Here is a 57,671-nt window from a genome sequence, read left to right as displayed (position 1 = left end):
CGTCGCCAGGGCGGCGCCGATCAGCGGACCGTGCTCGGGACGCAGCCGATGCCGGTGGTGGACCCGGCCGAGTACCGCCAGCAGCGCCCACCGCTCGGCCCGGCCACCGCCGCCGCCGACCAGCCGGGCCAGGGCGGCGACGACGAGCGCCAGCTCCGATGCCGGTAGCGGGCAGTGCCCCGCCAGACTGGCCCGGAACTCGGCGGCGACCTCGTCGATCACCGCAGGGCCGCCGGTCGCGAGCGCTCCCGCCAGGTAGTCACCGGCCCGCCGCCGCGGTGCCTCCGGCAGCCCCGGCCACCCCTCCAACACCGGCCCGCCGCCCACGAGCTGCCGGATCAGGTGCGCGGCGAGCCGGTCCAGATCGACCCCGATGAGGTACGCGGACAGCTCCGTATCCGCCTGCACCAGCCGCAGCCACCGGGCGACCGCCGCCCGTGCCGCCGCCTCGGTCACCGGCGCTCCCCCACCGGGTGTGCGTGCCATGCCGGCCGGTTCCCGGTCCGCCGACTCCCGCTTTGCCGGTTCTCGCTTTGCCAGTTGTCGCCTTGCCGGTTCTCGGTCTGCCGGCTCACGCCTTGCCGGTTCTCGGTCTGCCGGGACTGCCACTGCCGCAACGCCTGCCGGACCCGCTCGGCCTCGGTGTTCGCCGTGACGAGCTGCCGTTGCAGGCGATCCAGTTCGTCGGCGACCCGGTCGAGGTAGTCGTACACCTGGGCCGGATCCAGTCCCCGCCAACGACGACCGAAGTCGACGGCCCGGACGTGGTGCGACTGGAGGCGTTCCCCGGTCACGTAGATCATCGCTGCGCTACCTCCTGCTCGGCGGTCACGTACGGCGGCCTCGGCACGCTCGTTTCGCTCATGTGATGCGGCACCGAGGCGGGCGGGGTCGGTACGCGTCGTTCGGGTCGACGCCACCGGAGCCCAGCACCCGCCCCGGGCCCTGCAAACAGCCTTGGCGAGAAGCGGATCGCGGACTACAGCACCGAAGGAGCCTGTATGAGGCAGAAATGAGGCGTCTGCGTGCCCGCACGGTCGACGCAGTGTTACTACAGTGGCGGAACAACGGAGGGAGAACGGCCGTGGCCCTGAAGCGACACCGGCTCTGCCAACGCCGCAAGGCGCTCGGGTACAGCCAGGAACGCCTCGCCGCACTTCTCGGGGTGGAACGATCCACTGTGGTGCGCTGGGAGAATGCGGAGACCGATCCGCAGCCGTGGCATCGAAACCGAATTGCCTCCGCGTTGGGCGTTACGCTCGAACAACTCGACGGGATGCTCGTCGACGTATCGGTGACAGCGCATCGAGGGCAGGTTGTGAAGGACATGGAGCGTGATCCCGTATCCCCCGCCGCCATGCCTGACCTCTTGGCCGGCCTCCGGAACTATCTGACCGGCTATCTCATCGACACCCCACCCCCGCCGCCTCTCGTCGAGGTCCGGCGCGCTGTGGGCAGGGTGCACAACCTTTACCAGCGGGCGAGCTACACCTCGGCGGCCCGCTTGATCCCGGAAGTCCTGACCCAGGCGACAGCCCTGAGCAGCAACGCCTCAGGCATTCACCGCAGCAGCGCCTTTCGACTGCTCGGTGCCGCCTACATCGCTGCATCGAAGCTCGCGGTCAAGGTGGGAGATGGTGATGTAGCCCTGTTGACTGCTGACCGGGCGTCCACCGCCGCCCGCCTCAGCGACGACCAGGCGTTGGCCGCTGTTGCGGCCTATCAGGCGGCGTGCGGGCTCATGCGACTTCCTGCCAGAGCGGAAGCGGCCGAACGGGTCGTGCGGACCAGCGTCGAAGCTCTGACTTCGGCTGGTCCAGTTTCCGATCCTGACCTGATCTCCGCTCACGGGGCACTGCTGCTCTTGGCTGCCATCATCGCTGCTGGACAAGGGAACCCGAAGAGAGCAAGCCAATTGCTGAAGCGCGCCGATGGGCTGGCGACGACACTGGGCTCTGACCGGAACCGGTTGTGGACAGGCTTCGGTCCGACGAACGTCGTCATTCACTCGGTGTCGGCGGCCGTCCGAGCAGGCAACGCGAACGAGGCCATGGAGATCGGGACACGGCTGGACACGTCCCGGATGCCCACAGTGCTGGTCGGCCGGAGAGCCCAAGTCCACGTCGACCTGGCCGCAGCCGCGTTGATGTCGTCCAGTGACAGGTCGGCTGCCGTGCTGCACCTGCTCGAAGCGGAGCGGGTAGCTGCCGAGACGGTGCACGCGAACGTACAAGCCCGCACGCTGCTGCTCGACCTACTGGCGAAGGAGCGTCGGGCCGCGACGCCAGGGCTGCGACCACTTGCGGAGCGTGCCGGACTGCTGGCATGACCCCACCACGAGTGCTCGCCCTGGTCGTCTGCGCGGCACCTCCGGCGCTGCGGATCGGTGAGCTGATCGAACTGCTGCTGGAGGACGGCTGGACCGTTTGCGTCACCGCTACGCCGACCGCTGCGACCTGGATCGACCGGGAGGCGCTTGCGGAGCAGACCGGCTACCCGGTGCGGGCGGAATGGCGAAAGCCCGGCGAGCCGGAGCCGCATCCGCCAGCTACGGCTGTGGCGGTCGTTCCGGCTACCTTCAACGTGATCAACAAATGGGCTCAAGGCATCAATGACACTCTCGCACTCGGCATTCTCAATGAAGCACTCGGTGCCGGCATCCCCGTCCACGCCTTTCCCACCGTAAAGCCTCAACTGGCCGCCCACCCAAGCTACGACCAGCACCTGCAGCTACTCCGTGATGCAGGCGTCGCAGCAGCACCCCTCAACGCCGAGTCGGGCTGGGGAACAGTTATCGAAATGCTCAATGCCACGCTATAGCGTGGCCATGGAGTGCCTGTCCAGCAGTCGTCAGGACGAGCTTCAGCCGACTGGACCGACCGACCACTTCGCGGACGCCGCCTCCGCCGAGGACGTACGCCACCGTTCGACGTTGCTCTCGATGCCGCCCGACAGCCGGGGGCAGGACTGTACCCGTGTTTGAACAGGTCTTCGAGTTGCAGTGGCAGGGCAGGCGTGAACTGTGAGCGAATATTCTGACTATCTGCCACTCGCGGTCGAGGCTACGCGGCGGGCGGCGAATGCGATGCAACGGCAGGCACCTGGAGCGCTCGCCAGCAAGGGTGACCGGGATGTAATCTCCGAACTGGACTATGCGATCGAACGCAACCTACGAGAATTTCTGAAAGCAGAGACGCCCGAGATCGGATTCCTCGGCGAAGAGGAAGGATCGAGCGGTTCGACAAGCAAGCGGTGGGTTCTCGATCCCATCGACGGCGCGTCGAACTTCGTGCGTGGCCTGCCGCTGTGCGCGGTGTCGCTCGCGCTCGTGCACGGCGACGAAGCAGTACTCGGCGTCATCGAACTGCCGTTCCGGGGCGATGAGCCCGTGCCACCGTGTGGTGAACGGCTGCACCTCGACCGGCGGGCAGGGCGTCAGCTCGCGAGCGAGGGTGGCCAACAGGTCGGCGACGGCATCCAGATCCGGGGAGCCGGGATCCAGCCTCGGGTAGCGGCCGGGCACGTGCTCGAAGCCGAGCAGAAGCCAGCCGTCGCGCTCGACGGTCCAGCGGAGGCGGGGTACGACGTCGGGAAGCCATCGGTTGATCCGGGCTTCCCTGCGATAGAGCCACGCAGTCCGGCCGTCGGCCTGCCCACCCTTGCAGAACACCCGCCCTGAGGGAGTCTCGAGCGTGACGGCGAGTTCACAGGAGGCCCCGTCCGACACGATCTCGGCCTGAACGGTCCCGCCGGTATGCCGCTCGACCTCTCGACGCAGCGAGCCGGGGAGGTCGTGCCAGTGGTGGCGGTGGTGCGGCATAGTAAAGATCATGCTCGATCCTGGATCGAGTGGTATCCGCCGGCGGCAATGACCACTCGATCCAGGATCGAGCGTGACCTTGCGGTGAAGTTGAGAGCCCAGGTCTGTCCAATAGACGTCCGGGATCAACGACACGCGGTGGGCATCACGACCTCGCTTCCGGCCGACCGTTCGTGTCGGGCCCTGCTGGTACAAAGGGTTCGAGGCGGGAGGAGGTGGGGTTGATGATCGCCTTGAGTCGTGGGGACCTGCTGAACGCCGACGTCGACGCGCTGGTCAACGCCGTGAACACGGTCGGAGTGATGGGCAAGGGCATCGCTCTCCAGTTCAAGCGCGCCTACCCGGCCAACTACGCCGCCTACCGAGCGGCATGCGCGAAGAACGAGGTCCACCTGGGTCGGATGTTCGTTCACGATGCGGCCCGTCCCGGCCCCCGCAGATACGTGATCAACTTCCCCACCAAGGGCCACTGGCGCGCCGCCTCTAAGCTCTCCGACGTCCACGCGGGCCTCGCTGACCTCGGTCGGGTGGTGCGCGAACGACAGATCACCTCGATCGCGGTGCCCGCGCTGGGCTGCGGCCACGGCGGACTTGCCTGGGCTGAGGTCCACCCGGCCATCGAGCGAGCCTTTGCCGAGCTTCCCGACGTGCGAGTGGTGCTCTTCGTCCCGGATGGAGAGCGAGAGACACCGGATGGAGAGCGAGAGACAACAGCCCCGAGAATTGGCAGGATCACCGGGTGACTGACCTTGAGCGGGGTGTCTACGAGCACGTCGTCACCCGTGAACTCGCCGACCGGCTCCGACGCGTCGATCCTGCACTGATCCAGCACGGGAAGCTCGACCCGGCTGACGCCCCGGATGCCCTGGCCCGCCACATCGCCACCCTGACGCACCGCGCCCTGCACGCCGTCGGCGGTGGTGACGACAAGCTTCACCGGCAGGTCGAGTTGGCGAACCGCATCGCGGACGCCATCGCCACCCTCAGCCCGCAGGCAGCCACCGTCGACGACCAGGTCACCGACGCGAAGCATCTGCTGCACGCCATCGCCGCGCCGCCGACCCCGCCGGCCGCGCCCGCCTTTCCGCAGCGGCCCACCACTCCGCTCTCCACCGGCGCGCTGCTGGTCAACGGTCGGCACCAGCCGCGTATCGGCCACGAGGTCACCCACGAGATGGCCTCGGCAGTGCAGGTGGACCTGCTCTGCGCGTTCATCAAGTGGCACGGTCTGCTCCAGGTCCAGGGGGCGATCCGTGAGCTGATCGGCCGTGGCGGTCGACTGCGGGTGATCACCACGACGTATCTCGGCGCGACCGACCAGCGTGCCCTGGACCGGCTCGCCGAGCTGGGTGCCGAGATCAAGGTGTCCTACGAGACCCGGACGACCCGCCTGCACGCCAAAGCGTGGCTGTTCCGTCGCCACAACCGCATGACCACCGCGTACGTCGGCTCCTCGAACCTGTCGAGGACCGCGCTGATGGACGGCGTGGAGTGGAACGTCCGGATCTCGAACGTCGAGCAGCCGTACGTCATCGACACGTTCACCGCGACGTTCGAGGACTACTGGCACGACCCCGCGTTCGAGGACTACGACCCGGGCCAGGATGCGGACCGGCTTCGCACCGCGCTGCGCGGGGAGCGTCGCGACGAGGCGCCGACCGAGATCGCCAATCTGGACGTGCGGCCGTACCCGTACCAGTCGGAGGTCCTGGCCGACCTGGACGCCGAGCGCAAGGTCCATGGTCGCTGGCGGAACCTGGTGGTGATGGCCACCGGCACGGGCAAGACGGTGGTCGCGGCGCTCGACTACCGCCGGCTGCACCGGGAGAAGGCCGTCGACTCGCTGCTCTTCGTCGCGCATCAGGAGCAGATCCTGCGACAGAGTGTGGCGACGTTCCGGCAGGTCATGGGGGACGGCAGCTTCGGCGAGACGCTCGTCGGGGGGCGGGAGCCGCAGAACTGGCGGTACGTCTTCGCCTCCATCCAGTCGCTGCACCGGCGGGAGATCGACCCCGAGGCGTACGACATGGTGATCGTCGACGAGTTCCATCACGCGGAGGCGCCGACGTACGCCCGGTTGTTGGAGCGGCTGCGTCCGCGCGTACTCCTGGGATTGACGGCGACGCCCGACCGCAGTGACGGCGGCGACGTGCGGCGGTGGTTCGATGGCCGCGCCGCCGTGGAGCTGCATCTGTGGGAGGCGCTGGAGCGGCAGTTGCTGGCGCCGTTCCAGTATTTCGGCCTGCACGACGATGTGGACCTGTCGCAGTTGGGGTGGAAGCGCGGGCAGGGGTACGACCCGAGGGAGTTGGACGGCGTCTACACCGGCAACCACGCGCGGGCGCGGATGGTGTTGCGGGCGGTACGCGACACCGTGGACGTCGAGCGGATGCGGGCGCTGGGGTTCTGCGTCAGCATCGGGCACGCCGAGTTCATGGCGGACTGGTGCACTCGGCACGGTGTGCCGTCGGCGGCGGTGACCTCCCGGACCAGCCCCACCGAGCGGCAGGCTCTGATCAAGAGCCTGCGGGATGGTGCGGTCAGGGTGCTGTTCACCGTCGACCTCTTCAACGAGGGCGTCGACCTGCCGATGGTCGACACGATCCTGATGCTGCGGCCCACCGAGAGCGCCACGATCTTCCTTCAGCAGCTCGGCCGTGGGCTGCGGCTGGACGACGACAAGCCCTGCCTGACCGTGCTCGACTTCATCGGCGGGCAACACGCCAACTTCCGCTTCGACCTGCGCTGGCGGGCGCTGACCGGGGTCAGCCGCCGCGCCATCACCGAAGCGGTACGCGACGACTTCCCGTCTCTGCCGAGCGGCTGCCACATCCAGCTCGACCGGGTGGCCAAGGACATCGTGCTGCGCAACCTGCGCTCGGCACTCCCCACGTCGAAACCCGGCCTGCTGGCCGAGCTGCGGCAGCTCGGGGACGTGTGCTTGGCCGAGTTCCTGCACGAGGCCGGCGTGGAAATCGAAGACGTCTACCGGTCGGCGAGCATCGGCGGGTGGACCGGGCTGCGACGGCTCGCCGGGCTGGAGACCTCGTCGGGCGGGCCGGACGACCGCGAGCTGGGCCGGGCGATCGGGCGGATGCTGCACCTGGACGATCCGGACCGGCTCGACCTGTTGGCCCGGGTCGCCGCCGGTGAGCGACCCGAGGCCGGACGGCTCTGGGACATGCTGCACTTCGACCTCTGGGGGCCGAACGCCCCGCTGACCGAGCGCGAGGAACGGCTGTCCCGCCTCTGGTCCGAGCCGACGCGCTGCGCCGAGCTACGCCAGGTCGCCGAGGTCCTGCGCGAACGCATCCACCGGGTCACCGAGCCGGTCGACGGGCTACCGCTGCGGGTACACGCCCGATACAGCCGCAACGAGGCGTGCGCCGCCTTCGGCATGCCGAACCCGGGCTCGCTGCGCGAAGGCGTGAAGTGGCTTCCGGACGCCCAGGCCGACCTCTTCTTCGTCACACTGATCAAGTCGGCGCAGCACTACTCCCCCACCACCATGTACGCCGACCGGGCCGTCACCGAGTCGCTGTTCCAGTGGGAGTCGCAGAGCACCACGTCGTCCGCCTCACCGACCGGGCAGCGCTACCTCCACCACGCCGCACGCGGCTCCACGGTGCACCTGTTCGTGCGGGAGACCCGGGTACCGGACCGCGACCTGGGTGCACCTGCCTACCTGTACGCCGGGCCGATGACCTACCAGCAGCACACCGGCGACCGCCCGATGCGCATCCTGTGGCAACTCCACCATCCGCTTCCCGCCGACGTGTACGCCTCAGCCCGCACCATCGCCGCCTGACCCATCGGCAAGAGCGTGGCAGTGTAGCTGTTCGACACGCCGAGCCCGCAGCAGCTGCACTGCCACGCTCCGGGCCGACGCCAGGCCGACGCCAGGCCGACGCACGCCGCTGGGCCGCCGCACGCCACCGCACAACGCTTGCCGCCCCGGAGACAAGCACGCTTGACATCCGCCAGCAGTGTCAAGCATCCTTGACGTGACAAGGTTGCTTGACATCGGAGGTGCTGGTTGCGGAACGATCTCCGTGAGCTTCGGCAGGCCGCCGGGCTGTCCCAGCGGGAGATGGCCGAGGCCCTGAACGTCTCCCGGCAGACGATCAACTCGATCGAGACGGGCCGTTACGACCCGTCCCTACCCCTGGCGATCGCCATCGCCCGTCACTTCCACCGCCCCGTAGAGGAGATCTTCCATGTCGACTGAGGGCCGCGGCACACCAAAGGACCACCGCACCACCGAGGGCCACCACACGACCGAGGACCACCGCACGACCGGAGGTCGCAGTGCCCTGCGGAAACTCTCGGTCGCCGTCATCCTGCTGGCAGTCGCTGCGCTGGTCGTCGCCGTGGGCTTGCTGCTGCGGGAGCACGCGCCCGGCAACATGGGTGTCGGGTTCCTCCAGGGAGCGGCGGTCGGCCTGCTCGTCTTCCTGGTGATGCTGTGGCGGCTGAGCAAGCGGCCGGACCGCGCCACCACGTTCGAGCGGGCCTGGTCGCAGACCGGGGACGAGCGCGACGACGCCGTTCTGACCCGTGCTCTGGCCGTGCTGGGCCTGGCCGCGTTCCCGCTCACGTCGGTGGCGGCCGTCGCCGTCGCTCTCGGTGCCGAGCCGAGCATGGTGTTCGCGCTGCTGCTCTTCGCCGAGATCGTCGTCGGCGGTGTCGCCTTCGTGGTGATCAACCGCCGGAACTGACCGGGCGGGAACGGGCAGCCCGGGAAGCGCCCGGGGAGACGGGCACCGGGTCGTGGGTACCGGGTGGAGTGTGTGCGGTGCAGCGTCGCAGCCGGTCCGCGGCCATCCGGCCACCGACCGCCAGGCCGTACCGTTCGACGGCCGCCAGGCCGTACGCGCTACAGGTGGGGGTGAAGCGGCACTTCCCCGGCCAGCGGTGGGACAGCCAGCGGCGGTAGCCGAGGATGGCCGCCCGTCCGGAGCCGTCGGCCACCGGTGCCGGGATCACCCGCGCGACTGCCGCGCCGACCGTCAACAGTATCGAGAACAGGGAACAGTCGCAGGCGGACAGGGCACCGCACCCCGGGTCGCTGCAGGTGTTTCCCTTCTTCTGCCGGCGCCCGGCGATCTTCGTCATGGCGACATCATGATCCCGCCGCGCCACCCGGCCACGTCCGGGATTCGAGGGGTACGGGCAGCGATCCACAGACGTATGTCGCGTCAAGGCTTGATTGATCGATGCACTTGTGCAAAGGATACGAGGGCGCTCGATCAGCGTGCGTAGATCCATCACCCCTGGTCACGCGGGGTTGAGTGGGTCTGTCGGCTATGAGGAGGTTCTGTGGCTCGACGCCGCTTTGCGGGGATAGCAGCCTGCGCCATCGTCCTACCGTTCTTCGTCGTCGCCCAGTCGGCGGCGGCCAGTCCGAGCACCGTGGCGGCCGAGTCCGCCCCGGCACCGGCAACCGGGATAGCGAGTGACGTCCGCGACCTCACCAGGAAGGACTTCACCTTCAACGGCAAGCCCGTCGAGGTGCCCCGGCAGTACCAGCCGCAGGCGCAGCGCAGGTCGGCGCAGGCCGCCGAGACGCCGGCGGTGGGCACGGTGCGGCAGTGGCTCGCGCTCGACGACTACCAGGGCGTGATCTACCTCAAGGACTACACGCTGCGGGGTGTGGGCGACAACATCGAGGTCTGGGTCGCCAACGACACCGAGTTCCCCGTGGGTGACTGCCGCCGGCAGATCGCGAACTCGACGGTGGTCACCGACGCGCAGGTGACGCGCCTGGTCGACGAGTTCGACAACAACATGTATCCGAAGTCGACGGCCGCGTTCAGCACGCCGCCGGAGCGCGACGGCAGCAACGCGCAGATCGACGGCGACTACAGCGGTGCCGGCAACCGTACGGTGACGCTCGTCGACAACGTCCGGGACGACAACTTCTACGACTTCCCGGCCGCGCCGACGTACATTGCCGGGTTCTTCTTCTCGCTCTTCAACGAGCTGCTCGACCGCAACATCATGACGATCGACGCGTTCGACTGGGCGCACCGGACGGGCGTCAGCCCGGCGAACGAGCCGACCGACGATCTGTGCACCAGCCGACCGGCGCGTCCCAACCTGTACGAGTCGACGTTCATCCACGAGTGGCAGCACCTGGCGCACTACTACACCGACCCGTTCGAGAGCATCCTGATCAACGAGGGGCTCTCCGACTTCGCCCAGACGCTCGGCGGCTATGCCGACGCCTCGGCCCGGGTCGACCAGCCGGGCGCGGACAGCCACATCTACTGCTTCCAGGGCTTCGGCACGGTCCAGACGGCCTACAACACGAATCCACGGGACTGCGGCGGGCCGGAGAACTCACTGAACCTGTGGGACGAGGGCGGCAACCCGAACGCGGTACTCGCCGACTACGGCAACGCGTACTCGTTGATGTTGTTCCTCTACGACCGGTACGGCCTGGACTTCATCTCCCGGCTGCACCGCGACGGTGAGTCGCAGGGCCTGGCCAGCATCAAGGCGGCACTCGCCGCCGAGGGGGTGAACGACCTCTACGGCGTGATCCACGACTACCAGACGATGAACCTGGTGGACCGGATCGTCGGCAACTCGAAGCTGGGTGTGATGCTCGGCCGTGACAAGCGCAAGGTCACCACGGCCAGCCTGAACGCCACGGTGAACCTGGCCAACCCGGCCACGCACGCGACGCCGGGTGCGGCACCGAACGGTGCCGACTACGTCCAGTTGCGCAAGGCGAACGGCAAGCCGTTGGGCCGGGGCGACCTGCGGTCGATCAGCTTCAAGGGTGCCAAGACCCTGCCGTCGGTGCCGCTGGCCTGGACGACGGTGACCGACGACCCGGACCGTCCGGGCAACCCGGTGATCTGGTCCGGCAACGGCAACAGCACCGACGCCGCCGCCGTGACGCCGGTGAGCGTGCCGGCCGGCAACCCGACGCTGACCTTCCTCGCCAAGTATGGCGCGGAGACCGGCTACGACTACGGCTACGTCAGCGTCTCGACCGACGGTGGCAGGAGTTACACCGCGATCGAGGGCGACAAGACCGTCGCCGGGCCGCTCGGGCCGTCGCTGAACGGCACCACCAACGGCTTCGAGCCGCACTCGTTCGACCTGTCGGCGTACGCGGGGCAGGACGTCCTGCTCAGCTTCCGCTACGTCAGTGACGGTGGGGTCAACGAGGGCGGTCTGCTGATCGACGACATCACGGTCGGCGGCACGCTGGTCAGCGACGGGTCGAACCTGGACGCGTTCGACTCGCCGTCACAGGTCTACCCGACGCCGGTGGCGAACTGGAACGTCCGCTTCGTCGGCTTCGACGAGAAGCTCCGGACGGCCGTGCAGTTCGAGGTCGACGGCAAGACCAACTTCACCCTGGGGGTGGTGCAGACGGCGCTGCTCACCGCCTTCCCCACGGTGGTCGCCATCGTCGCCTACGACGAGCCGACCGAGCAGGTCACGCAGTACGCGCCGTACCAGTTGACGGTGAACAAGGTCGTGCAGCCCGGCGGAGCCCCGCTGAGCTGACCGGCCGTTGACGAGGACTCCCGGTGCCGTGGTCGCGGCACCGGGAGTTCTGCGTTCCGTGGGACCTTCGGCAGGCGGCTAGGCGACCCGTGCCGGGTTAGATTGCCCGGATGGAACAGCGCCTCAGCCTGATCACCCTCGGCGTCACCGACCTGGCCCGATCCCGGGCCTTCTACGAACGGCTCGGCTGGCGGGGCCAGGAGGTGCAGCGGACGGTGTTCATCCAGGCCGGCGGGATCGCCGTGGTGCTCTGGGCCCGCGAGTCGCTGGCCGAGGACGCCGGTGTCGACGCGCGGGCCGCCGACGGATTCGGCGGGATCGGGTTGGCGCACAACGTACGCGAACGCGACGAGGTGGACCGGGTGCTGGCCGTCGCCGCCGAGGCGGGCGCGGTCGTCACCCGGCCGGCCCGCGAGACGTCCTACGGCGGGTACGCCGGCTACTTCGCCGACCCGGACGGCCACCTCTGGGAGATCGCCTGGAACCCGGGCTTCCCGATCGCCGAGGACGGCACGATCAGGGTGCCGGAATTCGGGCCACCACGATGACCATGCCCTGTGTCTGTTCCTCGGTCAGCATCTGGCGCCACCCGTGTTCGAGCTCGGTGTCGGTGAGCGGCGGCCGGTCCGCGGTGCCCTTGAGCGTCGGTGCGAAGACGTCGAGGATCTGATCCACCTCCGCTGGCACCGGATTGTCCCGGGCGTACCGCCGCAGTTCGAGGTATGTCCACATGCTGCTGTACTTCACGTGGTCGGTGATGTCGGTGACCTCGTCGAGCACGATGCCGGCCTGGGCGGCGATCTCCGGGTAGTCCTCCGCGCCGATCGGCGTCGCGGCGACCCGCCAGGAGTCGTACACCTTGACCAGGGTGTCGTCGTCGCGCCCGTGCGCCTGGACCGTGAAGTCGGTCAGCACGATGCGCCCGCCGGGGCGGACCACTCGGGCGATCTCCCGCAGTGCCCGCATCCGGTCGGGCACGTGCATGATCGACTCGAAGGCCATCGCGTGGTCGAAGGAGTCGTCGGGGAAAGGCAACTCGGCCATGTCGGCCTGCTCGAAGCGCACCCGGTCGGCCACCGACTCGGCGTGGGCCAGGTCGTTGGCCAGGCGTACGTCCTGTTCGCTGACCGAGACCCCGACGAGCCGGGCACCGGCGATCTTGGCCAGCCGTACGCCGGGGCGGCCCAGCCCGCAGCCGGCGTCCAGCACCCGTGCGCCCGGCCGGGCGGCGACCCGTTCGATCATCATGTCGGTCAACCGGACGCTGGCCGTGGCGAAGTCGCTGTCGTCGTCGGGCCCGGTCCAGTAGCCGTGGTGCATGGAGCCGCCCTGGACCCGGGCGACGATCGAGTTCACCTGGTCGTAGAAGGCTCCGACGGATTTCGGTGTCGGCCCTTCGAGGTCAGTGTGCACCGCTGTCACCGCTTCCTGCTCGTCGAGGAGTGCCGGGTCGGACAGACGCAGGCAGAATTGCCCGGCGAATTCGCGATCACCGACTCGTGGGAAATGCAGATTCCGAACCGTTGCAGACGTACCGGAATTCACCACTGTCCGATTCCTGATTGACGTCGCGAGTGGCGGGATCACCGCACCGTTCGCTCCGCCCCGAGCCGGAGCCGGTGGCTGGACATGCGGACTCACCTGCGGCAACAACGGGTGAGCGGCACCTCGCGCCCGGATCGCCGCCAGCGCGGCGAGGACGCGTCATCCCCTTTCCGGCGGGAGTCGAAGTGCGACTCCGGCCGCCGAAAGAGGAAGGGGGAACAACGTTCAGTAACGTCACTGTAACCGGGGCGTCTCAACCGGTCAAGCAAATGAATATAGCGGCAAATCCTGCCTTTGCTTCGCCTTTCCGAATCCGCTCTCCGATCATGGACTTGTGGTCAGCGAATCGCCCCTTGTCAGAGCGTTTCGTGATACCACAACTCCATGATCGACGGGACCGGTGGGGCTGCGGGGCGGCGGGGCGGCGGGTCAGGAAGGGCGGCGGGAGCGGGCCAGGGTGAGCACGACCAGCAGCGAGCCGGCCGCCGCGCCGGTGACCACGACGGCCATCGGCACCGCGCTGCCCTCGCCGCCGAGCCCGACCAGCGGCGCGGCACCGGCCGCGATCACCGCCTGGAGGCTGCCGAGCAGGGCGGCGGCCGTACCGGCGTGCGAGGAGTGGCGTTCGAGGGCGAGGGCGGTGCCGTTGGGCATCACCGTGCCCAACGAGCCGAGGAAGAGGAAGAGGGCGACGACGACCAGCGGCAGGGACCCGAGCAGGGCCCCGACGAGCAGGCCGAGCGCGGAGAACAGGCCGAGACCCAGACCCCAGATCAGCAGCGGTCGGGGGTCGTGGCGGTCCAGCAGCCGGGCGTTGACTTGACCGACGGCGACGAAGGCCACGGCGTTGACGCCGAAGAGCAGGCTGAACGCACCGGCGGAGAGGCCGAAGACGTCCTGGAGGACGAACGAGGAGCCGGAGAGGTAGGCGAACAGACCGGCGAAGGCGAGGCCCTGGGTCAACGCGTACCCGAGGAAGACGCGGTCGGCGAGCACCGCGCGCCCGGCGGCGGCGGTCGCGGACAGGCCGCCGGTGTTGCGGCGTGCGACGGGCAGCGTCTCCGGCAGCCGCCACGCGACGGCGGCGACGAGCAGCACGCCGACCAGGGCCAGGGCCAGGAAGATGGTCTCCCAGCCGCCGAAGCCCAGCACCAGGCTGCCGAGCGCGGGCGCGGCCATCGGGGCGATGCCGAAGATCAGGACGAGTCGGGAGAAGTACTTCGCGGCGGCGCGTCCGCTGTAGAGGTCGCGGACGACGGCGCGGGCGACGACGGTGCCCATGCCCCCGGCGAAGCCCTGGGCGAAGCGGAGCGCGGCGAGAGTCTCCGCCGACGGCGCGAAAGCGCAGGCCAACGACATCAGGACGTACGCGCCGACCCCGATCAGCACCGGCAGGCGTCGCCCCCAGCGGTCACTGAGCGGGCCGGTGACGAGTTGCCCGATGGCCATACCGACCAGGCAGGTGGTCAGCGAGAGCTGGATCTGCGCCTGGCTGGCGGACAGGTCACGGGCCATCTCCGGGAACGCCGGCAGGTAGGTGTCCAGCGACAGGGGCCCGATCGCGGTGAGCGCGCCGAGCAGCACCAGCAGACCGATGGCGGCCCGGCCGGTGGGTGCGACGGCCCGTTCCGGCTGCCCGACTGTCGGCGCGGCGGCGGTCTGCGGCATCGTGGCCCCCTCGGCGTCGGTTCGCCGGGCTACGATAGCTCTGCCTACAGAGTTATTGCCGTGGAGAGGGCCGTTCTGTGACGGAAGAGACGCTCGGGCAGCTCAGCGGCGCTCTGGGCGACCTGCAACGGGTGCTGCGCCGGACGGCCGCCCAACGGACCGGCCGCGTCGCCCTGCCGGACGCGCAGGTGGAGGTGCTGCGCCTGGTGCAGCGACAGCCGGGGGTCAGCGTCCGGGAGGCCGCCCAGCGGCTCGGCACCGCTCCGAACACGGTGAGCACCCTGGTCGGCGAGTTGACCACCGCCGGCCTGCTGAGCCGCGACCGTGATCCGGTCGACCGGCGGAGCGTCCGGCTGACGTTGACCACCACGGCGCGGGAACGGATCGCCGTCCACGAGCAGCACCGGCGTGACCTGCTCACCGCCGCGCTTTCCGGGCTCGACACCGCCGACCGGGAACGACTGCTCGCCGCCGCGCCGGCCCTGTCCCGTCTGGCCGACCTCGCCGCCGAGCAGCGCTGAGCCGCCGGGGAGACCGGCGAGTCGTGGGCGGACCCGCGCCCACGTCCCGCCGGAGGTCTCAGCCCCAGACGGTGCGGCGGACACCGCCGTGCGTGCCGCACGCGCGCGGGCTCCCGCCGGCCAGGCTGACCTTGCCGTCCTCGCACTGCACCAGGTAACCCCGACCGTTCCAGAACCCGGGTACGCAGTCGAAGTGCTCGCACACGTCACGGGCCGGCTCACGGATCCGCTCGCCGCCGCAGAAGTCGTACCCCATCGGGTTGACCGGGGCGCCGCACCGCCGCTCCGGTGTCGGCGCGTCCCGCCGCGGCGCGGACGAGCCGCTGGCGCCGGCCGCCGTGGACGTGCCGGTGGCGGCGACCGGCGCCGGGGTGGCCGCGACCGCCGTGTCCGTGCCGGCCGGGTCCGCGCCGGAGTTCGCCAGCGCCACCGGCACCATCACGGCCAGCGCGGCGGCGACCACGGCGGTCCGCCGACCACCGGGGATCAGCGCCGACAACCGGGCCTGACCGGGGGTGGCGATGCCCGGCCGGGACGGACGCAGCCGGGCGTGCTCGGCGATCAGCTCGTCGAGCTGCGCGATCACCGTGGCACGCTGCTCGATCGCGTCGGCGAACGCCAGCGTGAGCACGAACCGGAAATCGGGTGCCGCGTCGGGAGGCAGCAGCACGCCGGAGCCGCGTCGGCGGTCCAGCACCTGGATCAGCGTGACCGGCGCGTGCGGGTCGTGGGCGAGCCCGGTCATCCGCGCGTACGCCCAGTCGCGGCGACCCCGCCCGCCGAGCAGCACCAGTCGACGGCTGGTGATCACCGCCATTCCGGCGTCGGTGGCCCGTACCCCTTCGGGGAGGCGCGGGCGCAGCCGGCCGATCGGCGGGGCCACGGTCAGGTCCGGAGCGGGCAGGACGGCGTTGTGCCGCACCTCCACCAGTTGGGCGGCGGGCACCACCCGCAGCACCACCTCGTCGGCGTCCAGTTCGAGCGGGAGGCCGCACCCCGCCGTGGCGGACCCCTGGCACTGCTCCGCCAGCGTCCGCAGGCGACGCAGGTCGTCGTCGCGTCGTCGCCAGTCCCCCTCGGCGCTGCGGAACGTCCGCAGCCGGCGCTCGTTCTGCCGGCGCGCCCACCGGTACCGCCATGTCGAACCCGTCGAATCAGTCCTTGCCACGCCGACTCCTTCGCCGCGCAGGCCACCAACCGCAGGCCACCTAAGTGGGGTGTCACAGTGTTAACGACCTCGGGAACCGCCATGGACACGGCCAAGAGTGGGTCAAATACCCGATCGGTGGACTAATAAGGACAAGATGGTGGTTTCGCTGCGTGGCCGGACGGCGACGTGCGGGTGACTGTGACGCCACCGGCGACGGTGACGCCAATCAATCGAGCGGGTGTGCCGGACGCCCGCCCGCGACCGATGCGGCGACGCCGAGATCCGGGACTACGCCAGGGAACGCGAGATGAGCCACGCACCACCGCGCCGCCGAGACCGACACCTCGTCGACCGGCTGCTCGACGGCGACCCGGTCGCCCTGCGCCGGGCCGGCCGGATCGCCGCGCCCCTGCGCGCGGCCCGCGCCCCCGCCCGGCGCGACGAACTGGCGGGAGAGCAGGCGGCGGTGGCGGCCTTCCGTGCCGCCGCCCGCCGCCCGACCACCCCCACGCTCAGGGCGACTCGACGGAGTTGATCCGGAACTTGTGCACCTCGGCACCGACGATGGCGACCTGCTGCTCCGGCTCCGGACCGGCACCGCGGAAGTCCAGCAACTGCTCGTCGGACTCCCACCGCTCGTAGACGTTGATCCGCCCCGGCTCGACCACGTCCGGGCTGATCGAGAAGTCGACGCAGCCGGGCGCCGAGCGGGCCGCCCGCACGATCTCGGCGCAGGTGGCAAGGTAGTCGTCCCGCTCGGCCGGATCGACGTAGAGCGTGCCGGCGACGATCAGCAAGGGGGCCTCCGGAAGATCGTGGAGTCGACGATGTCAGTCATACTCCCCCGCTCCGACGGTTTCCGCCCGCCGATCGCCACCCCGGGTCAGGCCCGATTGATCGCGTTCGCGTGGATGGCCTCGGCCAGGTACGCGGTCAGCCCCGGGGCGATCGCCTCGTAGTGGGCGGTGAACCGCTCGTCGGCCAGGTACATGTCGGCCAAGCAGGTGTGCATCTCGTACGAGCACTCGTAGAACGACTGGCTGATCTGGCGGCGGTGCTCCTCGGCCAACTCCCGCGCGTCCGGTCCGTCCGCCGGGGCACCGGACTCCATCAGCGCGACGGTCCGCCGCCCCCAGTCCTCGCTCTCGGCCTTGATCCGCGCCCAGTCTTCCTTCGTGTAGCGCGACACGCGCCGGTTCGACTCCCGGTACGCCTCAGTGCCACCCCAGCGCTGCTCCGCCTCCTCGGCGTGCGCCTCCGGATCGAAGTCCCCGAACACCTCGAACCGTTCCTGCGGGGTCAATCGGATGTCCAACTTACTCGCCTCCATCGCGAACTCGATCGCCGCGACCATCTCCTGCAGGCGCTTGATCCGTACGGTCAGCAGCTCGTGCTGACGCCGCAGGTGCGCCTCCGGGTCGCTCGCCGGGTCGTCGAGGATCGCGGCGATCTCTTCCAACGGGAACCCCAGCTCGCGGTAGTAGCGGATCACCTGCAACCGCTCCAGATCGGCCTCGGAGTAGCTCCGGTAGCCCGCGCCGCTGCGCCCGCTGGGCGACAACAGCCCGATCTCGTCGTAGTGGTGCAACGTCCGGACCGTCACCCCGGCCAGCCGGGCCACCTCGCCCACGCGGTACGCCATGGTTCCCTCCCTTCCTGGGAACCACGCTCCCGCCTGCCGTTACGTGAGGGTCAAGTCCGATTCTGCGACACCGCTCAGACGGGGCGGACCGGACCGGCCAGGACGGTCCGCAACTCGGCCAGCGCCGCCGGGCGGCCGTAGCGGTAACCCTGCCCCTGGACACAACCGATGGCGGCCACCGCGTCGTGCTGCCGCTCGGTCTCCACCCCCTCGGCCACCACGCCGAGGTCGAAGGCGTGGGCCAGCCGGGTGACCATCTCCACGGTCGCGTACGCCCGCGCGTCGTCGGAGATCCGGGACACGAACGAGCGGTCGATCTTCAACTCGGTGGCCGGGATGCGGTGCAGGTAGCTCAGCGAGGAGTACCCGGTGCCGAAGTCGTCGATGGCGATCCGGATGCCGAGTTCGCGCAGTTGCCCCAGCCGGTCGAGCACCGCGTCGCTGCCCTCGATCAGCGCCGACTCGGTCAGCTCCAGGGTCAGCGCCCGGGGCGCCAGGCCCGCCCCGGCGGTGGCCTCGGTGACGGTGGCGATCAGATCCGGGCGGCGCAGGTGCGCGGCGGCGATGTTCACCGCCACCGTCGCGCTGGGCACCCGCCCCTGCCAGGTGGCCGCCGCCCGGCACGCCTCCTTGATGACCCACCTGTCGATCGGCAGGATCAGCCCGGTCTCCTCGGCCAACGGCAGGAACCGGGCCGGACTGAGCATGCCCAGTCTCGGGTGCCGCCAACGCACCAGCGCCTCGGCGCTGCGGACCGCCCCGGTGGCCAGGTCGACGATCGGCTGGAACTCCAGGTGCAGTTGCTCCTCGTCGACGGCCCGCCGCAGGTCGGCGATCAGTTCGGCCCGGCTCACCGCCGACTCCCGCAACGCCGGAGTGCTCCGCCGGTACGCCGACTTGCCCGCTGCCTTGGCCGCGTACATCGCGATGTCGGCGTCGCGCAGCAGGTCGGTGTAGGAGATGTGCTGCGGCCCGTACTCGGCGATGCCGATGCTGGCCGACGGGTGCACCCCGACCAGCTCCTCGCCGGGCGAGGGTTGCAGCGCGGCCAGCAGCCGTTCCGCCAGGCGTTCCGGCTCGGCGGGCGGACTGCCGGTGACCAGTACGGCGAACTCGTCGCCGCCGATCCGGGCGATCATCCCGTCGTCGCCGACCGCGCGCCGCATCCGCCGGGACAGCCCGGTCAGCAGCGTGTCGCCGGTGGTGTGCCCGAACCTGTCGTTGACCTGCTTGAACCCGTCCAGGTCCAACAAGAGCACGGCGACCCGGTTCGTGCCGAGCAGGGCCGCACGCAGCCGGCGGGTGAACGCCAACCGGTTGGGCAGCCCGGTGAGCTGGTCCATGTAGGCGAGCTGCCGCAGCCGGCCGACCAGTCGCAGGTTCTCGTTGGCGGCCAGTCCCTGCCGCAGTGCGAGCGTCGCCAGAAGTGCCAGCAGCGCGATGAAGATCGGTTGCGGGATGTAGCCGTCGGGCTGGCTGGCCCACACCACCGCCACGATCGCCCCACCCACCGGCAGGTACGGCAGCGCCACCCGCCACCAGGGCGGCAACGGCGACTCGGCCGCCTCGTCGGGATCGGCCCGGTAGCGGGGTGGCCCGAGCCGGGTGGCCGCCGCGATCAACAGGTAGCTCAGCGGCCAGAGCACGTCGACCAGTCGACCCGGCTGATAGGTGCCGGCGGCCACCAGCGACACGTACGCGGCGTCGCCCACCCCGCGGACGGTGAGGCTCGCGCCGAGCACCGTCAGCACCGGCCAGACCGGTCGGCTCGGACCGATCACCGCGACCAGGATGGTCAACTGCATCAGGTCGAACATGGGATAGAGCAGACCGGCGGTGCGCAGCGGCTCGTCGAGATCCGCCATCGCGACGTTGCGGAAGATCAGCATCCAGCCGACCGGGATCAGCGCCAGCCCGACGATCACCCCGTCGAGCAGCGTGCGTACCCGGCCCACCGTGGTCCGCGGGGCGGTCACCGAGGACAGCAGGGCCGTGGTGCCGGTGACCAGACCGGCCACGAACAGCAGCCCGACCGGCAGCGTGTGCGGCAGGTCCTCGCCGACCAGCCGCAGCACCGTCCAGAGTGCTCGGCCGGCCATCGCCAGAGCCATGGTCGCCGCCAGCAGCAGCCAGAACCGCCGCACCGGCGGTTGCCGGCGGGCGGCACCCACGCAGGCCGCCCCGGCCAGACCCGCGACGACGAGCGCGCCGAGGTCGCTGACCAGCGCACCGGCGGGCAGTTTCAGCAGCAGCCAGATCGCCTCGACGACCACCACCAGACCGGCGGCGGACAGCCCCGCCCAGCCGACCCGGTCCCGCCCGGGCCACCGCGCGGCAGCCCGCCCGACGTCCTCTCGCGACACAGCGCTCGCTCCGGCCCTCTCTCGTACGTGCACGTGCACCCTCGACGGCGAGGACCGGTCCCGGCAAACCCCGAAAGCCTAGCCACGCGAGCGAGGGCCCCGCCAGAGCCGCCCGGACGCCAGTCGGCAACCCGACGGCCCATCCGTCCATCCACAAACATCTTCACGTACACCGGGGGCGGCATGTAAGGAAGGGACCCTTTCTAACGCCTGGTGTATAGGAAGGGTCCCTTCCTTACATCTCGGCGGCCGAGGCGGCGGGTGGGTCGGACGTGGGCGGACCGCCGTGGGTCCACGGGGTCTCCGCCACGGTCGGGAACGTCCCGCTGGGCACGAACGCCTCGCTGAGCGTGGTGTAGCAGAGCCGCTGCCCCACCTCGGGCACGCTGCCGGGGCTCGCGGTCAGCCCGCGCCCCATCCCGCCGGAGAGCTCCAGCACCACCTCGGTCTTGCCGTCGGCGGTCGGGGTCACGAAGACCACCCGGGCCTTCTGCGCCGGTCGGGCCGGGTTGAACAAGCTCGCGCCGACCGGCACCAGCACCGGTTCGGTGGTCACCAGTTGGATGCGCGGACGCAGCACCGGTCGGCGTCCGGTGTCGTCCACCCGTGCCGGGTCGGCCAGCACCACCTCACCGACGAACGCCTCACCGGTCAGCCGGTACTCCGCCATCACCAGCGGGTCGTCGTAGGCGCGCTGCACGGTGTAGCTCGCGGCGGCCCGCTCCAGACGGTGCAGCCGGGTGGCGGCCGCCACCGCGCCGTCGCGGCTGGGCTGCGGCACGCCGCCCTCGTCGACGTGCGTGGCGTGCGCGGTGAAGGCGTCCCGGTCGCCGGTCCACCGGCCCGCCACCCGGGCGCCGGGCGGCAGCGCGCGCAGCAACCCCAGGCCGCGCCACATCAGGTCCCAGGTGGGCGTGAGCTGGTCACGCAGCAGCCTCTCCAGCTCCGCGTACGCCTCGGCGCGCGCCGAGGAGTCCGCGTCGGCCCCGGCGTACGCCTCGATCGCCGGGGCGAGCTGCCGGTTGTCGAAGTCGGGATCGGTGGCCGGTCCGGCGGGCGGGCACACGGTCGGGTCCTCGGCCCGCGCCGCCGCCTCGGCACCGGTCAGCCCGGACGGCGGGGCGATCCAGCCGAGCAGCGCCGGCAGGTGCAGGTCCTCCACCGCGCTCTGCCCGGTCGCCCAGTGCATGCTCAGGGCCTGGGTCAATGCCAGCAGCGTCGACGAGCCCGGATGTTCCGCACGTTCGGCCAGGAAGGTCAGCCAGCGGCCAAGCAGCGGCACCGACGGGGGCACCGGGTAGTCGCCGTCGATGCGACGGAACCGGGTGGCACGGCCCAGCAGCCGCAGGAACGTGACGCCCGCCGGGTTCGGCACCACCAGTTGCGGGGCGTCGAGGTACCGCTGCCGGACGTCCTTGCCCCGGTCGACCGCGACCGTCTCGGAGCCGAGCCGATGCGTGTCGATGTAGGGCAGCAGGATGTCGGCGAGCGCGGCGGCGAACCCGAACCGCTGGTCCCGGTTACGCGGCTGCGGCACGACGAGCAGGTGGCCCCGGCCCGGCGCGGTGCCGACCATCGCCGCCAGCGGGGCGTTCGCCTCACCCGCCATGGCCAGCGGCACCAGCACCAACGGCCGGGCCGACAGGTGCACGTGCCGGACGGTCGCCACCGGCTGGGCTATCCCGGCGGCCACCGCCTGCGCCGCCGCGAGCGCGCGCAGCGTACTCATGCCGGTGCTCTGCCGGGCGTGGTCGGGCCGCCCGCCGGACGCCTCACGCCGACCCGGCCAGGGCGTCGGCGCGCAGGCGGGCGGCGGTCCGCAGCAGCGCGGCGGCCTGCTCCTGCTCCGGATCGGCGGCGGGTTCACCACCGGCGAGCGCCAGCACCCGGTCGACGTCCTCGATGCCGCCGAGCGCCTCCCGCACCGGGCGGCCCAGCGCACCGGTGTTCCCGCCCGCCTCGTGCCGGCAGAAGTACGCCAGCTCGCAGGTCGCCAGGCAGTCGGGGGCGTAGCGGGCCGGCACCGTGCCCAGCGAGGCGAGCAGCGCCGACGGGTCGGCACCCGGGTCGGCGGTGAAGTCGACCGGCACGTCGTCGAGCAGCGTGTCCAGCCGGTCCATCCGGCCCAGTTGCCGGCGTACCACCAACAGTTGTTTGCGCACGTCGAGCAGGTGCGCCACCGGCTGGTTGGTGAAGTCGCGCGGACAGACCAGCACCACCTCGTGCGACACCGACTCCGGCGGTCGGCCGGCGGCGACGAGCAGGTCCCGCAGGGCCAACACGTACACCGCCGACTGGATCGCGGCGGCGGCCAGCTTTGTCGGGTCGGCCTGACCGTCGATCACCGGGAAGGACTTGACCTCGACCACGTGGAACCGGCCGCCGAGCCGGGCGGCCACCAGGTCCGGCTCCAGGTGCACCCGCTGCCCGGCGACGTCCAGGGCGAGCATCGGGTGGTCGAACAACGCGGCCGAGTCGTCGGGGCCGTCCGGCGCGGTGGTCAGGAGCGCGGCCGAGCGGCGCTGGCGGGCCGCCATGTCGTCGCCGACGCCGAGCGCCGTCCACCGCGCCGAGGCCGGCACCGGTACGCCCAGCCGCTCGGCGACCAGCCGCAGCAACTCGGCACCGTCGTCGGCCTTCACCTGCGCCTCGAACGCGTTGCCCCGGGTGATGGCGAACCGGGACTGCCCGAACCGGGCGGGAAAACCGATCCGCTCGGCCAGCAGTGGCTTGTCCACCCCGGCACCGTCCAGCACCGCCCGGCGGGTGCAGCCCGGGTTGCCGGTCAGCGCGGCGATCGTCCGGGCGTTGTGCCGACGCGGGGGGATTCCGCCCCGGATCGCGGCCAGTCGCTGCTCGCTGCTCGTCACGACAGGCCACGATAGCCGCGCGGACCCACCGACCCGGCCGACCCGCCACGACCACACGGGACCATCGCGCTACGTGGTGTTTGCGACACTGTGTGCGGCATCGAGGTGTCACGATCCGAGGAGCCCCACGTCGTGTTCTCCGATCTGTACGCAACTTCCGCGCAGGTACTTCCGGTATTGATGCTCGCCTTGCTCTGGGAGTCCCGATTCCTGGAGCGAATTCAGACGCAACCGCGACGGCCACGGAGTGAGGACCCGGTGCACGGCGTACGGTTCTGGACCAGACGCCGAGTCGGTCTCTACGCCGGTTTCGTGGCGACCACGAGTGTGCTCGGCACCGCCCTCGCAGTCCTGGTGCTGGCCGGCGCACTGCCGGACGTCCCGGCGCTGCGGATGCTCGTCTGCGGGTGCATCCTGTTGGCACTGGCCACCTTACTGACCCGTACGCTGATCGACATCGCGCAGGCCACCGCCCCGACGGCGCATCCGTCGGCGGCCGTCCCGGAACCCCGTCCAGCGCGCGATGTCGGAAAGGAGACAGCCGAGCAGTCGCGGGGATAAGGTCCACTTCGGACATCGGTGATCTATCGCCTGCATTATCGGCTCCACGCCGAAAACAAAGGACAACTCGGCCCTTGCCTCGGCCGGTAACCTGGCCATTACAGAACCGTCGGAAACGTTCGACAGACCGGATGGTCCATGACCCATCTTCCACTGCCGGGCGATAATCAGCGCCGCCGCATCGAGAGGGAGCTGGTCGACATGCTCGCCGCGATGCCGCTGATGGGGCATGCGGACAGTCGCCGGCAAATGGTGCAGCGTCTGCGCCGGGAACTGCACCACGGCGACCGGCTCGACGACGTGGCCAATCCTCGGGGCCAGAGCCTGGAGATCGCGAACGCCTGCCTCGGCGAGCCGCCCGAGGTGGACACGCTGGTCGAGCTGGTGCGGTTGTTCGATCCCGCCGCCGACGAGCTGCCCGACCTGGAACGGCTGCGCTACGAGGCGGACGCGATCGGCGTCCTTGCCGACAGCGACTGGGCCGAGCTGCGGACCGCTCTGCTGGCCGTCCGGCTGGCTCCGCTGACGCGACTGTTGCAGCGCGCCAGCGAACACAAGCTCGCCAGCCTGCCCCCGTGGTGCGCCAACGCGTGGGACGTCTTCGTCTATCTCACCGGGCAGAACGCCCCGCCGCGCGGACTGCCGCCGGGCATGCTGTTCCTCGCCCTGCTCGAGAACGAGGTGGACTCCGGGACCGCGACGCTGATCCGTCGGCGCAACCGGCAGGAGGCCACCTCACTCGGCCTCACCGAGGAGCTGGACCGACGCCGGGTCCTGGTCAACGCCGGGGGCGAGGCGACGACGCGGTACGCGTACCTGGTCATCCAGATCGAGAACGACCTGGAGCCGGGCAGCGAGCGGTACACGGTGTCGCACTACCGGCAGTGGCACGGCGGCGGCGAGTGGAACTCGAAGCTGCGCGGACGCATCCCCGAGGTCGGCTACGACGACCTGGAGTCCACCGTGGAGCAGATCGTCCACCAGATGGAGGTCGAGTGGGCGGACCGCCCGGCCGAGGTGGCGGTGGAGCTGGTGCTCCCCATCGAGCTGCTCAACGAGGACGTGCCCTGGTGGCGCAAGGAGCGCGCCAGTCAGTACCTCGACCAGAAGGTGCTGGCGATGGACTACCCGGTCGTGGTGCGCAGCCTGGACCGGTTGCGCACCACCTCCTGGCGTCGGGCGTGGCTGCTGCGCTGGGACCGGCTCCAGGCCGAGCCGTGGAACAGCGGGCTCTATCGCAGCGCGCCGGACGGCCCCGGCTACCTGACCCGGATGGAGGCGGACCTGAACTCCGACCAGAGCCTGGCCACGGTGGTGCTCAGCGCACCGCCCACGACCGATGCCGAGGCGACCGTCAAGGAGATCATGACCGCGCTCCGGGCCGGCCTGCCGGTGGTCGTCTGGCACCGCACCGCGCCCACCGACACGGACTTCTGGGACGAGATCCGGTCGATGACCGCCCGCGCCGGTGTGGTGCGCCTGCCGGAGCTGGCCAAACGGTCCCGCCTGTCGGCGTTACAGGCCCCGCCGCCCGAGCAGGAGCGGCACCACGGCCGGCACCTCGTCGTCCTCTGGGACGACCCGTACCGCACACCGGAACTGGACACGCACCACGGCACCCCGGAGGTGACCGGATGACGGACCCGACCAGGGCGCCGATCGGCTGGCGCATCTACACCGGCCTCGGACACGCCGTCGACGCCGCCGAACGCGACCGACGGTGGCCGGCACCGCCGCGCTGGCGGGCCTTCGACGGCGGTCCGGACGAGCCACCACCGCCCCAGGAGGACCCGGAGCTGGGCCGCCGGCTGGGCGAGCCGATCGTCTCGCACCCGGCAGACGAGTACGAGGTCGACGTCGTCAACGCCGCGCTGCACCTGCGGCGGCCCCTGCTGGTGACCGGGCGCCCGGGGACCGGTCGGTCCAGCCTGGCCTATCGGATCGCCCGGGAGCTGCGGCTCGGCCGGGTGCTGCGCTGGCCGGTGACCACCCAGGTGAGCCTGCGCCACGGGTTGTACGACTACGACGCCGTCGGGTTGGTCCAGGCCACCGGCCGGGCGGCGGCACAGGGCCCGGACGCTCCGCCGCCCCAGGTCGGCGACTACGTCCGCCTCGGACCGCTCGGGACCGCGCTGCTGCCGTACGGGCTGCCCCGGGTGTTGCTCATCGACGAGCTGGACCAGAGTGACATCGACCTGCCGCAGCAGTTGCGCAGTGTCTTCGAGGACGGTGGGTTCGAGATCCCGGAGCTGGTCCGGGTCGCCGGTCGCACGCCGGAGGCGACGGTGCACACCGCCGACCCGGGGCGGACCGCCACCGTACGCGGCGGACGGGTGGCCTGCCACGAGTTCCCGCTGGTGGTGATGACGTGCAGCGAGGACCGCGACTTCCCGGCGGCGTTCCTGCGGCACTGCCTGCGCCTGCGCCTGCCCGAGGCGGGCGAGGCGGGGCTCGCCTCGATGGTCGCCGCGCACTTCCCGGACGGCGCGGAGGGATCCACCGAACTCATCCAGGAGTACCTCTCCCGGCGTGGCGAGTGGGATCCCCCGGCGGTGGACCAACTGCTCGACGCCGTCCACCTGCGCACCTCCGGCGCCTTCACCCCACAGGACCGGGGTGAGTGGCGGCGGCTGATCGAGGCACTGTGGCGTCGGCTGCCGCCGGACGGCACCGAGTGACCGGTTCCGGCGGTGGGCTCACCCGCGCCGAACTGGCCGACTCGATCTGGCTGGCCGCCCGCCTCGGGCCCGGTGCCGGGCTCGCCGGACCACCCGGCACCGCGCTCACCGCCGACCCGTCCCGCCCGGACGGCGGCCCGCCGCTGTCGGAGGTCCTGCACCCGTTCCGACAGTTGGTGCCCGGGCGCGAACGCTACGAGTTCGACGAGGACGCCACCGCCGAACACCTCGCGGCGGGAGTGGCCTGGCCGGTCCTGCGGCGCACGCCCCGCGCCGGCTGGGACGCCGTGGTGGTCGTCGACGACCACCTGTCGATGGCCGTCTGGTCCGGCCGGATCCGCAGCTTCGTCAAACTGCTGCGCCGGCACGTCGCCTTCCACGACGTACGCGTCTGCCGGCTGGTTACCGACACCACGGACCCGGCCGGGGTGGTGCTGCGCGGCCGACGCGGCGGCCCGGTCGCCGGTCCGTCGACGGCGTTGCCGCCGGTCGGCCGCCGCCGCCTGGTGCTGGTGCTCAGCGACGGGGCCGGACCGGCCTGGCACTCCGGTGCGGTCCTTCCGCACCTGCACGAGTGGGCGAGCCGGCAACCCGTGGCGATGGTGCACCTGCTACCCCAACAGATGTGGCACCGCACCGGCGTGCAGCCGCTGCGGCTGCGCCTGCGGGCCGCCGCGCCGGCGACGGCCAACTCGCGGTGGGAGTGGCGTCACCACAACACGCTCCAGGCGCTGCTCGCCGAGGAGCCCCGACCTGCCGGCGGGCCGGTGCCGGTGCCGGTGGTGGAGCTGCGCCCGCGCTGGCTGGCGGCCTGGGTGGAGCTGCTCGCCTGCCGGGCACCACGCTGGATCGACATGCCCGCCCTGCTCACCACCGACCGACCGGCCCCGGACCGGACGCCCCGGCCCACCGTCGGGCCGGACGCCGCCCGACGGGTGCGCGAGTTCATCTCGTGGGCCTCGCCGGAGGCGCTGCGCCTGGCCACCCACCTGGCCGCCGCGCCACTGGACCGGTCGGCCGTCCGGGTGGTGCAGCGGACGCTGCTGCCCCGGTCCACCACCCTGCACCTGGCCGAGGTGCTGACCAGCCCGCTGGTGCGGACCGTCGGCACCGGTGACGACCGCACCTTCGAGTTCCTCCCCGGCGTACGGGCCGAGTTGCTGGCGGCCGGTCGCCGCGCCGACACCGTACGGGTCTGGCAGCTCCTCTCGGCCCGGCTCGGACGGGTCCGTCCCGCGATCGCGCACTGGGGACGGGTGCTCGACGACCCGGCGGGTGTCGAGATTCCGACGGTGGCCCCGGCCGACGTCGCGCTGGTCCGGATCGAGCAGGACGTGATGCGGGCGCTCTCCGGGCGGTACCTTCCCCGGGCGCGGCTGCTCGGCGAGGCGCTGGCAGCGGTCGACCAGGAGGGCGGCACCGACCCGGTCGTCAGGACTCCCGCACCTGCCGGTCGGGATGCGATGATAGCTGTCGGCGCTGATGCCGACGCAGACCGTAGCGTAGGTACCGAAGGAGCCGGCTTGTCGTCCAGCACTCCCGCAGACGCCACCGCCCCAGCCCGCACCCCGGCCGTCTGGGGCAACATCCCGCCGCGGAACCCGAACTTCACCGGCCGCAAGGAGCCACTCGCCCTGCTGCACCGGCAGGTGCGCGGCGGCACCACGGCAGTCCTGCCGCACGCCCTGCACGGGATGGGCGGCGTCGGCAAGTCCCATCTGGCCGTCGAGTACGTCTACCAGCACCAGGGCGAGTACGACCTGGTCTGGTGGATCCCGGCCGAGCGGCCCACCCAGATCAACGCCTCCATCGTGGAGCTCGCGGCGCGGATGAACCTCGCCTCCGGGCCCGACATCGGCAGCGCCCGCGTCGCCGTCCAGGAGGCCCTACGGCTCGGTCGGCCGCACCCTCGCTGGCTCCTCGTCTTCGACAACGCCGAGAGCCCCGAGGCGTTGGTGCCGTACCTCCCCACCGGCGGTTCCGGCGACATCATCATCACGTCCCGGAACCCGGGCTGGGCCAACGTCGCCCGCACGTTGGAGGTCGACGTCTTCCCCCGGGAGGAGAGCATCGAGCTGTTGCGCCGCCGGGGTCCGGAGCTGACCATCGAACAGGCGGACCGGCTGGCCGAGGCGCTCGGTGACCTGCCGCTCGCGTTGGAGCAGGCGGCGGCCTGGCGGGCCGAGACCGGCATGCCGGCCGAGGAGTACCTGCGACTGTTCGAGGAGAAGCGCATCGAGCTTCTCGAACAGGCCCCGCCGATGGACTATCAACTGCCCGTCGCCGCCGCGTGGAACGTCTCGCTGGACCGACTCGTCGTCTCCAATCCGGCCGCCTTCCGGCTCCTACAGGTCTGCTCGTTCCTCGCCCCGGAGCCCATCCCGCGCACCCTGTTCAGCGGCGCGCAGAACGACGACATCCACCCGGAACTGAACGCCGCGCTGCGCGACCCGATGCGGCTCAACCGCGCGATCCGCGACATCAACCGGTACGCGCTCGCCCGGGTCATCCACCGGACCAACTCGATCCAGATGCACCGGCTGATCCAGGCCGTCCTCATCGACCGGATGGCCCGGCCGGACCGGGAGACCGTCCGCAACAGCGCGCACCTGCTGCTCGCCTCCGGCGACCGCAACGACCCCGACTCGCCGGCCAACTGGGCCAGTTACGCCGAGCTGTACCCGCACGTGATGGCCTCCGACGCGGTGCACTCCCACCAGCCGTGGGTGCAGCAACTGGTCTTCAACGAGGCGCGGTATCTCTACTGGTGGGGCGACTTCACCGCGTCGCTGGAACTGGCCGAACAGGCGTGGCGGGCCTGGAGCAGCAGCCTGGGCGAGGACGCACCGATGACGCTCACCATCGGCCACTGGCTCGGCTTCATGCTCTACCGCCTGGGCCGGCACCGCGAGGCGGCCCAGCACAACGCCCGCATCCTGGAGCTCTACCAACGCAGCACCGTCGAGGACACCGAGGAGCTGTTGCGGGCCATCGGCCAGGTGGCGGCCGACCTGCGGGCGTCCGGGGACTTCCGTCGCGCCCTGGAGATGGACGAGGACCTCTACCAGCGGCACATCCAGGCGCTCGGCGAGGACGACCCGAACACGCTCAACGCGGCGCACAACCTGGCGGTCAGCCTCCGCCTGACCGGTGACATCCGGCGCGCCTACGAGGTCGACCGGGCGACGTACGACCACCGGGTGCTGCTCTTCGGCGAGGACCACGCGCAGACGCTGGAATCCCACCTCAACCTCATCATCGACCGCCGGGAACTCGGCGAGTACCTCCCCGCCCGGGCCGAGATGCAGAACGTCGTGGACCGGCTGCCCCGGGTCTGGGGCTCGGCGCAGACGCAGACGTTGACCGCGCGACGGCGACTGGCCTCCGCGATCCGCAAGGCCGGTGACCACCGCGCGGCCCTGGCGCTCTCCCAGGAGGTACGCGACGGCTTCGCGGCCCGCTTCGGCGAACACCACCCGGACACCCTGCTGGCCGCCTTCGGTCTGGCCGTCGACCTGCGTGCCACGGGTGACCTGGAGGCCGCCGCCACGCTCACCGCCGAACTCGTCGGCTGGTATCGGGAACTCTTCGACTCCGACCATCCCTACACGGTGGCGACTCAGCTCAACGGCGCGATCGTGGACCGGTTGCGCGGCGACGTGGCGCGCGCCCGCAGCACCAACGAGAAGGGGTCGGCGGTGCTGACCCGGCGGCTCGGGCCGGACCATCCGCTGACCCTGGCCGCAATGATCAACCTCGGCAGCGATCTCTACGCGCTCGGGGAGCACGCCGCCGCGTACGACCTCGACCGGCGCACCGCCGACCGCTGCGCCGAGGTCTTCGGGCCGGACCATCCCACCACGCTGATCTGCCTCGGCAATCTCGCCCAGGATCTCGTCTCGCTCGATCGGGAGGAGGAGGCGAACAGCCTGCACGTCGCGATCAGCGAGAAGTTCGCCCGGGTGCTCGGCGAGGAGCACCCGGCCACCGTGGCCGGCACCGACCTGACCATCCGGGGCGACTGCGACCTGGACCCGATGCCGTTGTAGCGGCCTCCGGAGAGCCGGGGTGGCGGCCTCCACCCCGGCATCCGGCTCTCAGCTCAGTGCTTGCCGGCGCCGATCCAGGCGGCCAGCTCCAACGGCTCCGGCACCGGCGTGCCCTGGTCACGCAGCCCGAGGTAGACCGCACGGACCAGTTCCGGCCGGTCGCGAAGCGCCTCGGCGGCCGGTCCCGGGTAGATGTCCCCGGCGGTCTGGCCGAGACCGGCCCAGGCGGCCGGCGAACCCGGTTCGGTCGACAGCGCCCTCAGGTAACCTGCCTGGGCCTGCGCCACCTCGCCACAGACGTGGGCCAGTTCGGCCGGCCCGGCGCCGGAGACCCGCGCGCCGACCGCCGACGCGTCGGTACGGAGCCGGTCGAAGCCCTCCGGGTCGGTGATCCGCCACAGCTCCAGCACCGCACGGGTGTCGAGACGGCGGGCGGCGGCGTCCGCCTCGACGGTCGGCGCGACATCTGGCGCGGTGGGCACGGGCTGTCCCGCTATCCACGCCGCGACCACCGCCGACACCACCTCGGGGGCGGGCCTCAGGTGGTGGGTGCGCCACCGCGCCCGGTGGTCGGCCACCGCTGCCCGCGCCGCCGCGAGCGGGTCCGCCGGCACCGGCTCCTCCTGCCACCCCAAGGCGGTGGTGGTCAGTCCCTCGACCAGGTGCCGCCCGACGTCGGTGAGCTGCGGCAGGTCGCGCATCATCCGCAGGGTTGCCCACACCTGCTCCCGCCACCGGGCGAACTCGAAGTGCGCCAGCCCGGCGGCGGTGCCGGTCGCCACCTGCCGGTACGCCCGCCAGAACTCGACGATCCCGACGAAGGCGTACACGCCCTGGATCAGACCGCCGAGCGGGCGGGGATCGTCGCGCCAGGGCGCGTACAGCCGGTGCGGCGGTTCGCCCTCGATCAGTGGGGCCAGGTGCAGCAGTCCGCCGAGCTTGATGTGCTGGAACTCGTGGACCAGCGTGACCGCCAGCTCGGGAGCGTCCTCCGGCTCGGAGACGATCATGCTGCCGAAGGCGTCGCCCGCCGAGGCGCTCATGGTCCGGAACCGTTCGGCGGCCGGTTGGGGCACCACCGAGGTCAGGCCCCGGGCGATCGGCACCGCCAGGTCGGGGCAGGCCCGCACCAGCAGTGCCCACGCCTGGTCGAGCAGTTCCCGCCACCGCCGCACGTCGGCGGCGATGTCCAGGTGCGGCGCGGTGGGCGTACGCAGGTTGCGGTAGGGGTCGATGAAGTCGAGCGTGACCTCCAGGGTGTGCCCGCCGGCCGTGGAGCGTACGGTCGGCAACGGCACCCAGCCGTCGGTGCCACCGCCGGTGGCGTCGAACTCGACGACCGTGCCGGCCACGGTCACCGTGGCCCGCCCGTCCCCGCCGACGATCTCCGCCTCGTCCCACTCGTGGGCCTTGGGGACCCGGGCACCGCCGAGCGTCGGCAGGACGACGAAGCCGTCCCGCACCGGCACCCGCATGGTGAAGTCGCATCCGGTGCGCACGGCCGCGGCCACCGCCAGTGCGTGCAGGTACCCGAGGTCCACCCAGAGCGGGCCGGTGGCGGTGACCGTGGTGCCCCGCATCCGGCGCAGCGCGTACCCGGCCCAGGTGCCGACCTGCGGATGCAGGATCAGCTTCTCCACGACCTCGCGGTCGCGTCGCTGCGCGGCGACGAGCAGCCGCCATGCCTCGGCGACCGGCGGCAGCGGGCCGGTGGCGTCGGGTACGCCGGCGGCGGCGTCCAGGACCGCCCGCAGTTGGATCTTGCGCCAGCTGCTCTCGGCAGCCAGCAGTTCGGCGATGGTGTCGGCGTCAGCGGACCCGGTGGCCAGGGCCCCGAAGTGGCGTGGGTCCAGGCGATGGCGCGCGGGTCGACCGACCGGCTCCGCCGCCAGATGGTGAGCGGTCACAACTTCTCCAAGGAAGGCCGGCCCCGTCAGTCGAGACGCTGGGGATTGTAGCCACTGGTGATACTTTCGGGATCGTCGACACGACGGAGGAGTCGCCGCATGATCGGGCCGAGAATCTCCTGGTCATAGTCGACCAGGAGATCAAGAGACACATCCGCGAGATCGACGAGTTCCGAGTCGACCTCGACAGCGAACGGTTGATTCACCGGCATACCATTACCACACTCCGCGCCCGATGACGGCAATGGACGCGGCAGAACGCGCATTCGTCGGTGAATGGACCGATAGCACCCGGGATGTCACCGCCACCGATCCCCCACCACCCTTCGGTGCGCGCGTCGCCGCAGGTCAGAGCAATTCTTGAGAATCCGGCCAGGGTACCTGCGCACACCACCCGTCGGGAGCGCGACCCGCACCGGTCGACGACGCGACCACCGGTCGTGTCGATTTCGGCGGCGGAGCGCGAAATGCGCTGCTCACCACAGTGGACCGTGGTCCACATCCGGTGGCGCGGTGGTGTTAGCGTGATCTCGTGTCCGGAACAGCCGTCGTGTTCGTACACGGATTCTTGTCCTCGGCCGACACCTGGGGAGAATTCGTCCGACTCGTTGCCCAAGACGACGCCCTGACCGGCCTTCACGTGCACACCTTCGGGTACGAATCGCCGTTGGTCTCGCTCAATCCGCTACGCCGGATACCGCACATCGACGACATCGCCGACGACCTGCGCACCTACCTGTCCCAGGACCTGGCCGACCACTCCCGGCTCGCGCTCGTCTCGCACAGCCAGGGCGGTCTGGTGGTCCAACGGGCCCTGGCCCGGATGCTCGCCGACAACCCCGGCGAACTCGACCGCCTCCGCCTGGTGCTCATGTACGCCTGTCCGAACGCCGGGTCGGACCTGGCCCTGCCGCTGCGCCGGAGCTTGCTGCGCTGGCACCCACAGGAGGCGGACCTGCGCCCGTTGCGCGCCGCCGTGCTGGACGCCCAACGGGTGGTGCTCCGCCAGATCGTCCACGCGCCGCAGCCGACCGTCCGGGTCAAGGTCTACGCCGGTGCCAGCGACGGCGTGGTCCCGCCCGCCTCGGCTCGCAGCGTCTTCCCGGACGCGGGCGTACTGCCCGGCGACCACTTCTCCATCATCCAGCCGGATTCCCACGAACACCGCTCCTATGTGGTGCTGCGGCGGGCCCTGCTCGCCCTCGACGATCCCGCACCCTCCCCCGAGGCACTCCCGGACGTCCGCCACCTGGACACGGGAACGCCGCAGGCCGCCGGGCCGGCGGTGGAGCCGACCGGTGACGAGTACGCCGAACTGGTCCGGCTCCTGCTCGACCTGCCCAACATCCACGATCCGTCGTTCCGGCAGCAGCTCTACTCGCTTCTGCCCCGGCCGGTGCAGGAGCAGTTGCCGCGCAGCCCGGTGGCCCGGTTGGAGCTGATCGGGATGCTGAGCACGCTGTGGCGCTACCGCCACCTGGACGGCTGGCAGGCCCTCGGCGCAGGCCTCACCGCGCTCGTCCCCGACCACCCGGCCACCGTCGCCCTGCTCGCCCGGCTCGACACCCTCGCCCGGTCGATGTAAGGAAGGGCACCCTGCTAACGCCTCGGGTAGAGCAGGGGTCCCCTCCTCACAGCCGGACGACCGGGTAGCCGGCCACGGCGATCTCGGAGGCGTCCCCATCGACGCGCCGCGCCGATGGATTCGGCGCGGCTTCGTACCGACGAGGTCAGCGGGTCAGGGCAGCCAGTCCGGCCGCAGCGGGTAGCCGTTGACCGCGTCCGGGCCGTTGCGCGTGGCCAGCACCTGGTGCAACTGGATGCCGTTGCGCTCGAACGCCAGCCGCGAACCGGCCATGTAGAGCCCCCACACCCGGGCCGTGCCACTGCCCACCTCGGCGACGCAGAAGTCCCAGTGCTCCACCAGGTTGCGGCACCACGCCGCCAGGGTCAGCGCGTAGTGCTGGCGCAGGTTCTCCTCGTGGTGCACCTCCAGCCCCACGTCGTGCAGTCCACTGATCACCCGCCCGGGACCGGCCAGCTCCCCGTCGGGGAAGACGTACCGGTCGATGAAGGCGCCCGACCGATGCGGCGCCCGGTTGTCGGCCCGGGTGATGCAGTGGTTGAGCAGCCGCCCCTGCGGACGCAGCCGGTCCCGCAGGAAACCGAAGTACGCCGGGTAGTTGCGCACCCCGATGTGCTCGGTCAGCCCGATCGAGGAGACCGCGTCGAACTCCCGCCGGGGCGCGTCGCGGTAGTCCATGTGCCGCACCTCGGCCAGCCCGGTCAACCCCTCACGCGCGATCGCCGCCTGCGCCCACTGCGCCTGGGCACGCGACAGGGTCACCCCGAGGGCCTTGACGCCGTACTCGCGGGCCGCGTGCCGGACCATGCCGCCCCAGCCGCAGCCCACGTCGAGCAGGCGCATCCCCGGACGCAGCGCGAGCTTGCCCGCGACCAGGTCGTACTTGCTCGCCTGGGCCTCCTCCAGCGTGTCCTCGGGACTGCGGAAAACCGCGCAGGTGTACGTCATCGACGGCCCGAGCACCTTCTCGTAGAAGGCGTTGGAGACGTCGTAGTGGTGGCTGATCGCGCTGCTGTCCCGGAACCGGGAGTGCCGTAGGCCGCTCACGATCCGCCTCCAGCGGGGCAGCGCCTCCTGCGGCGGTGCCGGTGGCGGCAACAACCGTTCCCAGCCCAGCCTGCGTACCAGCGCCAACCCCTCGGCCACCGTCGGTGTGCGTACCCGCAACTCGTCCTTGAGCACCCGCAACGCCTCGTACGGGTCGCCCGGGTGCACCCCCTCCAGCGCCAGGTCACCGCTCACGTACGCCCGCGCCATACCCAGATCGCCCGGCGCCGTGAGCAGGTACGACAGTCCCCGCTCGGAGCGGATCGACAGGGTGATCCCGGCGTCGGCCGGGCCGAGGCGACTGCCGTCGTACCCGGTGACCCGGACCGGCAGCGGGCCGGCGGTGAGTGCCCGGACCACGTCCGCGACACGCGGACCACGTCGGCCGCTCCCGTCCGGCGGTCTGGCGGGAGCACCACCCGCCCCCTGCTCTCGATCAACAAGGCTCATGCCGGCACTCCGCTTCGCTCCGTGCCACCATGAGGCTCGATCGCACTGAACCTGATGATTCGCTCGCTACGCTCGCTCATGCGCGCGTTACCGCCTTTTCGTACAGTCCGGTGAGCCGATGTTCCGGGTCGTACCGGTCCCGCACGGCGCGCCATATGTCACCGCCGTAGAGCCGGTCGAACGCATCCCGGTCGTAGTACGCGTCGGAGTAGAGCGACTTGTGTCCGCCCGCCTCCGACACCGCGCGCTCGATCTCCCGGTTCACGGCACCGTCGACGGCACCCTCGGTGATCGGCACGCTCCCCCAGAACCCGATGTTGACGTAGTCCTGCCCCGGCCGGAGCGGATACAACGGCCAGGACCGGGCGCTTCCACCGCCCGCCGGCTCCCGCAGCCGCAGCGGGCACAGCCACACCGGGGTCATCCCCACCCGGCGGGCGAACCAGTGCAGGAAGTCGGCGGTGCGGTCCAGCGGGACCTCGACGTCCTGCACCACGCGCTCCCGGGCCGGCTGGCCACGCCACCGGTCGATCCGGGCGGCCACCTGGTGGCGGTGTTCCAGCCGCACGATGCGGTGGTAGACGTCGCTGCGCCGCCACCGGGCCGGCCACAGCCGCCGCACCAGCGGATGTTGCGCCCCGAACGCCGCCGAGCACCAGAACCAGTCGGTGTCCCAGCGCCACAGGTAGTCGTGGACGGTGAGGGTGTCGTGCGGCAGCCGGCGCAGCGAGCGGTAGTAGATGTCCTGACCGGTGTAGTCGGAGACCCGGCCCGGATCGTCGGTGAAGCGGGCCAGCACCAGGTACGCCTCGCCGGGGCTGAACATCACCCCGTCCATCGCGTCGACGCTCTCCCCCGCCCAGGCGCGGCTGGCGGAGATCTCGCCGATCGCCTCGGTCAACGCGGTCAGGTCGGTGAATCGGACGTTGCGCAGCGCCACGTGCCGCCGGACCGGTTGCAGCTCGATGCGCAGCCGGGTGGCGTAGCCGAGGCTGCCCAGCGAGTTGGGGAAGGCGGCGAAGAGGTCCGCGTGTTCGCCCGCCGGCCGGGCGGTGACCAGCTCGCCCGCCCCGGTGAACACGTCCATCTCGGTCACCGACTCGTGCGGCAGGCCGTTGCGGAACGAGGTCGACTCGATGCCCAACCCGGTGACCGCCCCACCCAGGGTGATGGTGCGTAGCTGCGGCACCACCAGCGGCATCAGGGCGTACGGCAGGGTCGCCTCGACCAGCCGCTCGTAGGTGCACATGCCCTGCACGTCGGCGGTGCGGGCGACCGGGTCGACGCTGAGCACACCACCGAGCCCGCTGACGTCCAGACCCGCCGTGCGCGGGGCGGCGCGCGGGCGGAACAGGTTGGAGGTCCGTTTGGCCAGCCGCACGGGCCGACCCGGTGGCACCGCAGCGTACGACCGTCGCAGCTGAGCCACCGCCACGTCATGATCACGCAAAGCGTGCATGTGGTCACTTTACGCGTCGGCGGCGTCACCGGCGGGCCGTCCACGCGAGAGTTACCGCACCTGCCATGGCGTACCGGCCCGGGGGTGGGCCAGGATGCCGGCATGTCGGAAACCGATGGATCGGGCACCGTCTACGGCACCCGCCGTTCCGGACCGCCCCGGGACCCGGTGCTACTGGCGGCCGGTGCGGTCGGACTGGCCGGCGTACTGGCCGGGGTGCTCTTCGCCACCGGCCTGCTCGGTGGCGGCGACGACCCGGCGCCGACCCCGGTGGCCGGCAGCCCGACGCCGGCCGCGCCGGGCCCGAGCGAGAGCGTCGCACCGCCGACCGTGGAGAGCCCCGAGCCGACGCCCACCCCGTCGCCCACGCCCAGCGAAGCCGACCCGAACAGCGGGCCGAAGGTGCTCCGGGGCGTCGGCTCCGGCCTCTGCCTCGGGCTGGATGGCGACGGCGAACGGGCGGTGGCGAAGCTGGCCGGCTGCACCGGTGGGCCGGAGCAGCAGTGGGTGGTCAACCCGTTCGGCCCGGACACGGTGACGCTGACCAACGCCGCCCACAACCAGTGCCTCGACGTGGAGGGGCGCAGCGGCGACGACGGCGCGCGGTTGCAGCAGTTCGGCTGCCACGGCGAGGACAACCAGCAGTGGCGTCTCCAGCCGGCCGACGACGGCGCCGTGCTGCTGGTGGCCGTGCACAGCGGAAAGTGCGCCCAGGTCCGCGACGGTGGCGGCGAGGCCGGCATCGACGTCGTCCAGGCCCCGTGCGACGGCAACCCGGCGCAGCGCTGGTCGCCGCAGTAACCGGCACTATCTGAAAGGAAGGGCCCCTTGTTAACGCCTGCGGTATAGCAGGGGTCCCCTGCTAACAGGTGCCGGACAGCGAGCGCAAGACAGCGGTGCCGGGAAGCGCGCGAGGGCAGGGCGTCAGGGGCGCAGTGTCCGCAGCTCCGTCAGGTGTCGGGGCAGGTGGACGCGGGTGTGCAGGTCGATGACGCGACCCCAGGGCAACGGCTCGTCGACGACGAGGTCGAAACCCTCGCGCAGGTGCGTCTCCACCGGCGTGTCGGCCCCCGCGCCGAGCCGGGCCACCAGGGCGACCAGGCGATCGCTGCTGCGCCGGAGCCGGTCGGCCAGCCCGGCCAGGCCACCCGCCTCGGCGACCAACGCGTCCAGTTCCGGCCGGTGGATCTCGTCCAGCTCATAGAAGGCGTACGGGGAGCCGGCGAGCACCGCTTCGGTCGCCTCGCTCATCAGCTCGTCGCCGGTGACCAGGGTGCGCCACGATCTGTTCGGCGCTGTAGCGGCCGGTCGGCGGCGGCCCGAACCCGCCCACGTCGATCTCGGTCAGCAGCGCGTCGTACGCCTGCCGCAACCCGTCGACCTCCACCCCGCCGAGCCTAGCGGCGACCGCGCCGTGACCGCAGGTAGTCGCTGACCACGTACTCGCCGAGGTCCTCGGTGTCCGGGGTGAAGACCCGGCCGCCGCTGCGCCGGGCCACCGCGTCCACGAAGCGGCGCAGCCCCGGATCGTCACCGAGCATGAACAGGTTCAGCGTCGCGCCGTACCGGCCGATCCGGTCCACCTCGCGGATGGTCGCCTCGACGGTCTCCGGCAACGACGGCCAGTGGAACACCGCCTCGCCGTCGGCCGGGTCCAGGTGGGCGGTCGGCTCGCCGTCGGTCACCACCAGTACCACCGGTTCGGCGTCCGGGTGGCGGCGCAGGTGCCGGCCGGCGAGCCGCAGGGCGTGTTGCAGGTTGGTGCCCTGGGTCATGTCCGGCTCGGCGGCGGCCAACTCCTGCTGGGTCAGCGTCGCCGCCCGCCGACCGAACCCGATGATCTGGAGCGCGTCCTGCGGGAACCGGGTCGCCATCAGGTGGGCCAGCGCGAGGCCGGTCTGCTTCATCGGACCCCACCGGCCCTGCGAGATCATCGAGTACGACAGGTCCACGCAGAGCGCCACCGCCGCCGAGGCCCGTCGCTCGGTCTCGACCACCTCGAAGTCCTCGACGGCCAGGTGCAGCGGCACTCCGGGGCCGGCCCGGCGTACCGCCCGGGTCAGCGTCCGCACCACGTCGATGGGCTGCTCGTCGCCGTACCCCCAGGGTCGGGACGCGCCGGTGACCTCGCCGGCCGCGCCCGCCGACCGCAGGTCGTGCTCTCCCCGGGGCCCGGCGGTCAACTCGGCGAAGACCTGCCGCAACGCGGTGCCGCCGAGACGGCGCAGCGCCTTCGGACTCAGGGTCAGGCCCTCGGCGTCCCGGGTCACCCAGCCCTGCCGCCGCAGCTCCCGCTCCAGTTCCCGGAGTCGGCGTACGTCGTCGGCGGCGTCCCGGCCGAGGGTACGGGCCACCGACTCGACGTCGATGTCGTCCAGGGTCGCCCCCGGGTACTCCTGCCCCAACTGGTCCAGCAGGTCGTCCAGCTCGGCGATCTCGTCCAGCGCCCCCGTCGCCTCGCCGTAGCCGAGCGGCTGCTCGCCGCGCATCCGCTCGCCCCGGCCCCAACGCAGGTCGGGGCGGAGCGCCCGCAGGTTGCCCTCCAGGTCGGCCAGTTCGCCGGCCAGCCGGTCGCCGAGCGACTGGCGCATCAGGCCGGCGAGTTCCTCCCGCTGCCGGTCGGAGAGCGAGTTCATCAGCCGTTGCCCGGCCGCCGACCGCCGGGCCAGCAGGTCGATCAGCTCGTCGACGTCGGCCGGACGTTCCGGGAAGAAGTCGCCGTGCCGGCGCATGAACTCGGCGAACGCGTCGGTCGTGTCCTCGGCGCGGGCGTGCCGGGCCAGCAGGGCGTTCAGGTCCCGCATCATCTCGACCAGCCGCTCCTGCACGGCCGGGTCGGCGGCCATCTGGGTCGAGGAGCGCAGCCCGGCGAAACGCTGGCCGAGTACGTCGTCCCGCAACCCGTCGAGGATCCGCTGGTAGGTCTGCCGGGCGTCCTCACTGGCCCACCGGTACTCGGAGAGTTCCCGCACCGCCTGGGCGGTGGAGCGGGGCAGGTCGTCCAGCATCGCCTCGGCGAACCGGGCCGCCTCGTCCGAGCGCCCGGACAACTCGTCCCGCTCGGCGGCGAGTGCCTGGTCCAGCAGGGCCTGTGCCCGGGTCACCGCACCGTCCAGGTCGCCCCGGCGCAGTGCCTCCCGCCGGAGCCGACGGGCGCGGGCGGTCAACGGGTCCAGTCCGCCCCGTTCCTGCGGTCCCCGACGCAGCAGCTCCCGCAACGCGTCCCGCAGGCTGCCGCCGGCCAGCACCTCCTGGCCGACCTGGTCCACCGCCGACTGCACGTCGTACGGCGGCGCCAGCGGATCGGGGCCACCCCGCCACTGCCCGTACCGGAACCGGTTGCCCGCCATAGTCAGTCCCGGCCGCCGTAGCGGGTCCGCCCCGAGTCGGTCACGTCCTTGTCCAACCGTCGACTCAGGTGCAGCCCTTCCAGCACGAACTCGACCGCCGCAGCGGCCTGCCCGGGGCTGGGCGCGTCACCGACGCCGAGCCGGTCGAGCACCTTGGCCAGCCCCGGCACGGTGCCCACCTGGCGCAGCAGCTCGGCCGCAGACACCAGTTCCCCGGTCTCGACGGTCTCGCCCTCCTCGACCAGCGTCGTGAACCCGGACAGGTCGAGCCCGGCCAGCCGGGCCCGGAACGTGTCGGCGGTGGCGGTGCGCAGCAGGTGGCCGAGGATCTCGATCTCGCGGCCCTCCTCGCCGCTCTCGAACTCGACCTTGCCGCGCAGGGTGGAGGTCACCGACACGGCGTCACCCACCCGCGCTACCGCGTCGAGCGCAAGGAAGGGCACCTTGTTAACGTCTGCGGTAGAGGAAGGGTCCCCTGCTAACACCTCACCCCGAGCGGCAGACGCACCCGACGCGGCAGCAGCGCCCGGCCCGGCAGACGTGCCCGCCGCGGTGGACTCGGCGGCCAGCAGGCCGGCCCGGCGCAGTGCGGCAGCGGCCACCGTCTCGGCGGCGGCGACAGCGAACCGGGCGGAGACGCCGGAGCGCGGGTCGACCGAGGGCGACTCGCGGACCGCGCGGGCGAACCGGGCGAGGACCTCCAGCACGTGTTCCGGCACCTCGGCGACCAGGTCGGCCTCCTGCCGGATCAGCTCCAGTTCCCGCTCCAGGTCGGTCGGGTAGTGGGTGCGGACCTCGGCGCCGAACCGGTCCTTGAGCGGGGTGATGATCCGCCCCCGGTTGGTGTAGTCCTCCGGGTTGGCGCTGGCGACCAGGAGCAGGTCCAGCGGGAGCCGGAGCTGGTAGCCACGGACCTGGATGTCCCGCTCCTCCAGCACGTTCAGCATCGCCACCTGGATGCGTTCGGCCAGGTCCGGCAGCTCGTTGACGGCGAAAATCCCCCGGTTGGTGCGCGGCACCAGCCCGAAGTGGATCGTCTCGGGGTCGCCGAGCGTACGGCCCTGGGCCAGCCGGATCGGGTCGACGTCACCGATCAGGTCACCGACGCTGGTGTCCGGGGTGGCCAGCTTCTCGCCGTACCGCATCGAGCGGTGCAGCCAGCCGATCGGCAGGTCGTCGCCGGACTCGGCGACCAGCGTCCGCGACGCCGGGGTGACCGGGTGCAGCGGGTGCTCGTTCAGCACCGACCCGGGGATCACCGGGGTCCACTCGTCCAGCAGCGTCACCAACGACCGGATGAGCCGGGTCTTGCCCTGGCCCCGCTCGCCGAGCAGCACCATGTCGTGCCCGGCCAGCAGCGCCCGCTCCACCTCCGGCAGCACCGTGTCGTCGTACCCGACGATGCCGGGGAAGCGTGGCACGCCGCTGCGCATCCGGGCCAGCAGGTTGTCCCGCAGTTCCTGCTTGACGCTGCGGTACCGGTGGCCGGCGGCGCGCAGCGCACCGAGCGTGCCGGGCAGGTCGGCCGGTGGGACCGGGGTCATCGAGGTCGGTGCAGTCACCCGCCCAACGCTAGCGCGCTCGGGTGGCTTTCAGCTCTCCCCGTCGGATCCCCGGCTCAGCCGGGTGAGTGCGGCGTCGATGGCGGCCCGCTGCGACTCCTCGGAGTAGGTCTGCGGATCGACCGCTGCCAGCGCGTTCAGCCCTTCGACCACCGCGACCAGGCTGATCGCGGTCTCCGCGCTGGCGGCCGGCGGCCAGTCCGGGCGGACCTCGGCGACCAGGCCGCCGATGCGGTCCAGGAACCGCCGGTTGTAGGCGCGATGCAGGTCGGCGAGGACCGGGTCGGCCAGCGCGGCGGCGAGGAAGCCGACCCACACCCGCGCTTCCTCGCGCTTCTCCTCGGTCGGCGAGGCGGCCTGCCACAGCACGGCCCGCAGTGCCGCCCGGGGCGAGTCGGCGGCGGCTTCGACGGCGTCGGCGCGCTGGCCGGTACGACGGTGCAACAGCTCCCGGGCGTGCGCCAGCAGCGCCTGCTTGTCGGCGAAGGTGTGCAGCACCATGCCGGTGGTGCAGCCGGCCCGTGCCGCGACCGCGCGCAGGGTGAGGCCGGGCAGCCCCCGCTCGGCAAGCACCGACCAGGTGGCCGCCGAAAGGCGCTGTCGCTGGTCGGCGAGGTCCCGCCGTCTGGGCATCCGTCCCTCCCCTGGCCGTGGCCCGTTACCGTAGCGTACGTTACGGTAACGCTTGTTACGGAAACCGGAGAGGGAACGACGATGGTCTCCATCGACCACGAACCGTGGGGCTCGTTCGACGCGACCCGCCTGCGCGCCGCGCAACGGGCCGAACTCGACGCCCGCTACGGCTGCGACGACCACGAGCCGGGGACGCCGCCGAGCGCCGAGACGATCAGCGTCTTCCTCGTCGCCCGCGACGCCACCGGCACCGCCGTGGGCTGCGGCGGCCTGCGCCTGCTCGGGCCCGACTCGGCCGAGATCAAGCGGATGTACGTGGTCCCGCCCGCCCGGGGCACCGGTGTGGCCGTCGCCGTCCTGCGCGCCCTGGAGGAGGCGGCCCGTCAGGCCGGCGTACGCACCCTGCTGCTGGAATCCGGCACCGCCCAGCCCGACGCGCAGCGCTTCTACGAACGCGAGGGCTATCGGCGCATCGACAACTTCGGCCCGTACCACGGTGCGGCGCTCTCCGTCTGCTACGCCCGAGACCTGCCCTGAGCGAGCACCGCTCCCTGCCGCATCTCGCGAGGATCCGAGCCGCAGACGGGGCAGCTACCCTCCGTACCTGCGTCGGCAGTTCCCCTCTCCACCACTCCGGGCCCTTTGCTCTGCTTCAACCCACGCAATAGCGGCTGAGCAGGAGTGATCCACGTGCAGGGACCGACCGCAGAAGGACCGCCGACCACCGAGGGTGACTGCCGCGTCCGTTGAAGCAGAGCAAAGGGCACGGAGGGAAGGTCGGTGGCCGCCCCGGAGCAGGGCACCGGGAGCGATGGAGCACCGGGAGCGGGTCACCGGGAGCGGCAGAGGACCGGCAGCGGCCGAGGACCAGGCCGATGGTGGGCCGGGCGGACGGTGGGCCGGGCGGACGGTGGGCCGGGCGGACGGTGGGCCGGTCAGCGGCCGGCGCGGGCCTTGATCATGCGTGGTACGGCGGCCAGGCCGGTCAGGGGGCGGAACGCCCGGGCGGCGTTGACCAGGGCGGCGTACTCGTCGTCGGTCAGGTCGATCTCGGCGGCGGCGGCGTTGCGCTCCATCTGCTCCACGCTGGACGCCCCGGGGATGGCCACCACGTTCGGGTGGCGCAGCACGTACGCCAGGGCGATCTGGCTCGGCGTGGCGTCGTGGGCGGCGGCCACCTGGCGCAGCGTCTCGATCAGGGCGGTGCCTCGGGCCAGGTTCTCCGGCAGGAAGTACGGGTTGGCCCGGCGGATCGCGCCGACCGGTGGGTGGTATGCGTCGTACCGCCCGGAGAGGAAACCCTGGGCCAGCGGGCTGTACGCGATGACGACCCGACCCGCCTGGGCCGCGTACGGCAACAGGTCCTGCTCCGGTTTGCGGTCCACCATGCTGTAGCGGACCTGGTTGCTCAGCACCCGGCGCCCCAGCACGGTCTCGGCCACCTGCCAGCGGCGCAGGCTGTAGTTGCTCACCCCGACCTCGCCGACCAGGCCGACGTCCTGCAACGCGCGCATGCCCCGCATGGTGGTGCCGTCGGCGACGAGCGGGTTGGGCGAGTGCACCTGGTACAGGTCGATGCTGCTGACGCCGAGCCGGGCCGCCGAGGCGACCGCCCGCTGCTGCACCACCGCCGCCACCGGCAGCACCGGAAAGATCTTGGTAGCCACGGTGACCTTGTCCCGGTCGGCGGCCAACGCGGCGCCGAGGATGCGCTCGCTGCGACCGAGGCCGTAGATCTCGGCGGTGTCGAAGACGGTCACTCCCAGCTCGACGGCACGCCGGACGATGTCCGCCGCCAACCGCTCGTAGTCGGGGCCGTAACCCCACTCCCGCGAACCGAACTGCCAGGTGCCGAGACCGATCTTGGAGAGGGGCTTCGGGGTGTCGAGCTGCACGTAGCGCATGATGTCGACCGTACCCGCCGCGCTGTGCCCCGGCCGCCGGTCCGGCGGGCGAGGCCGCGCCGGGCGGTCACCAGGGGCGCGGGTTGGCCCGGTGGTTGCGGACCGTGCAGACGGGTCCCGGCGGTGGCCCGCCGCGCGAGCCGCGCAGCCACCGGACGATCGACACGAGCAGCAACGTGACCAGCAGGCCGCCCGCGACCAGCGGCCAGCGACGGCCGTCCAGGTAGGTAACCGCGGCGACGGGTACGTTCTCGGCGGCCTCGGTCCCCGCGTCGGCACCGGCGCCCGGCAGCGCGTCCGTGGTCTCCGGGGTGCCGCCGACCGCGCTGGCCGGTGTGGTGCCGGGGCGGAGCGCGTCGACCGCCACGACGTCCACGTCCGAGCAGGAGTAGTAGGTGTCGGCGGTCTCCGAGTGCTGCCAGATCGTGTAGATCACGTGCCGGCCGCTGCGGTCCGTCGGCAGCCGGCCGGACATCAGGTACGTCCCGTCCCGCAGCGGCGGGTCGGTGATCCGCAGGAAGGGCAGCCTGTCCAGGTCTGCCCAGGTCAACGCCCTCGACGGGGTGTAGCCCGGCCGGGTCAGATAGAGCCGGAAGGTGCCCTTCTGGGCGGCGGTGGCGCGGTACTGGAAGGCGAACTCCGCGCCGGCGGTCAGCGGCGTCGCCGGCCAGTCGGTGCGCGGCAGGTCCAGCCCCCGGTACGCGGACAGGCCGCCGCTGCACAGCTCCCCGTCGGGGATCGTCTCCCGGTCCCGGCCGTCGACGCCGTACACCCGGACGTTGTCCCACTCGCGCAGCGCGGCGCCCTCCTTCTCCGCCGCCAGGCAGGCCGACGTGCCCACGTGCGGCCCGCCGGGCGCGCAGCCGGCCGAGCGGCTGACCGGGTACGTCGGGGCACCCTGCGCGGCGGCGGGCAGCGCACCGGTCGTCGTCCCGACGAGGGCGACCAACGCGACGACGACAACTCGACGTACGGCCATGATTTCGGACCTCCCACGCACCAGTACGGGCCGGAGGCGTCGAGAGTTCGATCTCTCCGGCCCGGATCGGCGGGCGGCCCGATCGACCGGCGTCAGGAGCGGTACGCGGCCACCGCCTTGGCGAACCGTTCCACCAGTTCACGGCAGTCGTCGGTGGAGACGGTCAGGTGCGGCAGCAGTGGCATCACACCGCTCGCGTAGCTGGTCAGCAGCCCGTACTCGCGGCACACCCCGCGCAGGTTGTGCACGTCGCGCAACGACCAGAGTTGGCCGTCGGCGTCCCGCAGCTCCACGCCGAGCATCATGCCGATGCCACGGACCGCGCCGATGCGGGGATCCGCCTGCGAGGCGGCGTCCAGCATCTCGACCAGTTCGGCGCCGCGACGGCGGACCGCGGGAAGGAAACCGTCGGCGGTGAGGATGTCGAGCACCGCCAGGCCGGCCGCCGCGCCGATCGGGTGGCCGTCGGTGGTGGAGCCGTTGGGGAAGCCGAGCCGCACGGGCGGGTCGGCGAGGGCCTCGTAGATGTCGCTCGCCACGACGAGTGCGGCGAGCGGGAAGTAGCCGGCGCTCAGGCCCTTGCCGAGGACCAGCATGTCGGGGACCTCGGCGAGCCGCTCGACGTAGCTCATCGCGGCGACCCGGCCGGCACCGGTGGTCACCTCGTCGGCGATGGTGTGGATGCCCCGGCGACGGCACTCGACGATGAGCGTCTCCAGGTAGTGCTCCGGCGCGGGCAGGAACGAGGTGCCGGAGACCGGCTCGAACATCACCGCCGTCACCCGCTCCACGCCGACCGACTCGATGGCGTCGAGGACCGGGCGTACGCACTCGCCGGTGCACGCGTCGGGGTCGCAGGTCACCGGCGGCGGCGTCGACACGTGCACCACGTGCCCGTCGATCGGGGCGGAGTAGTCGTGCAGGATCGGCTCGTCGGTCAGCGCCGTGGCCAGCGGTCCGGTCCCGTGGTACGCGTCGTGCAGCGCGATCACGGTGTGCCGGTCCGTCTCACCGGTCATCCGGCGGTAGAACCGGGACAGCATCGCCGCCGCCTCGGTCATCTGGCTGCCGGTGTTGCCGAAGCGTACGTGTCGCAGCGGCTGCGGCAGCAGCGCCACGAGCGCGGCGGCGTAGTCGACGGTGACCTGCGGCGGATGCTCGTAGCGCATCACGGTGCCGCTGGGCAGCACGTCGAGCTGACGGGTCATCGCCTGCTTCACCGACTCGCACGAGTACCCCAGCGTGACGTTCCACATCGACGAGCGGGCGTCCAGGTAGCGCCGCCCGGCGGCGTCCTCCAGGTGGCTGCCGGCGCCGCTGACCAGGAACAGATCGGGGCCGTTCTCCCGCAGGTGGGGGCCCATCGGCGTGAGGCCGTGCCAGACCGCGTACTCGCTGTTCGTCATGGTCATCTCCGCGGGGTGAGGGGGGCCGGGGTGTCGAGTGCCGCGCGGACGATGCGGTCCGCGTCGGGGAGCAGGCCGTCGAGCAGCGCCGGGCTCACCGGCGCGGGCACCGGGACGCCGGTGAGCAGCTCGACGTGCTCGGGGCGGACGGCGCCGGTGCGTACCAGGTGATAGGCCAGATCGGTGAGGACGGACCCGGCCCGGGGCTGTTCGTCCACCAGGATCACCGGCCGGTCGGGCACCACCATCGCGGCGACCCCGTCCCGGTCCAGGGGCGCCGCCGTCCGCAGGTCGACCACCCGGGCCTGGACGCCGTGCTCCGCCAGCCGTCGTGCGGCCAGCAGACTCTCGATGACCGTGTTGCCGATCCCGACCAGCGTCAGGTCGTCGCCGGGCCGGGCCAGCCCGGCGACGCCGAACGGCAGCGGGGCCGCGGACGGCTCGGGCTCCGGCAGGTCGGCCCAGGTGGGGGTGAACAGGCGCGGGGACTCCAGCAGGACGACCGGGTCGGGGTGTCGCAGCGCGGTCCGCAGCAGGCCGCCGACGGCGTTCGGCGAGCCGGGTACGGCGACGACCAGGCCGGGGATCTGGCTGAGCAGGCCGTACGGCACGTGTTCGTGCTGCGCGCCGAGGTGCTCGCCGCCCTGGGTGACGCCCCGGATCACCAGCGGCACCGAGAACTGGCCGTCGCTCATGTACCGCCAGGTGGTGACCTGGTTGACCAGTTGGTCGAAGGCGCTGAACAGGAACGCCGCCCGGTGGACGCTGAACAGCACCCGCCGACCCACCAGGGCCATGCCCAGCGCCATGCCGAGCATCGCGTTCTCCGCGATCGGCATCCGGACCATCCGCTCGGGGCCGTACTGCGCGACCAGGTCCTCCTGCTGGAAGGTGCTGAAGTGGCTCAGCGTCGGCTGCTCGGTGAACGCCTCCCGGACCGCCTCACCGATCGGGTGCCGGCGGCTCACCGGCCCGCCCCGATCAGGTCACCGGTGACGGTCACGCCGGTGGTCGCGGTCGCCGGATCGGGCTCCTCGGCGTCCAGCGCCGCCTGCAGCAGCGCGTCGACCTCGGCGGCCACCTCGGCGTGCAGGGCGGTCAGGTCGACCGTGAGCCGTCCGGCGGCGACGGTCAGTGGATCGCGTTCCGCCCACCGTCGCCGTTCCTCCTCGGGCCGGTACTGCGGCGGCGGATGCTGCCCGAGTTGGGTGTGGAAGTCGCGCAGGTAGGTGTGCGCCACGACGACCTGCGGTCCGGTGCCGGCACGGCAGGCCGCCAACGCGGTGTCGGCCGCGTCGTGCACCGCCTCGACGTCGTTGCCGTCGACCTCGACGTACGGCAGCTTCAACCCGGCGACGAGTTCGACGGGGCTCAGATGGCGTACCAGGGCACTCGCCGTCTGGTCCTGCCAGCCGTTGTCCTCGCAGACCACCAGCAGCGGCAGCCGCTGGGCGGCGGCGATGGTGAGGGTCTCGTACGCGCCGCCGGCACCGAGCGCGCCGTCACCGCAGAAGACCAGTACGGCCCGCCCGTCACCGTCGAGCCGGGCGGCCATCGCGGCACCGGCGGCGATCGGGAGTTGGGCGGCGACGATCGACGTCGAGCCGAGCAGACGGTGGTCCCGGTCGGCGAGGTGCATCGAGCCGGACTTGCCGCCGCACAGACCACCGCTGCGGCCGAGCACCTCGCGCATCACCCGGTCGGGCGGGCAACCGGCGGCAAGGGCGTGCCCGTGGCAGCGGTAGAAGCTGACCACCCACTCGGCGGGGTCCCGGGCGCCCAGCACACCGACGGCGACCGCCTCCTGACCGGTGTACGGATGGATCGCGCCGGGCACCAGGCCCTGTTCCGCGCACCGCAGCAGGCTTTCCTCGAAGAGTCGGATGGTGAGCATGTCACGGTAGGCGGACAACAGGTCCATGGTGCTTCCCGTCGTTGGCTTCTCAGCGAGTGCGGTCCCGGGCGGAGATCGCAGAACGCGGTGCGCCAAACGTGATGCCGGTTCAACTTTCGGGTCGGCGGGGTGCGGCGTCAACGGCTGGCTCCGAGGATGGCGCGATGCTGCCAACCTGGTCGCCGCCGTCGGAATCGTCGATTGGCGAGATCGTGCCATCTTCCGGGCCGGACAGGTCCGTACCGGTGCCGCGCAGGCTGCTCACGCAGCCGCCGAGCAGCGCGGCGGAGGCGAACAGGATCAGCGTGGGCACCAGTCCCCACCACTGCGCCAGGGCTCCGCCGAGCAGTGCGCCGACCGGGATCGCGAAGGTCGTCGCGGCCCGCCCGAGGGCGATCACCCGGCCGAGTTGGTGAGTGGGCACCAGCGACTGCTGGAGGGTGGTGGTCGCGATGAACCAGACGGTGGCGCAGAACGAGAAGATCGCCTCGTAGACCACGAGCGTGACGAAGGGCGGGGCGACGGTGGCGGCCGGGATGAGGAACAGCGCGGCACCGGCCAGCGGGGCGAACACCGGCACCACCCGGGTCATGCCCAGCCGGCGGATGACCCGGCCCGCCACCGTGACGGCCAGCATGGACACCACGCTGCTGACCACGTAGGTGATCCCGATCAGCCCGGGTGACAGGTGCAGGTGCTGGTAGGCGTAGACGAGATAGAGGGCACCGAGCGCCGAGCCGCCGAAGTTGAGGGCCGCCGCCGTCACCGCCACCCGCACCAGGACCGGGCGCTGTCGCATCGCCGCCACGCCCTCGCGCAGCTGGTCGAGCAGTCCGGCCGTCGCACCCGCGGAGGTGGCGGCGGGGTCGGTGCGGGGGCCGATCCGCAGCCGGGCGTACGCGACCACGCTGACCAGCCGGGCCAGCGCGTCGACGCCCATCGCGGCGGCGGCGCCGGCCACCTGGATCAGCCAGCCGGCCAGGGCGGGCCCGGCCACCTGCCCGACCGACCGCGCCCCGGCCATCGCCGAATTCGCCTGGACCAGCCGTTCCGCCGGGACCAGGCGGGGAATCGAGGCCTGGAGGCCGATGGTGACCAGGGCACCCAGGCCACCGGCGACGACCGCGACCACGGCCAGCATCGGGATGGTGAGCACGTCCAGCAGACCGGCGACCGGCACCGTGGCCACCACGGCCGCGTAGCCGAGACTCCCACCGACGAGCAGGCGGCGCGGCGAGCGGGTCCGGTCGACCACCACCCCGAGCATCGGGGACGCGAGGGCATGCGTGCCGAACTCGATCGCGAACAACGCGCTGGCCACCAGCGGCGACGCTCCCAGGTGGAGGATCGCCAGCGTGGGCAGCGCCAGCGCGGTGATCTCGGTGCCGACGACACCGGCCCCGTGCGCCGCGACCAGCGGGCCCAGACCCTCCACCCGGCGCCGTAGCCGCCCCAGTCCCGCAGTCATCAGCGCAGGGTATGCCGCCCGGGTGGCAGGTCCGTGCCACCGCCCGGCGGGCACCTTGACCATGGTCCACACCGCCGTTACCGTGGCGCCAAGCTCCGGGCGGAGAAGTGGCTGGTAGCACCGGCCGCAGGCAGGACACGAGGCGCGTGGCCGGTCCCAGCCGAACCCACGGGTTCGCCGCCGGATCGCCCTGCCAGACGTGAGGCCGAGATCCCTTCCCCTGTCGGTAGTGGAGCTGGTCATGGCACTCATTCGTCACGATGAACTCGACAGCGACGCCGTCGCGTACCGCGTCTTCGGTGTGACCCGGGACAAGAAGGCCTGGCGCGCGAGCGACATCATCGGCGACGGACTGCGCCGCAAGGACTGGGACCGCACCGAGATCGCCTGGCGGGCCGCCTCGCGCGGGTACTACGCCGAGCAGGCCGGACTGGTCGCCGCCGCCACGCTGGCGGCGAACACCGAGGACGCGCCGTTCCGCTTCAGCCTGGCCCTGGCCACCGCCGACGAGGCACGCCACGCGGACGCCTTCTACCAGTACGCCCGCGCGATCGGCGGCGACGTCGAGCCGGACGCGCAGGAGACGATGGAACCGCTCGACGAGATGCTGCTGAGCCTGCCGCACATGGGTCGGGCGCTGGTCCACACGATCCTGGAGGGGCTCGCGTCGGACGAGTTCATCCTCTTCAGCGAGATCTTCGCCGGTGACCCGCTCGCCCGCCTGTACGAGGCGGTGCGGACCGACGAGATGCAGCACATCGCCATCGGGCTGAACTATCTCTCCCGGGTCTCCGCCACCCCGGCCGGCGCCGAACTCTGGCGCGCGCACGGCCAGGAGTGGCACGACATCGGCTTCGACATCACGGCGCTGAACAGCATCGCGACGTCGTGCGCCACGTTGACCGGCCGCGACCCCGAGAAGGTGCGGTCCTGGTTCGTCCGGCGGCACCGGGCCCGACTGCGGGCCGCCGGTCTGTCCTTCCTCGACCTCGAAGGAGGTGAACGTAAATGAAGATCAAGAAGGTGGCGATCAAGAAGGTCACGCACGGCTCCTGCAAGTACGCCGTCATCCTGTGAAACACAGGTGACTGATCCGGTGGTCCGGGTGGGGTGACCCGCCCGGACCACCGGTAGCCCGCGCTGCCCACCAGTTCCTGCCACCCGCGCCGGATCCCGGAGACGAGACGATGACCATCTGCCTCGCGGCCATGCCGTGGCAGTCCCTGGACTGCCCGTCGCTGCCCATCGGACTACTGAAGGCCGTCACCGTCGCCGCCGGCCGACCGGAACCACTCAGCTACCACGGCGGCATCCGGTGGGCCGAGTACCTGCTTGAGGCCTCCGGCGGCGAACTGGGACCGCCGGAGTACACCGAGGTCGCGGAGGAGGGGCTGTTCCACGGGCTCGGCGACTGGGTGTTCGCCGGGGTGTTGCGCGGCGACGACGCGTTCGGTGTGCCGGAGTTGCGCCGCTACGCCGAGGACCGTGGCCTCGACATCGACCGGGTCACCCGGATGCGCGAGTACGCCGCCGGCTTCGTCGAGGTCGCGGCCCGCGAGATCCTCGCCACCGAACCGACCCTGGTCGGCTTCACCACGACGTTCATGCAGAACGCGCCGAGCCTCGCCACCGCCAAGCGGATCAAGGAGCTGGCTCCGCACGTGCCCATCGTGCTCGGCGGCGGCAACTGCGACGGGATGATGGGCGCCGCGATCCACGAGAACTTCCCCTTCGTCGACTACGTCGTCCGCGGCGAGGGCGAGATCGCCTTCCCCGCCCTGCTCGACGCGCTGGACGGCCGGATAGCCCTGGCCGCCGTACCCGGACTGTGCTGGCGTGACCAGGACGGCCGGCACGACAACCCGCAGGGAAAGCTGATCCCGCCGGCCCTGATGCCGGTGCCGGACTACGACGACTGGTTCGCGCTCATCGCCGAGTCGCCGGTCGGCGAGTACGTGGAGCCGAAGCTGGTGCTGGAGAGCGCCCGGGGCTGCTGGTGGGGCGAGAAGCACCACTGCACCTTCTGCGGCCTGAACGGCACCGGCATGCAGTTCCGGGCCAAGGCGCCGGAGACGGTCATCGAGGAGCTGACCTCGCTGGTCCGCCGGCACCAGACGCTGGACGCGATCATGGTCGACAACATCATCGACAACCGCTACTACCGTGATCTGCTGCCCAGCGTGGCCGCGCTCGACTGGGACCTGCGCATCCACTACGAGGTCAAGTCGAACCTGCGCCCGGACGAGATCACCGTGTTGCGGCAGGCCGGTGTCACCCACGTGCAGCCGGGCATCGAGTCGCTGGTCAGCCCGGTCCTCAAGCTGATGGACAAGGGCGTCACCGGGGTACGCAACGTCCGCACGCTGCGCGACTGCGAGGCCGCCTCGCTGACCGTCTCCTGGAGCTGGCTCTACGGATTCCCGACCGAGTCCACCGCCGACTACGAGGCGGTCCTGCGGCAACTGCCGGCACTGGTGCACCTGCAACCGCCGGCCGGTGCCGCCCGGATCCTGCTGGAGCGCTTCAGCCCGTACTTCGAGAACCCGCTGCTGGGATTCCCGAACCGCCGGCCCGCCAGGATGTACGACCACGTCTACGCACTCGCGCCGGAACAGCTGACCGACATGGTCTATCTGTTCGACACCGATCCGGCCGGGCTCTCCGAGACCGACGCCGAGGGGCTGCACAAGCTCATCGGGATCTGGATCGACGCGTACCCGTCCAGCTCGCTGCGGATCCTCAGTGCCGACGACGAGGAGATCGTGATCGAGGACCGGCGGGTCGGCTGGCCGGAGCAGGACCACCGGATCACCGGGGCCGGGTTCGTGGCCGCGTACCGCGAGTTGGAGAACGGGCGGACCGCGAAGGCCCTGGCCGCCCGGGTCGCCGAGTACGGCCTGCCCCCGGAGGAGTTGCAGGACTGGTTGGCGAAGCTGGCCGGTGACGGGCTGCTCTTCACCGAGCAGGGCCACTGGATCTCCCTGGCCACCCCCACCGAACCGTTGAAGGTGAGCTGATCCCATGACGACGGCGACGAGCGCGGTGATCGCCTTCGACGCACTGCGGACGGACCCGGCGGCGTACAGCCTGCTCGCGGTCGAGCTGCCCGAGCCGTTGCGGTTCGGGCAGTCCCCGGCGCAGGACCTCGACCTGCTGCGGCTGCTCCGTGCGGTCACCAGCCACGCGGTGCGGCTGCGGTGGACGCTGAGCGGTCGTCCGTCGTTCCCGCTGCACACCTACTCGCACCTGTTGCCACCGTGCCTCGGCGTGGAACTGGACGACGTCACCCACACGGTGGCGTGGGCGCGGGACTACCGCTACGGGTCGTTCTACTACCGCCGGGGGCCCGGGATCGTCACGATCAAGGACGTCCGGCCCGGCCAGCCGGCCTCGCGGATGGTCATCGAGGACGGTGCCGACCGGTTCGAAATTCTCGCCGAGTCGGCGGACGGCCGCCCGGAGGCCGACGACGCGGAGCTGGTCGCTGACGCGGTCGAGGCAGGTCTGGCCGTCGAAGCCGACGGCCGCACGCTCGTACTCCCGTTCCGGATGCGGCACTGGCCGGTGCCATACCTGGCGGTCTGATCAGACCAGGCCGCGCCGCGCGGCATGGACACCGGCCTGGAATCGGGTGTTGGCGTCGAGCCGGTGCATCATGTCGGACACCCGTCGGGCAAAGGTCCGCCGGCTCATGTGCAACGTCGCCGCGGCCTGGTCGTCGGTGAGTCCGTCGCCGAGCGCGCGGATCAGCTCCTCGCCCTCGTCGACCCGGGCGGTCGTGGTGCGGGCGGCCCGGGTGCGCTGCACCGCGGTGTCCCACATCAGGCCGAACACCGTGGCCATCGAGTCACCCATCACCACGCTGCGGATCCGCGTGAGCCGGCCGTTGCACGGGTTCACCGGATCCTGGTGGGGCAGATAGACCACGGCCCGGTCCCGCACCACGAGGAAGTAGGGCAGGTCCACCGGGGCCGGCAGGGCGATCCCGTCCCGGGCGAGGGCGGCCACCGGCTCGGCCGGCGACTCCCGGCCGGGCGTGAAGAGCAGGCGGACCGTCAGGTTGCGGGCCCGTAGCTCGCCGAACACCTCCGCCGGCAGCGGCATCTGACCGGGTACGGGCGCCACGACCAGGAGTTCGGTCCGGGTGAGGTCGGTCAACTCGGCGCTGAGCAGCAGGGCGCTGATGTCGGCGCTGAGTACGCGCCGATCCTGATAAGCAGCCCGCTGGACGAGGTTTCTATCAGTAATGGTGGAACGGACGGGTATAGAGCTTGGGCTATCGTATATCACCTTATATGCCCATCGATAACGGCACGCGTCACCGACCGACCATCGGCCGGCACGGTCCTGCTGCATTTCCACCGGACCACGGAGAGTGAAACTCGGACCCTCCGCCGCCCATTCAGAGCGGGTGTCGGACGCCGGGCGACCGGACGATGATCACAGCTCCCACTGCCGGATCACCTCCCAGCCGTCGAGTCGCTCGGCGGCCCGTACACAAAGATCAGCCAGACTCAGTTCGGCGGATCTCATGTCACAGATAGCGACATAGGCCCCTATCCACATCAAACCCGCTCGTTCTATAACCTTGACGTGTTCGACTCGATCGCCATCCACACGACAGCCGAGAATCAGGTCCCTTAGCCGTTCGGGCGTCAGCGGCGTCCGTGCCGTCGTCACCGGAATGAGCGTTACGGCTGACAGCTGCACGTTTCCATCCAATGTGTCGTAGACATCCCCCCGCCAACACACCCCCACGTTCAGCGAACGGCATCCGCGACCTAGCGCAGCGGCATTCCCCAGGAGTACCCGGCGGTCGGCCCGTCGGTTTTGGGAACCCGGTCTCCGAGCACCGGAGCGGAGGCGCTGACCACGAGAGCCAGGGCGGCAAGGGCGAACTTCATGCGACGAGACATACGGCGTCTTTCCTTCCCGAATCAGGCAACCTGCCTAACGGTTTCCCCGATTACCGCGTCGGCGAAGCCAGTCTCTTGCGACGCCCGGATACGGTCAACAAGATCGAAGTGACGGGATCGCGCCAGGCGGGTTCACGTCAGCGTGGCAGGATCTTGCCAGCCGTCTTTGCCATCTGACAATCTCTTTCCCGGCACGCCACCGGTCGGGCACGGAGTACTAGTGGAAGGGAGCAGCGTGTTCAGCACCCTGGGCATATCGACCACCGCAGAGGCCGTTTACATGACCATGTTGCGCCAGTCGACCTGGGGGGTCGCCGAGATCGCCGAGTCCCTACGCATCGACGCGCGGCAGGTGCACGACGCACTCGACGAGCTGATCGAACTCGCTCTGGTCCGCGAGTCGCCCGTCAGCCCTGGCAAGATCACGCCGACCAGTCCCAAGGTCGGTCTCGCGGCGCTGCTCGCCCGCGCCAAGGCGGACATCGCCCAACAGCAGTACGAGATCGAGGCGACCCAGGCGGCCATCGACGCGCTCTCCGAGGCGCACCACGTCGACCAGCCCGACCAGCAGGACCAACTGATCCAGATCGTGCAGCTCGACTCGGTGCGCCAACGCCTCCAGCAACTCGCCCGGCTGACGCAGGTGGAGTGCCTCTCGTTCAACCCGGGCGGGGCGCACCGGCCGGACGCGATGGCCGCCAGCAAGCCGGTCAACCAGGAGGCCCTGGAGCGGGGCGTGACCATCAAGTCGATCTATCAGGAGAGTTTCCGGAACGACCCGGACACGCTGGCCTACGCCCGCTGGTTCAACAACCTCGGCGGCGAGACCCGCTGCCTGCCGGTGGTGCTGTTCCAGATGATCATCGTGGACCGTCGGATCGCCCTGTTGCCGGTCGACCCCACCGACGCCCGCAAGGGCGCCGTCGAGATCCACAACCCGGGCGTCACCGCCGCCCTCAGTGCGCTGTTCGACCACGCCTGGTCCACCGCGACACCGTTCGGCGCCGCCGCGAACGCCGACGAGAACGGGTTGGAACCGACCGAGCGGCAGTTGCTCCAACTCCTCGGTGACGGCTACACCGACGAGGCCACCGCCCGCAAACTCGGCCTGTCGGTCCGCACCGTGCAACGGATGATGTCCGACCTGACCACCCGGCTGGGCGCGGAGAGCCGTTTCCAGGCCGGCGCCAACGCGGTGCGGCAACGCTGGCTGTGATCCGGTCCGCGCCCCGCCCCGGGAGGTCCCGCGACGCGGGACCACGGGGCGAGGGCGCGGCGGGTCACACCGACGGTTCGCAGATGAGCCAGTCGCCGTCCTCGCGGAGCATCGACACCAGCCGTGCCTGGGTGGTGCCGTCGGCGTAGCTGACGCTGACCCCGACCGTGCCGGTGGTCTTCCACGGCAGGCCGTTGACCCGCAGCTCACCGGTCATCTCGTGGGAGCTCGGCAGCCGCGCCTCGGCCGCCGAGGTGAACGCCTCCCGGGACTGGTCGGCGCGTACGTCGGCGCAGAGCGACCCGTACGCGTCGTCGAAGCGCCGCTCCTCCAACGCACGGTAGTAGTCGTCCACCACGTCCTTGGCGACACCACCACTGCGGGCCGTCAGGAACACGGCCGACCCCGCTCCGGCGAGCACCAGCAACACGACCGCACCGATCACCACCAGCAACACCGTCTTCCTGGTCTGTTCCGACTCCTGCTTCCTCATGCCGGCACTCCGCTCCGCGTCGTCCCCTGCTCCCTGCGACCGGCACCGCCCTGCGTGCCGCCCCCGGGCGCGTCTGCCTCGATGATCTGCTCACTCCGTTCGCTCGTGTCGGCGCCGAACACGGCGGTGGTCGCGCCGGCGGTCTCCGCGCCGTCGATCACCAACTCCTGCCCGGTCAGGAAGCTCGCCTCCGGGGAGGCGAGATAGTGGAACGCCGCCGCGATCTCGTCCGGTGACGCGTGCCGTCCGGCAGGGATCTTCGCGTTCACCTCGTCGAGCATCGCCGGCGTGTACTCGGCCAACTGCATCGGCGTGAGCACCGCACCCGGGCTGACGCAGGCGACCCGGATCCACGGGCTCAGCTCCAGGGCGAACGTGCGGCACAGCGCCACGATGCCGGCCTTGGTCGCGTTGTAGTCGGCGTAGAGCGGGTATCCGCGCGCGCCGTTGACCGATGCGGTGGCCAGCAGGACGCCGGCCCGCTGCCGCACCATCACCCGGGCCGCCGCCTGCCACAGTCCGAGCACGCCCAGCAGGTTGACGTCGATGACGCGGCGCGCGTCGGCCTCGGACAGGTCCAGCACCCCGTGCCGCACGCTGATGCCGGCATTGGCGATCACCACGTCGATCGGGGCGGTCTCGGCGACCTGAGTGACCGCGTCGCGGACCGCCGACCAGTCCGCGACGTCGGTCTCGATCCACTGCACCGCCGGGTTCTGCGGATCGGCGGGGGCCTGCACGTCCAGGTTGAACACCCGGTCCCCGCCCGCGGCGAACCGTTGGGCCGCGGCCCAGCCGATGCCGCTGGAGGCACCGGAGATGATTACCGTCCGCATCGAACTCTCCCAGTTCTCGTTGGGTCGTGGGGGGGGGGGGGGGCCCGCCCCCCCCCCCCGGGGGGCGGCCCCCCCCCCACCCCCCCCCCCCCCCCCCCCCGGCGGCGGCCCCCCCCCCCCCGGCCCCCCGCCGTAATGCCGGCCAAACAAAAACACCACCCTGGTAAATGGG

49 protein-coding genes and 2 pseudogenes (1 of these 51 running past the window's edge) are annotated in these 57,671 nt (G+C 71.4%); 22 read left to right on the top strand and 29 right to left on the bottom strand.

Annotated elements, in window-relative coordinates:
• Together ABZ738_RS29515 and ABZ738_RS29510 are read right to left on the bottom strand one after the other, a co-directional pair.
• On the bottom strand, positions 1-456 hold the 5' end (the start) of the coding sequence (locus ABZ738_RS29515; RefSeq protein ID WP_357218553.1) for an FAD-binding oxidoreductase. 816 nt of this gene lie to the left of the window's left edge; only the first 456 of its 1,272 coding nucleotides appear in the window; the start codon lies at positions 454-456; its stop codon lies off the left edge, out of view.
• Between the two features lie 131 nt (positions 457-587).
• Positions 588-803 (bottom strand): annotated as a pseudogene (locus ABZ738_RS29510) (DivIVA domain-containing protein); the annotation flags it as partial.
• A gap of 281 nt (positions 804-1,084) precedes the next feature.
• On the opposite strand from ABZ738_RS29510, the gene ABZ738_RS29505 reads away from it, so the two are divergent.
• The 7 genes from ABZ738_RS29505 to ABZ738_RS29475 all read left to right on the top strand — a co-directional run bounded on the left by ABZ738_RS29505 (position 1,085) and on the right by ABZ738_RS29475 (position 8,538).
• Positions 1,085-2,329: a helix-turn-helix transcriptional regulator gene (locus tag ABZ738_RS29505; protein WP_357218550.1), complete on the top strand. Its 1,245-nt coding sequence runs from the start codon at positions 1,085-1,087 to the stop codon at positions 2,327-2,329.
• Positions 2,326-2,820: a flavoprotein gene (locus ABZ738_RS29500; RefSeq protein WP_357218547.1), complete on the top strand. Its 495-nt coding sequence runs from the start codon at positions 2,326-2,328 to the stop codon at positions 2,818-2,820. Before ABZ738_RS29505 ends, ABZ738_RS29500 begins: the two co-directional genes overlap by 4 nt.
• A gap of 265 nt (positions 2,821-3,085) precedes the next feature.
• Entirely contained in the window at positions 3,086-3,679 is a 594-nt protein-coding gene (locus ABZ738_RS29495) for an inositol monophosphatase family protein (protein ID WP_357218587.1), read from the top strand.
• Between the two features lie 365 nt (positions 3,680-4,044).
• Complete coding sequence (locus tag ABZ738_RS29490; protein WP_357218544.1) at positions 4,045-4,563, top strand: macro domain-containing protein; 519 nt, start codon at positions 4,045-4,047, stop codon at positions 4,561-4,563.
• Positions 4,560-7,628 carry a DUF3427 domain-containing protein gene (locus tag ABZ738_RS29485; RefSeq protein WP_357218541.1) on the top strand — a complete coding sequence of 1,023 codons (3,069 nt, stop codon included), beginning with the start codon at positions 4,560-4,562 and terminating at the stop codon, positions 7,626-7,628. Before ABZ738_RS29490 ends, ABZ738_RS29485 begins: the two co-directional genes overlap by 4 nt.
• A gap of 228 nt (positions 7,629-7,856) precedes the next feature.
• Entirely contained in the window at positions 7,857-8,048 is a 192-nt protein-coding gene (locus ABZ738_RS29480; RefSeq protein ID WP_131053101.1) for a helix-turn-helix transcriptional regulator, read from the top strand.
• Complete coding sequence (locus tag ABZ738_RS29475) at positions 8,038-8,538, top strand: hypothetical protein (protein ID WP_201272372.1); 501 nt, start codon at positions 8,038-8,040, stop codon at positions 8,536-8,538. The genes ABZ738_RS29480 and ABZ738_RS29475 overlap by 11 nt, the downstream gene beginning before the upstream one ends.
• On the opposite strand, the gene yidD is transcribed toward ABZ738_RS29475, so the two are convergent.
• Positions 8,522-8,935 carry a membrane protein insertion efficiency factor YidD gene (gene yidD, locus ABZ738_RS29470; RefSeq protein WP_131053100.1) on the bottom strand — a complete coding sequence of 138 codons (414 nt, stop codon included), beginning with the start codon at positions 8,933-8,935 and terminating at the stop codon, positions 8,522-8,524. The genes ABZ738_RS29475 and yidD overlap by 17 nt on opposite strands.
• 204 nt (positions 8,936-9,139) lie before the next feature.
• On the opposite strand from yidD, the gene ABZ738_RS29465 reads away from it, so the two are divergent.
• Entirely contained in the window at positions 9,140-11,347 is a 2,208-nt protein-coding gene (locus tag ABZ738_RS29465; RefSeq protein WP_254876732.1) for a choice-of-anchor J domain-containing protein, read from the top strand.
• Between the two features lie 110 nt (positions 11,348-11,457).
• A complete protein-coding gene (locus tag ABZ738_RS29460; RefSeq protein ID WP_176092811.1) occupies positions 11,458-11,895 on the top strand; it encodes a VOC family protein in 438 nt (145 codons plus the stop codon).
• Here the strand turns inward: ABZ738_RS29460 and ABZ738_RS29455 are convergent.
• Together ABZ738_RS29455 and ABZ738_RS29450 are read right to left on the bottom strand one after the other, a co-directional pair.
• The gene (locus ABZ738_RS29455) at positions 11,864-12,760 is read right to left on the bottom strand and encodes a methyltransferase domain-containing protein (RefSeq protein ID WP_176092810.1); all 897 of its coding nucleotides are present in this window, start codon (positions 12,758-12,760) and stop codon (positions 11,864-11,866) included. The two genes, ABZ738_RS29460 and ABZ738_RS29455, sit on opposite strands and share 32 nt — an antisense overlap.
• A 561-nt stretch (positions 12,761-13,321) precedes the next feature.
• Positions 13,322-14,560, bottom strand: a complete 1,239-nt coding sequence (locus ABZ738_RS29450) for a multidrug effflux MFS transporter (RefSeq protein ID WP_176092809.1) — start codon at positions 14,558-14,560, stop codon at positions 13,322-13,324.
• Positions 14,561-14,637: 77 nt separating this feature from the next.
• Between ABZ738_RS29450 and ABZ738_RS29445 the strand changes: the two genes are divergently transcribed.
• Positions 14,638-15,081 carry a MarR family transcriptional regulator gene (locus ABZ738_RS29445; protein ID WP_357218533.1) on the top strand — a complete coding sequence of 148 codons (444 nt, stop codon included), beginning with the start codon at positions 14,638-14,640 and terminating at the stop codon, positions 15,079-15,081.
• A 58-nt stretch (positions 15,082-15,139) separates the two neighbouring features.
• Here ABZ738_RS29445 and ABZ738_RS29440 read toward each other — a convergent pair whose 3' ends face one another.
• On the bottom strand, positions 15,140-16,249 hold the full coding sequence (locus tag ABZ738_RS29440; RefSeq protein WP_176092808.1) for a hypothetical protein: 1,110 nt from the start codon (positions 16,247-16,249) through the stop codon (positions 15,140-15,142).
• 289 nt (positions 16,250-16,538) lie between these two features.
• Here ABZ738_RS29440 and ABZ738_RS29435 point away from each other — a divergent pair, with 289 nt between their 5' ends.
• Positions 16,539-16,766: a hypothetical protein gene (locus tag ABZ738_RS29435; protein WP_176092807.1), complete on the top strand. Its 228-nt coding sequence runs from the start codon at positions 16,539-16,541 to the stop codon at positions 16,764-16,766.
• Here ABZ738_RS29435 and ABZ738_RS29430 read toward each other — a convergent pair.
• The 5 genes from ABZ738_RS29430 to ABZ738_RS29410 all read right to left on the bottom strand — a co-directional run bounded on the left by ABZ738_RS29430 (position 16,744) and on the right by ABZ738_RS29410 (position 23,106).
• Positions 16,744-17,028, bottom strand: a complete 285-nt coding sequence (locus tag ABZ738_RS29430) for an antibiotic biosynthesis monooxygenase (protein WP_131051627.1) — start codon at positions 17,026-17,028, stop codon at positions 16,744-16,746. The genes ABZ738_RS29435 and ABZ738_RS29430 overlap by 23 nt on opposite strands.
• Before the next feature lie 86 nt (positions 17,029-17,114).
• Positions 17,115-17,873, bottom strand: a complete 759-nt coding sequence (locus ABZ738_RS29425) for a MerR family transcriptional regulator (RefSeq protein ID WP_131051626.1) — start codon at positions 17,871-17,873, stop codon at positions 17,115-17,117.
• A gap of 74 nt (positions 17,874-17,947) precedes the next feature.
• Complete coding sequence (locus ABZ738_RS29420) at positions 17,948-20,236, bottom strand: EAL domain-containing protein (protein ID WP_176092806.1); 2,289 nt, start codon at positions 20,234-20,236, stop codon at positions 17,948-17,950.
• A gap of 235 nt (positions 20,237-20,471) precedes the next feature.
• Positions 20,472-21,965, bottom strand: a complete 1,494-nt coding sequence (locus ABZ738_RS29415) for a hypothetical protein (protein WP_357218526.1) — start codon at positions 21,963-21,965, stop codon at positions 20,472-20,474.
• Between the two features lie 43 nt (positions 21,966-22,008).
• Positions 22,009-23,106: a hypothetical protein gene (locus tag ABZ738_RS29410; RefSeq protein ID WP_357218523.1), complete on the bottom strand. Its 1,098-nt coding sequence runs from the start codon at positions 23,104-23,106 to the stop codon at positions 22,009-22,011.
• A gap of 312 nt (positions 23,107-23,418) precedes the next feature.
• Between ABZ738_RS29410 and ABZ738_RS29405 the strand changes: the two genes are divergently transcribed.
• The 4 genes from ABZ738_RS29405 to fxsT all read left to right on the top strand — a co-directional run bounded on the left by ABZ738_RS29405 (position 23,419) and on the right by fxsT (position 30,394).
• Positions 23,419-23,667: a hypothetical protein gene (locus ABZ738_RS29405; RefSeq protein ID WP_131051623.1), complete on the top strand. Its 249-nt coding sequence runs from the start codon at positions 23,419-23,421 to the stop codon at positions 23,665-23,667.
• Positions 23,668-23,805: 138 nt separating this feature from the next.
• Positions 23,806-25,305 carry a hypothetical protein gene (locus ABZ738_RS29400; protein WP_131051622.1) on the top strand — a complete coding sequence of 500 codons (1,500 nt, stop codon included), beginning with the start codon at positions 23,806-23,808 and terminating at the stop codon, positions 25,303-25,305.
• On the top strand, positions 25,302-26,345 hold the full coding sequence (locus ABZ738_RS29395; protein WP_131051621.1) for an ATP-binding protein: 1,044 nt from the start codon (positions 25,302-25,304) through the stop codon (positions 26,343-26,345). Before ABZ738_RS29400 ends, ABZ738_RS29395 begins: the two co-directional genes overlap by 4 nt.
• Positions 26,342-30,394: an FxSxx-COOH system tetratricopeptide repeat protein gene (gene fxsT / locus ABZ738_RS29390; protein ID WP_357218517.1), complete on the top strand. Its 4,053-nt coding sequence runs from the start codon at positions 26,342-26,344 to the stop codon at positions 30,392-30,394. The genes ABZ738_RS29395 and fxsT overlap by 4 nt, the downstream gene beginning before the upstream one ends.
• Before the next feature lie 53 nt (positions 30,395-30,447).
• Here the strand turns inward: fxsT and ABZ738_RS29385 are convergent, their stop codons facing one another.
• Both ABZ738_RS29385 and ABZ738_RS29380 read right to left on the bottom strand, forming a co-directional pair.
• A complete protein-coding gene (locus ABZ738_RS29385; RefSeq protein WP_357218514.1) occupies positions 30,448-32,301 on the bottom strand; it encodes an HEXXH motif domain-containing protein in 1,854 nt (617 codons plus the stop codon).
• A gap of 26 nt (positions 32,302-32,327) precedes the next feature.
• A complete protein-coding gene (locus ABZ738_RS29380) occupies positions 32,328-32,507 on the bottom strand; it encodes a hypothetical protein (protein ID WP_117228938.1) in 180 nt (59 codons plus the stop codon).
• A gap of 326 nt (positions 32,508-32,833) precedes the next feature.
• Here ABZ738_RS29380 and ABZ738_RS29375 point away from each other — a divergent pair, with 326 nt between their 5' ends.
• Entirely contained in the window at positions 32,834-33,886 is a 1,053-nt protein-coding gene (locus tag ABZ738_RS29375) for an alpha/beta fold hydrolase (RefSeq protein ID WP_357218510.1), read from the top strand.
• 153 nt (positions 33,887-34,039) lie between these two features.
• Here the strand turns inward: ABZ738_RS29375 and ABZ738_RS29370 are convergent, their stop codons facing one another.
• Together ABZ738_RS29370 and ABZ738_RS29365 are read right to left on the bottom strand one after the other, a co-directional pair.
• Positions 34,040-35,383, bottom strand: coding sequence for a class I SAM-dependent methyltransferase (locus ABZ738_RS29370; protein WP_357218507.1), 1,344 nt, complete (start codon positions 35,381-35,383; stop codon positions 34,040-34,042).
• 76 nt (positions 35,384-35,459) lie between these two features.
• On the bottom strand, positions 35,460-36,842 hold the full coding sequence (locus ABZ738_RS29365; protein ID WP_131055638.1) for an FAD-binding oxidoreductase: 1,383 nt from the start codon (positions 36,840-36,842) through the stop codon (positions 35,460-35,462).
• Positions 36,843-36,944: 102 nt separating this feature from the next.
• Between ABZ738_RS29365 and ABZ738_RS29360 the strand changes: the two genes are divergently transcribed.
• The gene (locus ABZ738_RS29360) at positions 36,945-37,643 is read left to right on the top strand and encodes an RICIN domain-containing protein (protein ID WP_357218504.1); all 699 of its coding nucleotides are present in this window, start codon (positions 36,945-36,947) and stop codon (positions 37,641-37,643) included.
• A 123-nt stretch (positions 37,644-37,766) separates the two neighbouring features.
• Here the strand turns inward: ABZ738_RS29360 and ABZ738_RS29355 are convergent.
• From ABZ738_RS29355 to ABZ738_RS29340, 4 genes and pseudogenes are all read right to left on the bottom strand, one after another.
• A pseudogene (locus ABZ738_RS29355) lies at positions 37,767-38,229 on the bottom strand (hypothetical protein).
• Between the two features lie 10 nt (positions 38,230-38,239).
• Positions 38,240-40,192, bottom strand: a complete 1,953-nt coding sequence (locus tag ABZ738_RS29350) for a VWA domain-containing protein (protein WP_131057059.1) — start codon at positions 40,190-40,192, stop codon at positions 38,240-38,242.
• 2 nt (positions 40,193-40,194) lie between these two features.
• Complete coding sequence (locus ABZ738_RS29345) at positions 40,195-41,736, bottom strand: magnesium chelatase (protein WP_176095668.1); 1,542 nt, start codon at positions 41,734-41,736, stop codon at positions 40,195-40,197.
• A gap of 48 nt (positions 41,737-41,784) precedes the next feature.
• Positions 41,785-42,387: a TetR family transcriptional regulator C-terminal domain-containing protein gene (locus ABZ738_RS29340; protein ID WP_357218500.1), complete on the bottom strand. Its 603-nt coding sequence runs from the start codon at positions 42,385-42,387 to the stop codon at positions 41,785-41,787.
• Positions 42,388-42,468: 81 nt separating this feature from the next.
• On the opposite strand from ABZ738_RS29340, the gene ABZ738_RS29335 reads away from it, so the two are divergent.
• On the top strand, positions 42,469-42,924 hold the full coding sequence (locus ABZ738_RS29335; RefSeq protein WP_357218497.1) for a GNAT family N-acetyltransferase: 456 nt from the start codon (positions 42,469-42,471) through the stop codon (positions 42,922-42,924).
• A 398-nt stretch (positions 42,925-43,322) separates the two neighbouring features.
• Here ABZ738_RS29335 and ABZ738_RS29330 read toward each other — a convergent pair whose 3' ends face one another.
• The 6 genes from ABZ738_RS29330 to ABZ738_RS29305 all read right to left on the bottom strand — a co-directional run bounded on the left by ABZ738_RS29330 (position 43,323) and on the right by ABZ738_RS29305 (position 50,038).
• Positions 43,323-44,291 carry an aldo/keto reductase gene (locus ABZ738_RS29330; protein WP_357218494.1) on the bottom strand — a complete coding sequence of 323 codons (969 nt, stop codon included), beginning with the start codon at positions 44,289-44,291 and terminating at the stop codon, positions 43,323-43,325.
• 67 nt (positions 44,292-44,358) lie between these two features.
• Positions 44,359-45,270 carry a lytic polysaccharide monooxygenase gene (locus ABZ738_RS29325; protein WP_131051468.1) on the bottom strand — a complete coding sequence of 304 codons (912 nt, stop codon included), beginning with the start codon at positions 45,268-45,270 and terminating at the stop codon, positions 44,359-44,361.
• Positions 45,271-45,362: 92 nt separating this feature from the next.
• The gene (locus tag ABZ738_RS29320; protein WP_357218490.1) at positions 45,363-46,676 is read right to left on the bottom strand and encodes an aminotransferase class III-fold pyridoxal phosphate-dependent enzyme; all 1,314 of its coding nucleotides are present in this window, start codon (positions 46,674-46,676) and stop codon (positions 45,363-45,365) included.
• 2 nt (positions 46,677-46,678) lie between these two features.
• On the bottom strand, positions 46,679-47,644 hold the full coding sequence (locus ABZ738_RS29315) for a transketolase C-terminal domain-containing protein (protein ID WP_131051466.1): 966 nt from the start codon (positions 47,642-47,644) through the stop codon (positions 46,679-46,681).
• A complete protein-coding gene (locus ABZ738_RS29310) occupies positions 47,641-48,588 on the bottom strand; it encodes a thiamine pyrophosphate-dependent dehydrogenase E1 component subunit alpha (RefSeq protein WP_161594891.1) in 948 nt (315 codons plus the stop codon). The genes ABZ738_RS29315 and ABZ738_RS29310 overlap by 4 nt, the downstream gene beginning before the upstream one ends.
• A gap of 91 nt (positions 48,589-48,679) precedes the next feature.
• Complete coding sequence (locus ABZ738_RS29305; protein ID WP_161594890.1) at positions 48,680-50,038, bottom strand: MFS transporter; 1,359 nt, start codon at positions 50,036-50,038, stop codon at positions 48,680-48,682.
• A 241-nt stretch (positions 50,039-50,279) separates the two neighbouring features.
• Between ABZ738_RS29305 and ABZ738_RS29300 the strand changes: the two genes are divergently transcribed.
• From ABZ738_RS29300 to ABZ738_RS29290, 3 genes are all read left to right on the top strand, one after another.
• Positions 50,280-51,050 (top strand): ferritin-like domain-containing protein, encoded by a 771-nt coding sequence (locus tag ABZ738_RS29300; RefSeq protein ID WP_131051463.1) that lies wholly within the window; start codon positions 50,280-50,282, stop codon positions 51,048-51,050.
• Positions 51,051-51,225: 175 nt separating this feature from the next.
• The gene (locus ABZ738_RS29295; protein WP_131051462.1) at positions 51,226-53,055 is read left to right on the top strand and encodes a RiPP maturation radical SAM C-methyltransferase; all 1,830 of its coding nucleotides are present in this window, start codon (positions 51,226-51,228) and stop codon (positions 53,053-53,055) included.
• Positions 53,056-53,059: 4 nt separating this feature from the next.
• Positions 53,060-53,623, top strand: a complete 564-nt coding sequence (locus ABZ738_RS29290) for a DUF5825 family protein (RefSeq protein ID WP_131051461.1) — start codon at positions 53,060-53,062, stop codon at positions 53,621-53,623.
• On the opposite strand, the gene ABZ738_RS29285 is transcribed toward ABZ738_RS29290, so the two are convergent.
• Both ABZ738_RS29285 and ABZ738_RS29280 read right to left on the bottom strand, forming a co-directional pair.
• Positions 53,624-54,328 (bottom strand): hypothetical protein, encoded by a 705-nt coding sequence (locus tag ABZ738_RS29285; RefSeq protein WP_357218482.1) that lies wholly within the window; start codon positions 54,326-54,328, stop codon positions 53,624-53,626. It lies immediately after the preceding gene.
• A 491-nt stretch (positions 54,329-54,819) separates the two neighbouring features.
• Complete coding sequence (locus ABZ738_RS29280) at positions 54,820-54,942, bottom strand: hypothetical protein (protein ID WP_255446594.1); 123 nt, start codon at positions 54,940-54,942, stop codon at positions 54,820-54,822.
• A 247-nt stretch (positions 54,943-55,189) separates the two neighbouring features.
• Between ABZ738_RS29280 and ABZ738_RS29275 the strand changes: the two genes are divergently transcribed.
• Positions 55,190-56,170, top strand: coding sequence for a helix-turn-helix transcriptional regulator (locus ABZ738_RS29275; protein ID WP_131051459.1), 981 nt, complete (start codon positions 55,190-55,192; stop codon positions 56,168-56,170).
• Between the two features lie 64 nt (positions 56,171-56,234).
• Here ABZ738_RS29275 and ABZ738_RS29270 read toward each other — a convergent pair whose 3' ends face one another.
• Both ABZ738_RS29270 and ABZ738_RS29265 read right to left on the bottom strand, forming a co-directional pair.
• A complete protein-coding gene (locus ABZ738_RS29270; protein ID WP_131051458.1) occupies positions 56,235-56,663 on the bottom strand; it encodes a hypothetical protein in 429 nt (142 codons plus the stop codon).
• On the bottom strand, positions 56,660-57,499 hold the full coding sequence (locus ABZ738_RS29265) for an SDR family oxidoreductase (RefSeq protein ID WP_357218477.1): 840 nt from the start codon (positions 57,497-57,499) through the stop codon (positions 56,660-56,662). Before ABZ738_RS29265 ends, ABZ738_RS29270 begins: the two co-directional genes overlap by 4 nt.
• Between the last annotated feature and the right edge of the window lie 172 nt (positions 57,500-57,671).

The sequence above is a fragment of the Micromonospora sp. NPDC047793 genome, from assembly GCF_040642635.1.
GTDB lineage: Bacteria > Actinomycetota > Actinomycetes > Mycobacteriales > Micromonosporaceae > Micromonospora.
Note: the sequence above shows the minus strand (reverse complement) of the source record. Positions and strands in the feature narration are given on the sequence as shown.

Excerpts from the sequence above, each read along its gene's own strand:
- ABZ738_RS29500 (WP_357218547.1), top strand. The coding sequence starts at position 2,326 with ATGACCCCACCACGAGTGCTCGCCCTGGTCGTCTGCGCGGCACCTCCG.
- ABZ738_RS29495 (WP_357218587.1), top strand. The coding sequence starts at position 3,086 with ATGCAACGGCAGGCACCTGGAGCGCTCGCCAGCAAGGGTGACCGGGAT.
- ABZ738_RS29490 (WP_357218544.1), top strand. The coding sequence starts at position 4,045 with ATGATCGCCTTGAGTCGTGGGGACCTGCTGAACGCCGACGTCGACGCG.
- ABZ738_RS29475 (WP_201272372.1), top strand. The coding sequence starts at position 8,038 with ATGTCGACTGAGGGCCGCGGCACACCAAAGGACCACCGCACCACCGAG.
- yidD (WP_131053100.1), bottom strand. The coding sequence starts at position 8,935 with ATGACGAAGATCGCCGGGCGCCGGCAGAAGAAGGGAAACACCTGCAGC.
- ABZ738_RS29460 (WP_176092811.1), top strand. The coding sequence starts at position 11,458 with ATGGAACAGCGCCTCAGCCTGATCACCCTCGGCGTCACCGACCTGGCC.
- ABZ738_RS29450 (WP_176092809.1), bottom strand. The coding sequence starts at position 14,560 with ATGCCGCAGACCGCCGCCGCGCCGACAGTCGGGCAGCCGGAACGGGCC.
- ABZ738_RS29435 (WP_176092807.1), top strand. The coding sequence starts at position 16,539 with ATGAGCCACGCACCACCGCGCCGCCGAGACCGACACCTCGTCGACCGG.
- ABZ738_RS29425 (WP_131051626.1), bottom strand. The coding sequence starts at position 17,873 with ATGGCGTACCGCGTGGGCGAGGTGGCCCGGCTGGCCGGGGTGACGGTC.
- ABZ738_RS29415 (WP_357218526.1), bottom strand. The coding sequence starts at position 21,965 with ATGAGTACGCTGCGCGCGCTCGCGGCGGCGCAGGCGGTGGCCGCCGGG.
- ABZ738_RS29400 (WP_131051622.1), top strand. The coding sequence starts at position 23,806 with ATGACCCATCTTCCACTGCCGGGCGATAATCAGCGCCGCCGCATCGAG.
- ABZ738_RS29395 (WP_131051621.1), top strand. The coding sequence starts at position 25,302 with ATGACGGACCCGACCAGGGCGCCGATCGGCTGGCGCATCTACACCGGC.
- ABZ738_RS29370 (WP_357218507.1), bottom strand. The coding sequence starts at position 35,383 with ATGAGCCTTGTTGATCGAGAGCAGGGGGCGGGTGGTGCTCCCGCCAGA.
- ABZ738_RS29365 (WP_131055638.1), bottom strand. The coding sequence starts at position 36,842 with ATGCACGCTTTGCGTGATCATGACGTGGCGGTGGCTCAGCTGCGACGG.
- ABZ738_RS29360 (WP_357218504.1), top strand. The coding sequence starts at position 36,945 with ATGTCGGAAACCGATGGATCGGGCACCGTCTACGGCACCCGCCGTTCC.
- ABZ738_RS29350 (WP_131057059.1), bottom strand. The coding sequence starts at position 40,192 with ATGGCGGGCAACCGGTTCCGGTACGGGCAGTGGCGGGGTGGCCCCGAT.
- ABZ738_RS29345 (WP_176095668.1), bottom strand. The coding sequence starts at position 41,736 with ATGACCCCGGTCCCACCGGCCGACCTGCCCGGCACGCTCGGTGCGCTG.
- ABZ738_RS29340 (WP_357218500.1), bottom strand. The coding sequence starts at position 42,387 with ATGCCCAGACGGCGGGACCTCGCCGACCAGCGACAGCGCCTTTCGGCG.
- ABZ738_RS29335 (WP_357218497.1), top strand. The coding sequence starts at position 42,469 with ATGGTCTCCATCGACCACGAACCGTGGGGCTCGTTCGACGCGACCCGC.
- ABZ738_RS29330 (WP_357218494.1), bottom strand. The coding sequence starts at position 44,291 with ATGCGCTACGTGCAGCTCGACACCCCGAAGCCCCTCTCCAAGATCGGT.
- ABZ738_RS29325 (WP_131051468.1), bottom strand. The coding sequence starts at position 45,270 with ATGGCCGTACGTCGAGTTGTCGTCGTCGCGTTGGTCGCCCTCGTCGGG.
- ABZ738_RS29320 (WP_357218490.1), bottom strand. The coding sequence starts at position 46,676 with ATGACGAACAGCGAGTACGCGGTCTGGCACGGCCTCACGCCGATGGGC.
- ABZ738_RS29305 (WP_161594890.1), bottom strand. The coding sequence starts at position 50,038 with ATGACTGCGGGACTGGGGCGGCTACGGCGCCGGGTGGAGGGTCTGGGC.
- ABZ738_RS29300 (WP_131051463.1), top strand. The coding sequence starts at position 50,280 with ATGGCACTCATTCGTCACGATGAACTCGACAGCGACGCCGTCGCGTAC.
- ABZ738_RS29295 (WP_131051462.1), top strand. The coding sequence starts at position 51,226 with ATGACCATCTGCCTCGCGGCCATGCCGTGGCAGTCCCTGGACTGCCCG.
- ABZ738_RS29290 (WP_131051461.1), top strand. The coding sequence starts at position 53,060 with ATGACGACGGCGACGAGCGCGGTGATCGCCTTCGACGCACTGCGGACG.
- ABZ738_RS29280 (WP_255446594.1), bottom strand. The coding sequence starts at position 54,942 with ATGAAGTTCGCCCTTGCCGCCCTGGCTCTCGTGGTCAGCGCCTCCGCT.
- ABZ738_RS29270 (WP_131051458.1), bottom strand. The coding sequence starts at position 56,663 with ATGAGGAAGCAGGAGTCGGAACAGACCAGGAAGACGGTGTTGCTGGTG.
- ABZ738_RS29265 (WP_357218477.1), bottom strand. The coding sequence starts at position 57,499 with ATGCGGACGGTAATCATCTCCGGTGCCTCCAGCGGCATCGGCTGGGCC.